The following is a 57,671-nucleotide window of genomic DNA, read 5'->3' on the forward strand; positions in this document are numbered from 1 at the left end:
GCCATCTCAACCAGATTGCGGTCAACCGGCGGCCAGTGGCGCACCTCGGCGACGCAGGCCGCAAGATCGGCGAGCAGTGCATCAACGTAGCCGGCTACCCCATACGAAACCGAGAAATGGATGTTACGTGGCGAGTGTGGAGCCGACAATTGCGGCTGAACATACCATCCACACCGACGCATCGCATCGGCCAGTTGAAAGACATTGATGGTTGGCGACGCCACCGCAACCATACTCATCACCGGTTGACCCAGCACCTGAAGATCGGGAATTGCCGCAATCCCGGCAATCAGGCGGTCGGTGGCGTCCTGGACAGCCGCCACGATCTGACGATAGCCGACGGCACCGAGGTAACGCAAAAGTGCCCAGGCCGCCGCCAGCGGCCCCGCCGAACGAGAACTGAGCACCGTTGGGTTGATGACCGTATAGGCTGTGGTATCGGTCGAAGCAAACAACTGATAGCGGCGCAACGCACGATGGCGGTAGAGAATGACCGATGCCCCTTTGGCGGCGTAGCCATACTTATGCAAATCAACCGAAAGCGATGTCACCCCCGGCACACTCAGATCGAAGGGCGGAATCTCACGCCCCAACTGACGTAGAAACGGCAGGTACATCCCACCAACACAGGCATCAACGTGGCAAAGCAGGCCGTATTCCTGGGCAAGTGCTGCGATGTCGGCCACCGGATCGAGCGCACCCTGGGCATACGAAGGCGCTGACGCCACCAGCATAATGGTACGCTCGTTAATCGCGGCCCGCATCGCCGCTACATCAGCCGCGAAGGTTAGCGGGTCAAAATCAACCACGACCGGCTTGACGCCCAGATAGTGCGCCGCTTTGTGAAAAGCAGCGTGGGCCGTACGCGAGAGCACCATTTCGGGTTGCTTAATCTCAGGCCGTTGGTGGCGCGCCCAGTCACGAGCCGTCTTGACTGCGAGCAGAATGCTCTCAGTCCCACCCGCTGTCACATTCCCGCACGTCTCTTCATCACCACCGAGTAGATCGGCAACCATCCGCACCACTTCCTGTTCGAGGTGAGCGGTGCTGGGAAAGGTGGTGGGATCAAGGCAATTCTCGGTCAGATAATGGAGATACGCCTGTTGCATGAGATCGGTTGCCGCTGTGTCTGGTTGATAGACATACGCCCACACCCGACCGTGTTGCCAATCGAGATCGGCCATTTTAAAGCGCTGTAGTGCGCTCAGAATTTCGGTTGGAGGCATTCCTGTAGCAGGAAAACTCACGACACAACCCTTTCCGGCGCCAATACAGCTTTCGGCGCTCGCTCCAACGGATACTTCCACATACAAAAGACGATGATCAAGGCGGCGATAATTGTCGTGCCACCGATCAGAAAACGAATGCCCCAAATGGCGCCAGGAGTTTGCAGATCACTCCCGGCGACATAGCCGGCTAGCGACAGCACACTCGCAAAGAGCACCCCTTGCGCTGAGAAGGCCAGTTTGGTAATCCCACCATTCATCCCGAAGAAGATACCTTCCCGGCGCACACCATGGCGAGCCGCGTCGTCATCGATTACCTCGGAGATCAGTGGAAACGGCATCAACATCGAACCGGCAAGCCCTGGCACCACCAGCAGTGTGCCTATCAGGCCGGAGACAAAATCGGTTGCCAGCATCATCATCACAAAACCGGGAATAAAGCAGAGACTGGTAATCATCCAGGTGCGCCGCGGCCCGATCCGGGTGACCAGTGGTCGCCAGGCCAGCAGCATCGGAATGGTGAGCAAAATCGGTAATCCCAGCAAGATCGCTTCTGCATCGCCACCGCTCAGCCGGATACCGGCCACTTCGATAGGCCCCTGAATGCCCAGCGCATATTTACGCCAGAATGGGAGCATAGCAGCCAGTGCCAGCCAGACATACTCTTTGGCGATGTTCGCGCCGATAAACCAGCGAAACGGTCGACTGGCGAGCGTAATCCGCAACGCAGTGAGCAGATGCACCTGCTGACCGTCATGCTGCACCGGAGCTTCACGCACCCCAATCATTGCGATCAGGTAGCCCACCCCTACCAGCGTTCCCATGATTGCTCCCATCCAGATGTAGCCCACCGTCTCGGCCAGAATCGGCGCCAGAATAAACGACAGCAGAAGGGCAATGGTCGCCAGCACCTCACGGGTTGCCGACAGATTGATCCGTTCACGTAGATTGGGGGCCACTTCAGGAAAGAGCGCGTTGTAGGCAATAATGGTCAGACTGTAGAGGGTATCGAAGATGAACAGAATGATGAGAAAGTAGGCGGCTAACAACCAGGGCGACTGTCCCGGCGGTGTCCAGAGAAAAAAGAACGAGAGGCCGAGCGGCACTGCGCCAAAGACCACATACGGTACACGCCGCCCCATTGGTGTGCGCGTGCGGTCGGATAACTGCCCCATCAAGGGGTCATTAATCGCATTCCACAAACCGTAGGTTGTCCAGATAATACCGGCAGTAGCGGCACTTAGCCCTAACACATCCACATAGTAGAACTGAATCCGATTACCGAAGACCTGGTAGGCGATCGTGTTGGCAAAATTGCCCATCGAATACGTGATGTAGCGCAGCAGCCGACTCATACCTCGCTCCTTCCTGGATCACCGCCTTTATATGCTATTGCCGGGTTCTGATGGATCGGGAAAGCCCAGCAACCTGGCCGTGTAAAGGTGCAAAAACTGTTTAAAGGCGGCCACCCGCTCCGGGTCGGCAGGATCAAGTCGCAGACCGGTCGGATCGAGTGGCCCACCGGCAAAGTAGCCGTAGAGTATCCAGGTAAAGCTATGGAGGATGAGGCGCAGATCAGGCGTTGGCGCAATAGAGCCGGCAGCCTGCGCACGCTGCAAGAGATCAAGCACCAGCGTATAAAGCGGCGCCGAGACTTCAGCTTCCAGCGCACCCGGCGAATCATCCTGTTCGAGCCAGCGCCGCAGCCAGAGGCGCGGCATTTCGGGATGGGTCAGCGTAAGATCAACCAGCGCGTCAATCAGATCATTGAGACGCTGTTGGAGTGCTACCGGATCAGAGATGAGCGCTGGTGGAATGTCACCAATATGGGCGGTTATCACTTCCTGTTCGCGTTCGGCCAACCGTCGAAAAACGATCCGGTAGAGATCAAGCTTGCTACCGACATGGTAGTGAATGGTTGCGATATTCAACCCTACGGCTGCGGCCAGCGCACGCATCGACATGCCGTAATAGCCATAACTGGCGAAGAGTGCCGCGGCGGCAGCGAGAATACGCTCAGCACTCCCACCGGCTTCAGTCTGACTTTCATGCATCATTGCATCGCTCCTATACTGCTGGGCCGCTGTGAACAGGCTGCAATCTGCGGTGATAACCTGAGCCAGGATGATGGTAATTGAGCGATTCACCGCCTCATTCGTGCGCTGTTGTGAGACGCTTCATTGCGTGAATGTATTTAATCAATCGCTTGATGGAACGAAGTATAGACATACGACGGGTGGTTGTCAAGAGGTGGGGTGATGATGGTAGAGTATCTTATCCGTTCAAGATCATCGCTCATCAACACACCGACGGTCTGGGTGTCCAGACCGTCGATGGCAAGCAAGGCCGCAATACGCGCGTCACAGACTATGTCTCGTCAATAAATGGATAGAGCATCCGACCGGTCAGATCGGTATGGCTCCCCAACGCATACGATGGTCGGTAATCTTCCAGCACCCGAATGTAGTTTGCCCGCTCAAACGCTGCCGGCTCAGCCACTGCCCGCTGGCTCATACTTCCACGGAGTTGCGAAATCGACTCATACTCGTGTTCGGTGAGCCATAATTCCATATCGTGCAGAACACTGCGCAAGACATCGGGCGCTCGCCCACGCAGCAGGGCTGAAGCCATCATGGCTACGCTGGCACCTGCCATCAAACCCTTCAGCGCATCAATGGCACTATGCACACCACTGCTAATCGCGAACTCCACTGGAATCCGCCCGTAGAGCAGGGCAATCCAGCGTAGTGGCAGACGTAATTCGGCTGACGTGCTCAGTTGCAGGTTCGGGCGCACTGTCAGTTGTTCGAGGTCGAAATCGGGCTGGTAAAAGCGGTTAAACAGCACCAGCGCATTCGCACCGGCTTCCACCAATCGCCAGGCGAAATTGGGCAAGGCAGTGAAATAGGGGCCAATCTTGACCGCCAGGGGAATGGTGATCTCGGCCCGCACGGCGCGCACCAGTTCCACATACGTATCTTCGAGTTCGCTGCTGGTGATGTTGGTATCCACCGGTATGAAATAGATATTTAATTCGAGCGCATCAGCTCCTGCTTCCTGGATCAGACGGGCATAACGCACCCAGCCACCTGCCGACACACCGTTGAGGCTACCAATCACCGGAATACTCAATGCGCGTTTCAACGCAGCCACCTGTTCGAGATAGCGTTCTGGGCCAACGCTGTACACACCGTGTTCGGGCAGATAGCTGAGCGCTTCGGCGAAACTCTCGGCGCCGTGGCTGAGCATCCGATCAAGTTCGAGGCTGTTTTGAATGATCTGTTCCTCGAAGAGCGAATACATCACGATTGCGCCCAGGCCGGCCTCTTCAAGCTGGCGGGCCAGCTCAACGTTCCGGCTAATCGGAGATGCCGCAGCGACCAGCGGTGTGCGCAGTGGCATCCCCAGATAGGTCGTACTCAGATCAATCATCGCAGCCCCTCCTTGGTTTCAGCCAGCAGCTCATTCGCCATCCACTGTAAATGGGCCCATTTCAGGGCTACCTGCCGCCGCAAACTGGCGAGTAACTGTTCGTAGCGTGCCGGATTGGCCTGTTGTAGCATCTGGAAGCGTCCTTCGCCACGCAGGTAGACTTCAGGATCGATAGTTGGTGCCTTCGAGTCAATCGTCAGCGGTGAGCCTTCGTGAATGGTTGGGTTGTAACGGTAGAGCGGCCAGATGCCCGACTCGACTGCCAGGCGCTGTTGTTCAAGCCCACGGCGTAGATCGTAGCCGTGCGCAATGCAGTGGCTGTAGGCAATAATGAGCGACACACCGGGATAGGCTTCAGCCTCCTGGAAGGCGCGCAGGGTCTGGACATCGTCGGCTCCAAACGCGACGCGGGCTACATAGACATCACCGTAAGTCATCGCAATCTGGGCTAGGTCTTTCTTCACGCCACCCTTACCACCGGCAGCGAACTTGGCAACCGCACCGGTTGGCGTTGACTTGCTGGCCTGTCCACCGGTGTTGGAATAGACTTCCGTATCCAACACCAGAATGTTCACATCGCGCCCCGAAGCGAAGACGTGGTCGAGACCACCAAAGCCAATATCGTAGGCCCAACCATCACCACCCACAATCCAGATACTGCGTCGGATCAGCACATCGGCCAGTGCCAGCAGATCACGTATCTGTGGTACTTCTGGCGGATTATCCTGCAACAGTTCGGTTAGGCGCTGCTTGAGGATGGCTACCCGTTCGCGCTGTTCACGAATACCGGTTTCTGTGCGCTGGTCAGCATTAAGCAAGTCTTCAATAAATTCGGCACCGAGCAATGGCCGCAACCGCTGAAGTAGCATCTGCGCGTGCGCAAGTTGCTGGTCGACACTCAACCGCATCCCAAGCCCAAACTCACCGTTATCCTCGAAGAGCGAGTTACACCAGGCCGGCCCCCGTCCCTCGGCGTTGGTTGTCCATGGGGTGGTTGGCAAGTTCCCGCCGTAGATCGACGAGCAGCCGGTCGCGTTTGCGATGATCGCCCGATCACCGAAGAGCTGGCTCAACAACTTGAGATAGGGTGTCTCGCCACAGCCGGCACATGCGCCGGAGAACTCCATCAGCGGCACCAACAACTGGGTGTGCTTCACGCTGCCCATCGAAATCTGAGTTCGGTCAACGTCAGGCAGCGAGAGGAAGAAGTCCCAATATGTTGTCTCGCGTGCGCGAATAGGGGCTTGTGGTTGGAGATTGATGGCCTTGCGACCGACAGCCCGCTTGTCTTTCACCGGGCAGGCTTCAACACAGAGGCCACAACCGGTACAATCTTCGGGTGCGACTTGCAGGGTATAACGCTGACCAGGAAACTCTTTGAAGCGGGCTGGTGCGCTCAGGAAGCCGTCAGGAGCACCGGCAAGTGCCTCTTCGGGGTACACCTTCGCCCGAATCGTCGCGTGCGGACAGACAAAGACGCATTTGTTGCATTGAATACAGATATTCGGATCCCAGACCGGTATTTCGAGGGCGATATTACGCTTCTCCCATTTAGTTGTCCCGGTGGGGAACGAACCATCAATTGGAATTGCACTGACCGGCAACTCATCACCGCGACCGGCAATCATCGCGCCCAGGACATCCCGTACAAATGCGGGGGCGTTGGCCGGTACCGGAGGCCGCATCGCCAGACCGTTATCTTCAGTCGGCGGTGGAATGGGCACTTCGTAGAGACGATCAAGGGTGCGATCCACGGCTGCCCAGTTCTGCCGTACCACTGTATCGCCGCGCCGACCGTATGTCTTCTTAATAGCCTGTTTGATCGCTGCAATTGCCTCATCGCGCGGTAGCACACCGCTAATGGCGAAGAAACAGGTCTGCATCACGGTATTGATGCGTCCGCGCATGCCGACTTCATTGGCGACAGCGGTTGCGTCAATCACATAGAAACGTAGCTTCAGATCACGAATCTTGCGCTGCACTACCGACGGTAACTGATGCCAGACCTGATCCGGGCCGTAGGGGCTATTCAGCAAGAACACTCCCTCGGGCGCTGCATACTGCAACACATCAAACCGTTCAAGAAAGCTAAACTGATGGCAGGCGACGAATTGCGCCTGACCCTTGCCGATCAGGTAGGGCGTTGCTAACGGTGATGGACCGAAGCGCAGGTGCGAAATGGTTACCGACCCCGATTTCTTCGAGTCATAAACGAAATAGCCCTGCGCGTAACGTTCGGTATCGCCTTCGCTACTGTCACCGATGATCTTGATACTATTCTTGTTTGCGCCGACGGTACCATCAGAACCCAGCCCCCAGAACACACAACGGACGGTGCCCGGCGGATCGATGCAGAGGTCTGGATCATATTCAAGGCTACTGTTGCTCACATCGTCGATGATACCGACGGTAAAGTGCTCCTTCGGTTGAGGCTTGCTCAGCTCGGCAAAGACTGCTGCCACCATCCCTGGCGTGAACTCCTTCGACGACAGACCATAGCGGCCACCGATGATCGTGATCGGCTGCCCACGCAGAGCGGCAACAACATCGAGGAAGAGCGGCTCACCGGCAGCTCCCGGTTCTTTGGTGCGGTCAAGCACGGCAATCGCTCTCACCGTTGGCGGCAGTACGGCACGGAATGCGGCCTCTGCAAACGGACGGAAGAGCCGAACCTGTACCACCCCAACCTTCTCCCCCTGTTGATTGAGATAAAAGGCAGTCTCACGAGCTGTCTCACCAGCCGAACCCATCACTACAATCACTCGCTCGGCATCAGGCGCACCGCAATAGTCGAAGAGGTGATACTGCCGACCGGTGATACTGGCGAAGCGATCCATCTGCGCTTGCACGACGGCAGGGAAGGCGTCAAGGATTGGCTGGATACGCTCGCGGGCTTGAAACGCCACATCGGGATTCTGCGCGGTACCGCGAATGACCGGATGTTCTGGCGACAGCGCATGCGCACGCTGATCATGTACCCACTCATCTTTAATCATTGCCCGGATTTCGTCATCCGCAAGCGCAATGATTGTATTCACCTCGTGCGAGGTCCGAAATCCGTCGAAGAAGTGGATCACCGGCAACTTCCCGGCCAGCGAACTGGCGTGGGCAATCAGGGCCAGATCGTGTGCCTCTTGCACCGAAGCCGAAGCCAGCATGCCTACCCCGGTCGCCCGCGCTGCCATTACATCGGAATGATCGCCAAAGATTGACAACCCCTGCGTCGCGATAGCCCGGGCAGCCACATGGAAGACACCGGGGGTCATCTCGGCCGCCATCTTGAACAGGTTCGGGATCATTAACAACAAGCCCTGCGATGCCGTAAATGTTGTCGTCAACGCACCGGTCTGCATCGCACCGTGCAATGCACCGGCAGCCCCACCCTCTGATTGCATCTCGTAGATGGTTGGCACTACACCCCATAGATTCGGTTTACCGGTGGCGGCAAAGGCATCGGCCTGTTCACCCATCGGGGTCGAAGGAGTTATCGGATAAATCGCTATAACTTCACTCAGTTGATAGGCAACGTTTGCAACTGCTTCATTGCCGTCGAGGGTAATCCGTCGCGATCCCATCATTGCCTCCTTGCCTGTATGCAGGAATCGTTTCGCCTGCCTGGTACCAGTATAGACATAGCAAAGGAAGACTACCGATAAAACTCAGGCAACCGGCAGTGATGATTACTTCATTCTGTAACCATTCGGCACAAAAATTTCATCTATTTTTTAACTTCAGCTCCACTTTTCTGTTCCACGAAATGCTACGACCGTTTATAATAGGCGTGATTTCGCATACAAACACTACCGGAGAAGCGCATGCAGCGCACAACCCTGATCCTCGACCGATCATCTGCTCTGCGGGAAACCTTTGGCATTGAAGCCAGTTGGTGGTCTAACGCCTTCGTTACCGATCTTCAGGCACTGGTTCTGCAGGTAACCGGCATTCCTGCCCATATCACCACGACCATTCAGATCGCTGCTGAAGCAATTGACGAACCGTTGTTGATACTGAGCGGCGACACTCCTCACCTTCCCGAAACCCGAATCCGCGATGCGTATACATTGCTGGATAACAGGGCAGACCTGGTGATCGGCCTGTGTGATCGTGGAGGCTGGTATGCGCTGGGAGTACGCCAATCAACGGCGATAGGCAGGATTCCCGTAACTTTAGAAGAGATTCGCCCTTGGTTGAACGGTCTGCAACGACGTGGCCTGTACATTGCGCGTCTCCCACTCTGGTTTCGGATTACCTATCCCTCCGATCTGGCAACCCTGGCTGTCGCACTTCGTACCATGCCGGGCAATTATGCCCCGGCGACCCGCCATCTTCTGGGTGACAATGAGAATGCCCTGGAACGAGAGTGGGGAGCGTAGTTGGTCTGGAATGGCAGTGCTCATTACCCTATCCTAGAATACGACTTCAAACCGTGCATCACCGACCTGTCATACGGTAACCACTACCATTCAGGATGCGTATGGCGGTAGCAGGCGTACCACCGCTTGCCGGTGATCCACAGGGATCACCTCCACGCAGACAGTCCACACCACGATGAGAGAATACTCCGTCTGCACTTAGATCGAGCATGTCGCCAATTTGGAGTACGGAAGCCTGGCTTCCGCACCGGCCATGCCGATCACCCCCAGCCGAAGGAATGCGCTAGCCCACCGAACACTGACGGTGCGAGAGGCCACAACGGTATTAAGCATCGTCATAACCATGTCCCTCTACCCCGTGACAAATAGCAAAACTTGTGATATACTCTCTAACGGCGTGCATCAGATGCACGCCAACCTTTTACGTTAAAAGACTTAGCACTCTAACCTCACGAGTGCTAATCAGCGACCAGCGAGGCAGGATACAGCGATGAGCGAACCTCTGACCGAACGCCGGCAGATAATACTCAAGCTGGTCATTCAAGAGTTTGTTGATACGGCAACGCCAGTTGCCTCCGAGACACTGGTGCGGAAGTATCACCTTCCCGTCTCTTCGGCGACTGTGCGTAATGATATGGCTGCGCTCGAAGAATTGGGGTTTCTCACCCATCCGCATACGTCGGGCGGACGGATTCCGACCGATGCCGGCTATCGCTTTTTTGTCGAGAATTTAATGGAGCGCACCACTCTGTCTCCCGCCGAACAACGCATGATCCGCCACCAGTTCTATCAAGTGCGAGGGGAACTCGATCAGTGGGTACAACTGGCCTGTGCTGTGCTGGCCCGCACGGCGCACAATGCCTCGGTAGCCACTGCGCCCCGTGCCGAGCAGCTCCGCTTTAAGAGCCTGGAGCTAATCGCAATCCACGAGACAATGGCGCTGGTGGTGATTGTCTTTCACGGGGGATTTGTGAAACAACAGACGCTGCCTATCGAGCCAGGGCGGACTCCCGAAGACCTGCGTCGCGCTGCCGGGCTGGTGAGCGATTTATTGGCCGACGCTACGCTCAGCCAGGCCGAGGAGCTGGCCGTCATCGCAACCTTTAATGGGGTGCCACTGAGCGAGTTTGAACGCTCACTCGTTGACCTGGTGGTACGGGCAATGAGTGTGTTTGAAGAGCAGGCGCAGGAACAGATTTATTCCGATGGCATCCTGGAAATGCTGGGTCAACCGGAATTTTTGCCTGCCAGTGGCCGTGACGATGCCGAGCGAGCCATTGAACGACTGCGCCGCACGCTGGAGATTTTGAAGAGTGGTCGTGGCCTGAGTTCACTGATCCCCCAAGCGCTCGCCTCTGGTGGCGTTCAGGTGATCATCGGTGGTGAACATAGCGAAGATACAATGCGTGATTATAGTGTAATCCTGGCCCGCTATGGCGTTGAAGGCGCATTGGTAGGTGTGCTTGGTGTGATTGGGCCAACCCGTATGGCTTACCCACGCTCAATCTCAACCGTGCGTTATATCGCGTCGCTAATGACTAATTTGCTGGCCGATCTGTACCATGTTAGTACCCGTCCCTCTGATATAGAACCTGCCGCTGAACCGTAGGCGGTGTATAGTAGATAATGAGAGGAACCTATGCCAGACACTGAGGAAGTGAAACCTGAAACAACAACCGAAGCTGCTGCACCTCAGTCAGCAGACAAAGCTGTAGCTGAGACTCCTGATACGACGGTAGAGGCTACTACGCCTGAAGCCACCGATCCGGCAGCCGTCATTGCCGATCTGCAAAACCGTCTGGCGCAGGCCGAAGCCCAGGCCGCCGAGTACAAGGATCAGTGGATGCGTGCGGTCGCCGATTACCGCAATTTCAAGCGCCGCACCGAAACTGAACGTGCCGAGCTGGTGCGGAATGCTGGCGCAGCTCTGATCTTAAAGCTGCTGCCGGTGCTCGATGATTTCGAGCGCGCTATTGCCAATATTCCACCCGACATTGCTGAAACACCGTGGTGGCAGGGCACGCAACTCATTGCCCAGAAATTGCGTACTATCCTCGAAAGTGAGGGGGTTAAGCCGATTGAGGCATTGGGGCAAGAGTTTAATCCTAACCTCCACGAAGCGGTTATTTATGAAGATGCTGAGGGTCAGGAAGGTAAGGTCATCGCCGAATTGCAGCGTGGTTATCTGCTGCACGACCGCGTGATCCGTCCGAGTATGGTCAAGGTAGGTCGCGGATAAAGTCGCCAAAAGTCTGTTTAAGGTAAAGGGTAGTTTCCAATGCCAAAAGTGATTGGGATTGATCTGGGGACAACGAATTCGGTGGTTGCAGTTGTTGAAGGGGGTGATGTCGTTGTCATCCCCAACGCTGAAGGTTCGCGCCTGACCCCCTCCGTTGTTGCGATTACAAAATCTGGCGAGCGGGTTGTCGGTCAGGTTGCGCGTCGACAGGCCGTCACCAATCCTGAGAATACGATCTTTTCGGTGAAGCGGTTTATTGGCCGGAAATTTAACGAGCCTTCGGTGCAACGCGACCAAGAGCTGGTGCCGTATCAACTCACTGCGGCTCCCAATGGCGATGTCCGCGTTTTGATGGCCGGTCGTGAGTATGCCCCACCAGAGATTTCGGCAATGGTGTTGCAGAAGCTTAAAGCCGATGCTGAGGCATACCTCGGCGAGCCGGTAACCCAGGCGGTGATTACTGTCCCGGCTTACTTTAATGATAGTCAGCGCCAGGCTACGAAAGATGCCGGAAAGATTGCCGGTCTCGAGGTTCTGCGCATTGTGAACGAACCAACCGCCAGCGCACTTGCCTATGGCCTGGATAAGAAGGGCCAGGATGAGCTGGTAGTCGTCTACGATATGGGTGGTGGCACCTTCGACGTCAGCATTCTCGAACTGAGCGAAGGGGTGGTAGAGGTAAAGGCAACCAGCGGCGATACCCACCTCGGTGGCGACGATTTTGATCAGCGGATTATTGATTGGCTGGCCGATGAGTTTCAGAAAGAACACGGGATCGATTTGCGCAGCGACCGGTTAGCCCTTCAGCGCCTGAAAGAGGCGGCTGAAAAGGCCAAGATGGAGCTTAGCTCGCTGATGCAGACCGAGATCAGTCTGCCATTCATCACGGCAGATTCCAGTGGCCCGAAACATCTGAGCGCTACGCTGACCCGCTCGCGCCTCGAACAGCTCTGCGCCGATTTGATCGAACGCAGCATGGGACCGGTTCGCCAGGCGCTGCGTGACGCCGGTTTGCAACCCAGCCAGATCGACGAGATCATTCTGGTTGGTGGTCAGACCCGGATGCCAGCAATTCAGGCCGCTGTTCGCAATTTTTTTGGCAAGGAACCGAACCGTAGCGTGAACCCTGATGAGGTGGTGGCCATTGGTGCCGCTATCCAGGCCGGTGTCCTCGGCGGTGAAGTCAAAGATGTACTCCTGCTTGATGTGACGCCACTGACTCTCGGTATCGAAACACTTGGCGGTGTGATGACGCCACTCATCGAGCGGAACACGACCATCCCAACCCGTAAGAGCCAGGTCTTTTCAACCGCCAGCGATAACCAGACCAGTGTTGAGATTCACGTCTTACAGGGTGAACGGGCCGAAGCGCGCTATAACAAGAGCCTCGGTCGCTTTGAGTTGTCAGGTATCCCGCCGGCTCCTCGCGGTGTTCCTCAAATTGAAGTAACGTTCGATATTGACGCCAACGGGATTGTGAGCGTTAATGCGCGTGATAAGGCAACCGGTAAGGAACAGCGAATAACCATTACCGCCTCTTCCGGTCTCTCGAAAGAAGAGATCGAGCAGATGGTGCGCGATGCCGAACTGCACGCAGAAGAGGATCGCCGACGCCGTGAGCTGATTGCAGCACGAAACCAGGCCGATAGCATTCTGTACACTGCCGAAAAGTCGTTACGCGAAGCCGGTGATACCCTCGACCCGGCCTTGCGGAGCACTGTTGAAGAGAAGATGATGGCCCTGCGCAGTGTGGTCGCCGATGACGACGAACAGATGATCCGCAATCGGATCGCTGAACTGGCCGTCGCTTTGCAACAAATCACAACTACAGCAACGTCGAATAATGCTGCCGGCACCGTTGAAGGTGAATATCAGGTTGAAGAGTAGAGTCGTCGGCAAGGTGAGATACGCCGTACAGCCTGAAGGCAGCATACACAGCGAGGAATAGCTATGACAGCGGGTGCCAAACGCGATTACTATGAAGTACTCGGGGTGAGTCGCAGTGCGACGCCTGACGAAATCAAGAAGGCGTTTCGCCGTCTGGCCCGTCAGTATCACCCCGATGTCAATAAATCGCCCGACGCTGAGGCAAAATTCAAGGAGATCAACGAAGCCTACGAAGTGCTCTCCGACGAACAGAAGCGGGCGATGTATGATCGCTTCGGTCACAATCCACCCGGCTTTGGTGGTGTCGGCGCCGATCCGTTTGGCGGAGTTGATCCCTTTAGCTCGATCTTCGATGCCTTCTTCGGGGGTGCCGGTGTAGGGCGCAGCACGCGCGGGCCATTGCGCGGTGCCGATCTGCGCTACACGCTGCGGCTCACCTTTGAAGAGGCTGTATTCGGTACCGAAAAGGAGATCGAGTTTCGCCGGCTCGAAACCTGCCCGGCGTGTCAAGGCTCTGGTGCTGAACCGGGCACGGAACCAACCCGCTGTCCCCGCTGTGGCGGTACCGGTGAGATCCGCCAGCGTGCACCCATCTTCAACATGGTTACTGTTACAACCTGTGACACCTGTGGCGGTACCGGTTATGTCATTCCCATTCCATGCCGTGAGTGCCGCGGTGAAGGCCGGGTGCGCCAAACCCGCAAGATCACGGTGCGTGTGCCGGCCGGCGTTGATGGCTCACAACAAATTCGGATTAGCGGTGAGGGTGAGGCCGGTCCCCGCGGTGGGCCACCCGGCAACCTGTATGTCGCCCTCGATATTCAGCCTCACCCTATTTTCGAGCGTGACGGCAACGATATTATCCTCAATCTGACCGTGAATGTCGCTCAGGCAGCACTCGGTGGTGAGGTGAGCGTGCCAACGCTCGAGGGGAGCGAGCGCTTACGACTCCCACCCGGAACGCAACATGGGCAAACGTTTCGCCTACGCGGTAAAGGTGTACCGTACCTCCGCCAGCAAGGGCGCGGTGATCAGATTGTGGTGATCCGGGTAGACATCCCCACCAAATTGACCGAACAGCAGCGACGTCTGTTCCAAGAATTAGCCCAAACCTTTACCTCCCCCGGTGATGATCATCACGATGAAGGGTTTTTCGGGCGCATCAAAGATGCCTTTGGTCTGTAGACCCTTACCGGTGTGATAAATACCGGTACATAGCTTGAGAGAGTAGATTATGGCAACCGAGTTGCTATACGGGCGCAACGCGGTACGCGAGTCTCTTCGCGCCCGCCGTCGTATATTCCATCGTTTGTATGTCTCGCAAAGTGTGCAGGAAAGCGGTATTATCGCTGAAATCATCAATCTGGCCCAACAGGCTGGGGTGCCGGTTGAACGTATTGAACGCCAGACACTCGACCGCCGTCTGCGTGATGCCAATCATCAAGGAGTCATGCTAGAGGCTGGGCCGTACCCTTACGTTGAACTCGACACCTGTCTCAATGCCGCTGCCGAACGCCGAGCGGCAGCATTACTCTTGTTGCTCGACCATCTGCAAGATCCGCAGAATATCGGTACCCTGCTCCGTACTGCTGAAGCAGTAGGATGCCACGGCGTGGTCATTCCCGGTCGGCGTGCCGCCGAGATCACACCGGCAGTCGTTAACGCCAGCAGTGGCGCCGTAGAGCACCTGCGCGTCGCTATGGTGACAAACCTCAATCAGACCATCGAAGAGTTGCAACACGCCGGCATTTGGGTGGTCGGTCTCGAACAAGATGAACAGGCCCAGGATATTGATGCCGTTGACCTCGATCTCCCGCTGGCCCTGGTCATCGGCGCGGAAGGCACCGGTATCGCCCGCCTGGTACGGGAACGGTGCGACTTTTTAGTCCGCTTGCCGATTGTCGGTCAGGTTGGATCACTCAATGCGGCTATTGCCGGCAGCATCGCCATCTATCACGCCTGGCGACAACGCCATCGTCCGGTTACTGATTAGATTAGATGGTGATCACTACAGCGTAGTACCGACTTCAGCCTGTGCCACGTATGCGGCAAAACCAGCGCACGGATGGCAAGAGAGGAATCCACGCCGTCCATGCGTTAGCCGGTACAGAATAAGCCTCTTATGTCGAGCAACAATGGCGCCTAACCATCCGACGCACCAATAACCAATCACAACGAGATTTGCGGGTCAGTACAATACCATGTGTACCTGCAATGAAGCCTGACCGGTGGGGGAAGCTAGGCTTCTGGACTCAACACAACCCAACCCGTGCATCGCAACATCACTCCATTGGCGCTCTGCATTCTGGCTTGAAGCCCTGCCATGTCTGCGCTAGAATATATAAGGAAAAGTAAAGGAGGAGATATGCGTTGGCTCGTAATAGCTGCCCTCGGCGCAGCAGTGGGATATATCGTACTCTTGCAGCGTAAACTAGCAGCCGCTGAGCGACGGGGAGACATGTATCGCGATATTGCACAGCGGCTTGAACTTCAGCTTGCTGGCTTAAAAGCATCTTGATCTTGTGTGCGCATGTACGCCACGATCCTACCACAAGCCGGCACCTCGGCCAGTGATATTACGATTCGTCCGGCACGCCTGAGCGATATTGATGCAATTGTTGCCCTGCACCGAGAAGCATTTGCTGATACTTTTGGCGCAGCATTCGGTCCCCAAGGGAGCGAACGCGGTGCGCATGCTCTGGCTACCGGTTGGCGCCGGCAAGGGCCGGCTGCCTTGCGTGGGATGTTCGTGGCCGAGTATGCCGATCAAATTATCGGCACCATTAGCCTGCGCACCCGCGACATGGTAGCCGGTAGCGGAGGTTTCGCTGAGTCGGCATTCTTCGAGATATTGGGATGGTGGGGTGCACTCCGCTCACTCTTCGCACTTTCACTACTCGACCACCAGATCGGCTATGGCGAAGGGTTTATCGCCGATGTCGCCGTGACACCCGCCTGGCGACGACGCGGCGTGGCTCGCACATTGTTGCAATACGTCGAAGACGAGGCACGCGCACGCTCACTGACCTACCTCGGCCTTTACGTCCGCGAAACGAATCAAGCCGCTCGCACCTTGTACGAGCGGCTTGGATTTCAGGCAATGCATATTCGCCATTCACTCTTCGGACGACTATTCTTCGGGCAGAGTGGATGGCTGTATATGCGTAAAGAACTCTCGTAATACCGGTGCGTACAGGTAGCTACCGGGCGTCTAGCGACGAACTTAAAAGACACCCTGGATCAGACCGGCTTTCATTAGAAATATTATATCTGGTATAATCAGGAACGCTTGCCTATGGTGAGCGGTAAGTTTTCGCACGTCTTGAATAACAGACTCGCGAATGGCCGTGGCACGTGTGAGCCGGTAGTAACCCTTACCGTCGCCAGGACGATAGAGTCATAAACCATATGAAGCACAGGTCACAACGTATTGCATCAATGAAGAGGAAAAGACAATGACGTCTCACCAGATTAATCCGTTCCACGTTGCTCAACGACAGTTCGATCAGGCCGCCGAGATGCTGAATCTGCCCGCTGATATTCGCGCTATTCTGCGCGTGCCCCAGCGAGAGCTGACGGTCAACTTCCCGGTGCAGATGGACGATGGTACCACTCAAGTCTTCACCGGTTATCGGGTACAACATAACCTGAGCCGTGGCCCGGTAAAGGGCGGTATCCGCTACCATCCCAGTGTTGACATCGATGAAGTGCGGGCGCTGGCAATGTGGATGACCTGGAAATGTGCGCTGGTCAATATTCCTTACGGTGGCGCGAAGGGCGGAGTGATCGTCGATCCCAAACAATTGTCAATCGGCGAACTGGAACGGCTGACCCGACGCTTTGCCACTGAAATCAGCATCCTGCTCGGCCCAGAAAAAGATATTCCTGCACCCGATGTTGGCACCAATGCCCAGGTAATGGCATGGATTATGGACACGATTTCGATGCACCGCGGCTATACCGTACCTGCTGTTATCACTGGCAAGCCAGTCAATGTTGGCGGTTCGTTAGGCCGGGTAGAGGCAACCGGGCGTGGTGTGATGCTGATGGTACGCGAAATGGCGCGTAAGCTCGACTGGCCGCTCGAAGGATTGCGCATCGTTGTGCAAGGGTTTGGCAACGTCGGTAGTACAGCGGCGTATCTGCTGCATCAACTCGGTTGTAAGATTATCGGAGTTGCTGATGCCTCTGGCGGTTACTACTGTGCCCACGGGCTTGACATTCCGGCAATGCGGACATACACCGACCGCCAGTCGTTCCATTTGCTTGAGGGGTACCAGGCGCCAGGGGTAGAACGTATCAGAGGGAGCGAATTGCTCGAATTGGAGTGTGATGTTCTGATCCCGGCGGCACTCGAAAACCAGATTACCGGTAGTAATGCCGAACGCATCCGCACAAAACTCATTGTGGAAGGGGCAAATGGGCCGACAACCCCCGACGCTGATGCTATTCTCGGTGAACGGGGGATCATCGTCGTACCCGATATTCTGGCCAATGCCGGTGGAGTGATTGTCTCCTATTTCGAGTGGGTACAGGGACTGCAAGAGTTTTTCTGGGACGAACAAGACATCAACGAGAAACTGGAACGCATTATTGTCGGTGCATTTGATCAGGTGTACGCAATGGCTACCCAACGCCAGATTCCGCTCCGTCTCGCCGCGTATCTCCTGGCGGTACAGCGGGTTGCCGATGCTAACACGACGCGAGGAGTTTATCCATAAAGGAACGTAGGTGGTGCAATGAGGAATCGATAGTGCCGGCATCTCCTCGTTGTACCACCATCAGGAGAGGATCATGCAGATCGTGCTCGTCGAAGATAATCCGCTGATGCAGCAGTTATTCGCTATCTTTTTGCGTGGGCACGGCTTCGAGGTAACGGTTGCCGCTACCGGTGCTGCCGCACTGGCGGCTCCGGTCTCGCTGCCGGCCCTTTTTATGATAGACCTGCGTCTGCCGGATTGTGACGGGTTTGAACTGCTGAAACAGTTGCGTACGCATCCAACACTGAGGCAATGCCCGGCTATTGCCTTGAGCGGTCTCGGCGAGGGTGATCGGCGCGCGGCCATGGCGGCAGGTTTTGATCGCTTCCTAACCAAACCAACCGACTTAGATGAGTTATTGCAAACGATCACCGAATTAATCGGAGATAATCCACCCCGCTGAATCCACGATCACCGATGAGAATGACGATGAGACGGTTACTGCTGTGGGATATCGACGGAACCCTGCTTTCGACGGATGGTATTGCCGCGAATGCCATGCGTACCGCATTGCGGCAACTGGTTGGCCCACATGTGCAGATCGAACGCACCTCATACGCCGGTAAAACCGACTGGCAAATTGTCCGCGAGAGTCTCCCTTCGGTGGACGAGGCCACCATTCAATCACGTTTGCAAGAGTTTATTGCCCTGTACACCGCCGAACTCACCGCCCAACGCGAAGCCTTGATTGCTCGCTCAACCGTGTTTGCCGGTGTGGTTGAAGCGTTACATGCTCTTTCGCCCCAGGCTTATCAGGCGCCACTAACCGGCAACGTCGCTGCGGCGGCCCGGATCAAGCTAGAGTGTACTGGCCTTCTTCGCTGGCTTGATGTCGAAGCCGGTGCTTATGGCGACGATCACTCCGACCGTCTGGCTCTCCCGCCGATTGCCGCAGGGCGGGCACGTGAGCGGTATCGCTATGCATTCACGCCGACGGATGTGGTGATTATCGGCGATACGCCACGCGATGTTGCCTGTGGCCGGTCATTCGGTGCGCGGACAGTGGCTGTCGCCACCGGCCCGTTCAGCATGGCAGAACTGGCCGAATACAACCCGGATGTACTCCTACCCGATCTACGCGACACGGTTGCCGTTGTAGAGGCGGTATTGGGGAATTAAGGGCAACATAAAGACCAGGGGAAGGCTGCCAATAACCAAATCCGCCTTCCCCCCTGTGCGAGCCAGCGGTCAAATCTTATAATGCGCGTGGCCCGCCATGCAATTCTTCAACCAGATGCGCTCGCGCTTCAACTACACTCATCTGCGTTGAAGCATAGAGCGATGCCGCGCGCATAATCGCTTTGGCCTGATCGGCGGGCATCGCGCACACCTGATCGAGGGTCAACCCTTGACTGCGTAGATATTCCAGAATGTAGGCCTGCTCGAGGCGCTCGTAACCTTCCCGTGCGCCAGCATCAACCAGCTCATCGTTGTTGGGTGTCGCTGTCATAGGCACCTCCTTTGGTGTTGTTGTATCCTTAATTATAGCGACACCCTGCCCCCCCTGTGAAGAGATAAATTCACAACCAAATCAAGCAACCGATACTGTTGCCTTTGCACGTGCGTGCTCTTGCTCGGCCAGATACCAGGTCGCTTCCATAGCAGCCCGGCAGCCATCACCGGCAGCCGTAACGGCCTGTCGATAGATGTGATCGGCTACATCGCCCGCAGCAAAAATACCGGGAATGTTGGTACGGGTACGACCATCGGTCACGATATACCCACCCTCGTCTAGATCGAGGATGCCGCGGAACAAGTCAGTATTGGGCACATGTCCGATATACGGAAACACCCCATCAGTCGGTAATTCACTCACCTCACCTGTTTGCACATTACGCAAGGTAACAGACTCAACCTTATCTTTACCATTGATCGCAACCACAACTGAATTCCAGATAAAACGCACTTTTGGATTGCTAAATGCACGTTCCTGTAAAATTGGATCAGCGCGCAGGGTATCACGACGATGGACAATCACTAATTCATCCACATATCGGGTCAAGAATAGCCCTTCATCAAGCGCACTGTTTCCGCCACCCACAACGACGACCTTCTTGCCCCGGAAGAAAAAGCCATCGCAGGTGGCACAATAGCTGACACCGCGATTGGCCAGTTCTTCTTCACCCAGTACACCAAGTTTCCGCGGCGAGGCTCCCGTACTGACAATAATCGCATCGGCAGTAACCGTCTGCCCGCTATCGGTATGAATGGTAAAGGGGCGCTGAGCAACCTCTACCTTCGTCACCAACGTGTCGAGGAATTGGGTACCAAAGCGGGCCGCCTGTTTTTCCATCGCCTCGGCCAGCTCGAAACCACCAATCCCATCAACAAAACCGGGATAATTCTCAACTTCACTAGTCGTGGCAATTAAACCACCTGGTTGCAGGCCACGAATGACCAGCGGTTGAAGATTCGCCCGCGCAGCGTAGAGCGCCGCGGTAAGACCAGCCGGACCAGAACCAATAATAACGACTTTGTGATGCATATCAATCTCTCCTTACAACAGCATCATAGAAACAACACACTCAACGACGCTTTCGTCGTCGCCAGCAAGAAGGAGTATAGCACGGACGAATCGTACTTGTCTGTAATCTAGATTACCCCCCTGGGGTATATGACACAGAAATCGCTTCTGGTTCACCGATTCGCCGTGGTGTCCAATGGGTCTGAACACCGGGTATCGCTGATGGTGGCCGATCACCACAGAAGAGCCAAACTACCCGGAAACCGAGTTCTCGTAGACGCAACAATGCTGCACGTATCGGATCGGAGGCAACTGCACCGATTAACACGATGGTGGCCCCAGGGTGAAGTTCCGGTGTAATCAGGCGTAGCAGACGGGCACCGGGTAAGACTGAGTAAGCCGTCAAACGCGCCAGGGTCTCCATAATCTGGGCGAGCTGGTGAGGACTGCGACCCGGCGGCAACCGTACCAGATGCTCATCTTCCACCGGTGCGCCGTTTACGTACAGCCCAACCGCATGACCGGCATCGATACTGTGTTGAGTCAGTGTTGCCGTGACACTGATTAGATGCTCGACCAGATCGGGATCGATACCCTGAAAGTAGAACTCAAATGTATCGAGATCGAGCACCAGGGTCAAAACATGGGAAGTAGTCGGTTCGTACACACGAGTTTGTAACGTCCCGGTACGTGCAGTCGCCGCCCAATGCACATCTTTCAGCGGGTCTGAAGGCGTGTAATCACGCACGCCAACCACCCGTAGGGGATCGCGGAGCAGGACAGATGCCCGCATCAAACCCAGCGGATCGCGCGCAGGCAGGCCAAGCGCGGCCAGACTGAAAAGCCGGGGGTACACCAACAGAGAAGCATCGGCGGCAAACGTCGTATCAGTGCGAAAAAGGCCAAAAGGATCGCCACTTTGGGCCTGAGCCGGTCCAAACCGAAACGTCCCCCGTCGGTCACAGCGCAGCCGATAACGCCAGATCACCCGCTCATACCAGCGCAGGCCAGTGCTGCGTCGAATCAGACTACTCTGTCGACTCCCACTGAAGATCACCGGTGCATCAATGACCGTCACACCACTGGGGATAGCATCGAAGATGTGAAGCTGAGCCAGCGGTAAAAGTTTACGGTTGGTTACGGTAATCGTGAGTATCACCTCATCCCCAGGAAACGCCCGCAGATGGCTCAATGCGCGCCGATATTCCAGACGCTGCAAAGCCCACCGCTGCCAGAGACGAGCAACACCCATACTTACCAGCACCGTTGCCACTAGCAAGGCCAGCGCCGACTGACGAAAAATCAGAGCCAATACCAGCAGGATCAGGAGTGAGGGCATCATACACACATACACTCGATGCAACATGACGATCCAGGAACCATCGGCAGCCGATGACAACCAGTGTTATCGTCAGTTCAACATACATACATCAGTCTCAGCTTTACGTGATGAACCCAACGCACAATCGCAAACCGACACCCGAACAGATCTCTATTCGCCGGGTAATTGCCGTCGACTGAGGGGGATGGTAAAGAAAAATCGCGACCCACGACCAACCTGACTCTCCACCCAAATCCGACCGCCATGCGCCTCAACAATCGCACGGGTAATAAATAATCCCAGCCCACTACCGGGTTGATCGCGTCGTAGCCGCGTATCAACCCGATAAAAGCGCTCAAAGATCAGGTCTTGCTCTTCAGGGGGAATACCGATACCCTGATCAGAGACGTAGACCATGGCCATATCGCCCTCTGCACGGGCGCCGATGCGAATAACCCCCCCGTTCGGACTATACTTCACAGCATTCTCGATCAGATTGGTCAACACCTGCCGCATCCGTTCATAATCGGCGTAGACCGGGGGCAGATCATCAGGCACACGGATTTCAAATTCAATCTGTTCACCCACCTGTGCCGCAAAACGGCGCACAACATCTGACACCAGCAGATGGAGCGCCACATCACTCCGTTCGAGCCGCAGACCACCGGCAGCGATGCGTGACACATCGAGCAAATCTTGGATCTGACGGGCCAGACGGTCGGCCTCTTCACTGATTACCTGCAATGCTTCACGATACTGCTCAACGGTAAATTGCCCATCAGGGCGTAGCATCGTCTCGGCAAACCCCTTGATGATACTCACCGGTGTGCGTAACTCGTGGGAAATAACCGAAATAAAGGTATTCTGGCGCTCTTCTTCCACCTTTTGCACCGTAATATCGCGGACATTAGCAATCGCACTCAGAAGCTGACCATGACTACCGCGTTGAGGAGCATAACGGTTCTGAATAAACAGCTCGCGGCCATCGCGCGTGGTAATCCAGCCTTCAACCACCGGATTGGCGAGGTCGGGCTGGCGCTGCAACGGACACTCGTTCAGACAGATATTGACCCCGTGCGCATTACGAATACCCAGCACCTCAGCACAGGGCCGACCAATCGCCTCTTCGCGCGACCAGCCGGTCAGTTGTTCCATCGTATGGTTAAACGTCGTAATGCGCCAGCGCCCATCAATAATCATCACCCCATCAGCCGACTGCTCAATCAGAGCATTCAAATGTTGTTTCTCGCGCAACACACTCTGAAACAGACGGGCATTACCAACGGCAATTGCCGCCTGATCGGCAAAATCCTGCAAAATCTGACGGTCGTCGGCAGAAAAGGCCACATTGAGAGCGGCGCGAAAGACATAAATCACTCCGAGCGGCGTATCCCGCACCGTCAACGGCAACGCAATCATCTGGCGGAGAGGAATGCCGGCATCAAGCGAAACATCACGGAGCACCTGCGGGCCATAGCGACCGAGATCGGCAATCGGGATGCGGAGCAACGGAGCAAAGGCCGGCCAGAGTTCACGGGGCAACTGAGCCGAAGCGCGAATACGCAGAACACCATCCTCTTCGTCAAACAACGCAATAAAACCCAGCGTGCCGGCGAGTAGCTCAACCGCATAGGTAATCACCAGATTCAGCACACTACCCAAATCAAGTTGCGCAGTGAGCGCCCGACTGATCTGGAGCAAATATTCACGCTGGCGGAGGCGAAGATCGGTCATTTTGTTCATTGTACCACAGAACCGGCAGAAGAACGACAACGGTTATACTCACATGTGTAAACATTTACACCATATTAAACCGATCTACAAAACCATTGTTAAACATTCTACGCCAATAAAGACCCTACCAGAATCCATGGCTAACGATTGATCTTCATCTCATGCGACCGACCACCAGATACATCACAGAAACACCGCTAAAACAGGTAGTTACTATTTACACAACGACTCGACAATATTAATAATACGTGGTATGATAATAAAAGATTACACTGTGAACCAACACCATTACGACGAAATCCCTCACCAGACAGGTATCGGCAGCGCAGTGGATGGTAACAGGCGGCAAGAATACAGAAAAGCCTGTTTCTGGTAACGAGTACAGTGATCAGAAGCAGAAACAGACCGGTACCGGGCAGGCCAAAGTCCGCCAGTTTGTGGCGAGGAGATCGGCATGAAGGTAAATCTGAGCAGCAAACGTGCCCAGAAGCTGATTCGTGAACACAGACTGACTCCCGAAGAGATACAGCAGATCGTTGCGGCAGCCAGGATCAATCTCGCCACCTTTGATCCCGACTACCGGGCCAACGTCACCCAAATTGCCGATGAATTACAAAAGAGCCGGCCAACCATCTATGGTTGGGCCGATCGGGCGCTGGCGGCAACCATCCATTCATTGCGCAACATTCGTACCGGGCGACCGCCGAAAGATCGAGAGCGGAATAACCTGAGTGGTGATATTGGGTCCTAAATGGAAACGGATTGGTTCAACGACGGTGTATAATAGATACCAGTGCGCGGATGTGTTCCGGCGCAAGAGCGAGGCAGCATGAGCAGTGAGCTGAAAGAGCTTCTAACCAGGTTTCGCATGGTCGAGAGTGTCGAAGCCGCCGCAGTAGTGGCAACTGACGGCCTGCTGATCGAGAGCATTGCCCGACCCGGTGTCGATATCGACGCCATCGGTGCGGTTGCTTCAAACGGTCTGGCGATGGCTGATGCCCTGGGGCGTGAAGTCGCCAAAGGTAGCACAGTAGAGGCAGTCCTCGAATACGAAGACGGCCTGGTCATCATTGAACCGATCAGCAGCGATGCTATGCTCTTGCTGCTCACCAACTCCCGTGACGATCTCGGTTTGCTGCGGTTTCTCGCTGCCAAACATCGTGACGAGATGATCGATGCGCTCAGCGCAATTTAGCAGTGGTATGTTATAATTCTGGAAAGTAACGCATCGACACCCGCCACTCTCAGACGTGAAGGTAGGCTGCGATGGATCCTCAGTTGACAAGTATCATCGTGCCCTCGGAAGAGATCGCTCATATTGAAGAGTGTCTCTCCCGCCTGGTGGAAGACACCGGCAGCGACTATGCACTGCTCCTCGACAAAAGTGGTCAGGTCATCTCCTCGAAAGGTGATGGCGACCGGCAAGACATCACCGCCCTTGGCGCCCTAATTGCCGGCGTCTTTGCTTCCTCGCGGGAAGTGGCCAAACTTTTGCGCGAACGTGACTTTCGGGCATCCTTTCAGCAAGGTGTGCGCGAAAATATCTTTATCGCCTTGATCGAAGAGCAGTGGATTTTGTGTATCATCTTCAACAAGGGCACCCACATTGGACTGGTAAAGGTTCTTACCAAGAAGGCAACCGATGAACTGGCTGCCGTGCTCGAACGGGTACGCCAGCAGCACAAGGCCCGTGATGAAGTGCTCGGTTCGGCTTTCCGTACATCGATGGAAGATACCATTGATCTGCTGTTCCGCGATTAACCGCGCTTCTACCCTGCTGATTGGTCGCGTCGGTGCCTGGTGCCGACCGGCTTCGCGAGAGAATCTATGGCTCTGATCAATGTCGCTGCACGTGAAATACATTGTAAGATTGTTTATTACGGCCCTGGGATGTGCGGCAAAACGACTAATTTGCAGTACATCCACAGTCAAGTCCCCAAAGAGGTCAAGGGCGATCTGCTCTCGATTGCCACCGAAACCGAACGTACCCTCTTCTTTGACTTTTTGCCCCTTGATCTAGGTAAGGTGCGCGGTTTCCAGACCCGTTTTCATCTGTATACCGTGCCCGGCCAGGTACTGTACGAACGCACCCGAGTCGCCGTTCTTAACGGGGCTGATGGCGTGGTCTTCGTTGCCGACTCACATAAGAATAAGATGCAGGAAAACATCAATAGCCTGCGTGAGTTGGCCCAAAATATTACCCGTCAGAATAAACGCTTCGCCGATTTCCCGATTGTGTTGCAGTATAACAAGCGTGATCTACCGCCTGATGTCCTGGCTCCAGTGGCAATGATGGATCACTTCCTAGGTGTGACTAAGATGAATTGGCCGCGGATCGAGGCTATCGCAACCAAAGGCGTGGGGGTCTTCGAGACGTTGCGAGCGATTAGTCGGGTCGTGATTAGTAAGCTGTGATGTTGCCAAGGGCAATATGACAAACACGAGACAAGGTGAGGGACAGCTATGGCGCTGGCAGGCGATTTGAGCGAGTTTTCGCTCACTGACCTCATCCAGCTGTTGCAACTGAGTAAGAAGACCGGCGGTGTTGAGATTGATGGCCGGCGAGGAACCCAGAAGCTGACCGGCTGGATCTTCTTTCGCGATGGAAAAATTGTTGACGCGAAACTGTCCGGTCTGGAACCACTGGAAGCAGTGTACACATTTTTCACGGTCACAAGTGGGCCGTTTCGCTTTCACGAGGGTGTGACATCGCCCCAGACGACAATTACTGCCAGTAATGAGTCGATTATTATGGAGGGTGTCCATCGCCAGGAGACGTGGTCACAGCAGCAAACAACAACCCCTACGCTTGCGATGGTGCCGCGTCTGGTACCCAATCCGGCTTCGGGTAACGTTGAGATCAGCCTCAACGCTGAAGAGTGGCGTGTCCTGACGATGATCAACGGCAAACATACCGTTGGTCAGATTGCCCAACGCAGCGGTCTCGGTGAAGCCCGTACCTGTGAGATTATTGCTAAACTAATGCAGAGTGGTCTTATCGAGCGCCGCGAAGCTACTGCTGGCGAATCGCTCGCTCCAGAATTTGAGCAGATCGCTGCCGGGTATCTCGGTGCCGGCGCAAATGTGTTACTTCAGGAAGCCTATCGCATCGCCGGAGTCATTGATCCTGCACGCGCCTCCGCCGCCGAGATGCTGGCAGCCGCCGATGCCTTTGAAGCTGAAGCCCGTCGTCTGATCGGGGCCGACCGGGCCAGTCAGGCTGCTGCTCAGTTGCGCGAACGGGCCCGTGAGTTGCTCGTTTGATCTGTGGTACAATGGGGCTACGCGACCCTGCCCGTCGCTGCGGGCAGGGTTTCACTTTGGGTTGTCTCTGTGATTGGTGAGGAGCGTGTTGTGCGCGCATTGATGAGCGTCTACGATAAGACGGGGATTGTCGAGTTTGCTCAGACTCTCCACAATCTTGGGATTGAGATTATCTCAACCGGTCAAACCCAACGTGTATTACGTGAAGCAGGTGTCCCGGCTCTGCCTGTCAGTGAAGTCACCGGTTTTCCCGAAATTCTTGATGGCCGGGTGAAAACGCTCCATCCTGCAATTCACGCCGGCTTGCTGGCGCGCCGTGATGTGCCAGCTCATATGGCCGAACTGGCTGCCCATAATCTACAACCGATTGATCTAGTTGTAGTAAACCTCTACCCCTTTGCAGCAACTATTGCCCACCCCGATGTGACAATGGCTGAAGCGCAAGAGCAGATTGACATCGGCGGTGTTGCGTTACTGCGGGCGGCGGCCAAGAATTTCCCGGCAGTGCTGGTACTGATCGATCCGGCCGACTATGCCGGCGTGATCGATAGCTTACGCGCCGGCGATGTGCCATTGAGTGAACGACAGCGCCTGGCCGCGAAGGCGTTTGCCCACACCGCCGAGTACGATGCGACCATTGCCGCATATCTCCGCACCGAACCACTGCCCGATGTGCTGCCGCTGGCCTGGCGAAAATATCAGCCTCTGCGCTACGGCGAAAATCCTCACCAGGCGGCTGCACTGTATGGTAATTTTGGAGCGTTCTTCCATCAGTTGCACGGCAAAGAGCTAAGTTATAACAATATTCTTGATACCGCAGCCGCGCAGGAGTTGATTGAAGAGTTTCCGGCGCCTGACGCGGCTGCTGTTGCCATCATTAAACATACCAATCCGTGTGGTGTGGCGATTGCTGCCGATCTCCGTAGTGCCTGGGAAGCAGCATTTGCCACCGACCGCGAAGCTCCGTTCGGAGGCATTATTGCGGTCAACCGACCAGTCGATATCGCGTTTGCCGAAGCGGTAGATGAAATCTTCTCGGAAATCATTATCGCACCTGATTTTGCCCCCGATGCCCTGGCCTTGCTCCGGCGCAAGAAGAATCGGCGGCTGCTGCAAAGCGTGCGCCCGATCACCGGTGCTGATCGCTGGCAATTGCGGAGCGTTCCCGGCGGTGTGTTGGTGCAAGAACCTGATCATGCTCCTCTGATTGCTGAAGAGTGGCGTGTCGTTACCAAACGGGCCCCAACCGATGCTGAAGCTGCGGCGCTCCGCTTCGCCTGGCGCGTAGTAAAACACGTGAAGTCGAATGCTATCGTGTATGCAGCGCATGACCGTACTCTCGGCATCGGTGCCGGCCAGATGAGCCGGGTAGATAGCTCGCGCCTAGCCGTCTGGAAAGCCCAACAGGCCGGGATCGATCTGCGGGACAGTGTAGTGGCAAGCGATGCACTCTTTCCCTTTGCCGATGGTGTTGAAGCGGCCATTGCTGCCGGTGCTACAGCCATTATTCAGCCCGGTGGCTCGGTACGCGACGAAGAGGTGATCGCTGCGGCTGATGCCGCCGGTGCCGCGATGGTCTTTACCGGACGCCGCCATTTCCGCCATTAGATACACCGACAACCGTTACATAGCGGCCTTACAGAATATAGGGAGGTACACCGGACGCATGGTGTCCATAAGTGATACAGAACTACTACCAGCTATCGTACAACATGCCCGCAGCGGCGAAGTGTTGATGCTGGGCTATATGAATAAAGAGGCGCTAACGGCCACACTCACCAGCGGCTACGTCACATTTTATAGCCGCTCACGCCAGCGCCTGTGGCGTAAAGGTGAGACAAGTGGCAACACCTTACGACTCGTCGAGATTCGGCAGGATTGTGATGGCGATGCCTTGTTAGTCCTGGCAGAACCGGCCGGCCCAACTTGTCATACGGGCCGGCCTGGTTGTTTCTTCCGCGATCTCGATGAAACGGAAGTTTCCGGGCCGGTACCGCTAGTCGCCATTCTGGCACGTCTGGCGGATCGAATCCAGGCCCGCCGCGATTCTACACCAGGCGAGTCCTACACCGCTAAACTACTCCACGGCGGTGTTGATCGGATCGGCAAGAAGATCGGCGAGGAAGCAGCCGAAGTAATTATTGCCGCCAAAAATGGGGACCCGGCAGAGATCGCCTACGAATTGGCCGATCTCATTTACCATAGCCTGGTGTTACTTGAACAACAAGGAATGACAGCAGAAGCGGTGTGGGCTGAACTGGCCCGTCGCTATAGCTCCTCGTAATCACTGGAGATTGCGGGATAACCGTATGAGTAGTTGGGCTGGCCACGTATTGGTTGTCGATGACGATCCGCAGTTACGCGACCTGTGTCGGCAAACGCTGGCACGGGCCGGGTTTGTTGTAACAACGGCTGCTGATGTCACGACAGCGTTGGAGGCGATGGAACAAACGGCGTTTGATCTGGTTATGGTCGATCTGATCATGCCAGGGATGAATGGTCGCCAACTACTCGAATTGATCCGATCACGTGACATCAGTGTGCCCATTTTGATCGTCAGCGGCGCTGCTTCTATCGAGCAGATTTCCTATGCCATGCGCCTGGGTGCCCGTGGCCTGTTGATCAAACCATTCCGCGCCCAGGAATTGGCCGATATAGCCCGCGAGCTGGTTGCCAAACGGCAGGCCATCCGGGTCAGTGATCGCCTGGCTGCGTTGCGCCCACTGTTGCAGATCAGTCAGCATCTGTTGACCGAGCTTGATCAGTCACGCCTGTACGCCTTGATTATCGAAACGGTACGGGTTGAGGTGCATGCTGAACGCGCTTCACTCATGCTGTTGGAACCGGATGAACAGGCTCTCCGCATTGTGGCTTGTACCGGCTTGCCTGACACAGTCGGTATTGGTGCCCTGATACCGGTAGCCAGGAGTATCTCTGGATGGGTAGTTCGCCATCGCCAGCCCCTGCTGATCGATCAGCACCTTGTCTCATCACCCTGGTATAAAGAACTCAAGCCTCATCTCCTGGCCCCTGAACTGACTACCGCGTTGTCGGTACCAATTATGGCCGGTGAGCGTGTGCTTGGTGTGCTTAACGCAGCAAAAGCGACGCTCGATGCAGCCTTTACGGCTGCTGATCAAGAACTATTACAACTGCTCGCCGGACAGGCAGCCGTGGCGATTGAGAATGCCCGGTTGTACAGTGAGGTCTTGCGTTCCGAAGAGCGCTATCGCGCACTCCTCCGCCATGCCAACGATGCAGTCTTGCTGCTCGATGCAACCGGGATGAACGTTCTCGATGCCAATTTAGCGTTGACCCGCCTGTCGGGGTATCCTGGAGAGGAGATACTGCGGCTCAATCCTTGCCGCTTGTTGCCAACCTTGCCTGCTCTGTTGAGCACGGCGGTCAACGGTCGCAGTGAACACAGTGAAATCGAAACGACACTCTGTACCGCCGATGGTCATGAGACTGCGGTGGCCGTGAGTGTCAGTGTAGTGCCTGATGGCGATCAACGCCTCTTTCTGGTTCTTACCCGCGACATTAGCGAGCGACAGCGTCTGGCCCGTGAACTTGCTCAGGCCGAAAAACTTGCTGCGATTGGCCGTCTGGCTACTGCGATGGCTCATGAGATTAATAATCCACTGCAAGCGCTTTCAAGTACAATCCACCTCTTACAGCACTCCGATCTATCACCAGAACGACGCGATCTCTACCTGACCAAGGCTGCTGCTGAACTTGATGGGTTAATTCAGCGCGTGCAACGTATTCTCGACATCTCACGCCCGAACCTCGACGGCCGTCGCCCGGTTGATCTCAATCAAGTCGTGATCGATGTGATAGCAGCGTATCGCCAGACCCTGATCGCTCGCAACATTCGATATGTTGGTGAACTGACCTCGACGCTGCCGTGGGTCACAGCCGTCATCAGTCATCTGAAACAGGTGTGTCAGACATTAGTCCAAAATGCCATCGAGGCCATGCCAGAAGGTGGCACGCTCCGCATCCGCACCTATCTGCGTCCACCAGACGGTGAACCTGACCGGGCATCCTTCTGGCGTGCCGGCGGTGGTTCGCGCCAGTTTCCTTCTGAGCAGGCGGTTGTGTTGGAGATCAGTGATACCGGGGTGGGCATTGCCCAGGAAGAGGTACCCAAGATTTTTGAACCGTTTTACTCGACACGCTTTGACGGGCTAGGAATAGGTTTGTCGCTCTGCTACAGTATCGTGGATTTTCACGGTGGTGAATTATGGGTGCGTTCACAACCTGAGCAGGGGACAACCTTTAGAGTTATTCTACCGATTGCCCAGTAAGGTTCAATCGAGTAAACCGGCAATTGGGCGGATAACCAGGCGTCGTTCACCGCCATCAATTGCCACAATAAAATCACGAACCATCGGTACCAGCGCATCAGGGCGTCCGCGACGGGTAATCACCACGATCTCACCGGCACCGGTTTCGAGAATATCGCGTACCTCACCAATATCTTCGCCACTGTCAGTAACTGCCTGCATCCCGATCACATCGTGATAGAAGAACTCATCTGCGGCGAGGGGGGCGGCATCAGCCGCAGCAATGTAGACTTCTTCACCGCGCAAATCAGCCGCTGCATCCCGATCCGTGATCGTTTGTAATTGAATAATGAGCAGCCCCGGTTTATGCATGTAGAGGCGCGAAACCTGGTGCGGAATACGTTTCGACCCGATAAAGACGGTGCGCAGATGGCGAATCAGATGTTCAGGATGACTGGAGATAGCATGCAACCTAATCTGACCACGCACACCAAAGGGTGCACCCAAAGCACCAATATAGAGCAGATCGTCCATAACAACCCACAACAAAGCAACCGATCGGCGCAAACGGCCGACCGGTTGCCGATGTCTACCGGCTTATTCGATATCGACGTGTACGCGCTTCTTTTGGCGAGCTGCTGCGACACCCATCAGATCACGAATTGCCTTTGCCACCCGTCCATTGCGCCCAATGACTTTACCGGTCTCGGATGGTGCAACCGACAAATGATACGTAATCGTGAACCGCCCGCTGCGTTCCTTAATGCGAACCGCTTCAGGCGTATCAACCAGATTGCGAGCGATATATTCGAGGAGCGCCTTCATCGAAGCTCCCTCCACTGTAGAACTAGGCTTCGGCAATGACCTTGCCCTGCTCGTCGAGAACATTAACCCGCTTCAGCAACTTCACCACAACGTCGGTCGGTTGGGCACCAACACCAAGCCAGTACCGGGCACGGTCGGCCTTGATCTCCAAAACCTTCGGCTGACGGGTTGGCAGATAGTAGCCAATAGTCTCGATAAACTTACCATCGCGCGGCGAGCGCGAATCAGCAACTACAATGCGATAGCTCGGCTGTTTAGTCTTGCCGGTGCGGCGCAGACGAATTTTAACCATAGGTTGTATCATTCCTCACACTCAAACCAACAATAACGCACTAGCTCTATAGTATAGCACAAAATAAGCTTCGCGTTGCAAGTATCTCAGCAACATGGCCCATTAACTATAACCATCATGTACGGATCACCTGTCAACACCCTGTCTTAGCGCAAGCGACGCAGCAGTTCATTTGGATCGATATCACCGCGGCCTTTGCCACCCTTACCGGCCAGTTGTTTCATCATGCGCTGCATCTGTTGAAACTGCTTGACCAATTGACTGACCTCTTGCACCGAAGTGCCACTGCCACGAGCGATGCGCTCACGTCGACTCCCCTTGATGATCTCCGGTCGTCGTCGCTCTTCAGGGGTCATCGAGTAGATAATGGCTTCAACTCGCTTGACATGGCGCTCATCAAGCAGCTCTTCATTCCGGGCTAATTGATTGAGACCGGGAATCATCGCAATAATTTGCTGCAACGGTCCCAATTTGCGCATCTGGTGGAGTGAATTGAGAAAGTCCTCGAAGTCGAATTCACCCTTGCTGAGACGCTTCTGCATCTTCTTCGCCTGCTCGGCGTCGTAGAGCTGTTCGGCGCGTTCAATCAGTGATAACACATCACCCATGCCAAGAATGCGTGACGCCAGTCGATCAGGGTGGAAGACTTCGAGTGTATTACCATCAACCTTCTCGCCGGTCGAGAGAAATTTGATCGGCACACCGGTCACAGCACGAACCGACAGCGCTGCACCACCCCGCGCATCGCCGTCCATCTTGGTCATCACCACGCCGGTTAGCTTGACACGCTGATTGAACGTCTCAGCCACACGCACCGCTTCCTGACCGGTCATGGCATCAACGACCAGCAACCGCTCGATAGGATGCACCCGATTCTCAATCTGCTCCAGCTCTTGCATGAGCGGCTCGTCGATCTGAAGCCGACCGGCAGTGTCAATAATGACCACATTAAACAGTTCCTTACGGGCATGTTCAAGTGCGTGCTCGGCAATATCCGGCGGGCTGGCCTGTGTGCCTTCGCTGTACACCGGAATGTTGAGCTGCCGACCCAATGCCTGTAATTGCGTAATGGCCGCCGGACGATAGACATCAGCCGCGACCAGCAAGACCCGCTTACCCTTTTTGCGCAAATGGAGCGCTAGTTTGGCAGCTAATGTTGTTTTACCGGTACCCTGCAAACCCACCAGCATGATCACTGTCGGACCAGGGCGCACCTCTTGCAGAGGAACGTTTTCTGTACCCAACAGGTTAATCAATTCTTGATGAACGATCTTGATTACCTGTTGATGTGGAGTCAGGCTTTTGGTGACCTCTTCGCCAATAGCCTGCTCGGTCACTTTAGCCACAAACTCTTTGACGACCCGAAAGTTAACGTCGGCTTCAAGCAGGGCCAGGCGCACCTGCTTCATCGCCTCACGGACATCATCTTCGGTGAGACGACCCTTACTGCCTAGTTTTTGAAAAACGGCCTGTAAGCGATCAGAAAGACTTTCAAACATAGCCGGTACTCGTTTCGTTGTGACTTGCTACGATCAGTATTCTTGCTGTTAGCATTGTACGGGTGAGCAGCGCTGGCGTCAATGTTATCTGGAACCGAACCTTGCGTGCGTCGCTTGTGGTTCTTGTGAGGTCTGGTGCTGAGTCAGGTCCCAACCACTTCTGGTATAATCGCTATAGTATGCAATCACTTGAGATTCATGCAGCTCACCGTGTTGCGGTGGCCGGAACAATTATCACAAACAGTACACGAGCGCTCGTCGTAACACCTGCTCCTCACCAGCAAGTGGCGGTTACGTGCGGTCAGCTTTTTGTGTTATGTGAACCGATAGGCCCTGTTGAGCGTGCTGAACATGCCTGCCGAATTGTCACCCGAAGCATTCGCCACACCTTCTACGAGAGCGAAGCTACCAGCGCGGCATCGGCATTGCGCATAGCAATCGTCAATGCCAACAAAGCGTTGTATCAGGATAACATGCGACATTCGCCGGCCCGTCGTATGACCGTCGGCGTTACTGCAATTGCCCAGCTCGGCAACGATCTCTTTATCGCCCAGGTGCAACCGGCCCAGGTTTTCTTGCGTTGCAGCGGAAAACTGCGTGCTATTCCCACGCATCCGTCCTGGGATCCGGCTCAGGTGAATGCAGCACAGATTGCGCTCACTAACGCTCTGGGATCAAGTCTGTTTGTTGAACCAGAGTTCTTTCGCGCCGTCGTACAGCCAGGTGATGCTGTGTTGTTGAGTAGCAGCACCCTGATCGGTCGCTTCGATCCACCAACAATGGCAGCACTCCTGGCCCAGGCAGATGCTGCTGCAATCATCGATACGGCTCACGCTCGCATCGCCGACTTGCCATCAGCCGAACTGCTGGCTTTCACTGTTCACGAACCGGCCCCACGACCAACACCATTGCCAACACCTTCTGCATATCAGACGCAACCGGATAAGAGACAGATCGCAGTTGCAACCGAATCGAAAGCCGATCCACTCTTCACCCTACCACCACAACCAGCTTTTACGCCGAATCCACCGCCACGTCCCGCCCCTATCGATCTTGGCGAACCGCTGGCGGAACGGATTGTACGACAGACTGCACCGTTACCTCCGTCGAGTGTTTTAGGCGAGGACCTACCTCAACCACCCCCGATTGATCTGGGGGACACCTTCGCCAATGGTCAACCGTATGGCCTTCGGCATCCTATACGGCCACCAGACACTATGACGTGGAGTGAACGACTGGCATGGCCGTGGCTGGCTCTGAGTGACATGGTGCGCGAATGGCGACGTGAGCGACAATTACGACGCAAAGCATTGACAATCAGTAGTTATGTGCCGCGAGGGCGTGGTCTGACCTATCGCCGTACCGCGTTACCGATTCCCTGGCCGTTATTGCTGGTCACTGTGCTGATTGTCGGTGTTGCGATTGTATACGGCATTAACCTCTCGCAGCAGAATAACCTGCAACTGGCGACCGAATATCTGGTCGCGGCTGAAGAACGAGTCGCCGCAGTGCGCACGGCGCCTGATGAGACAACGGCTCGTGAGGCGTTACTCATTGCGCAACAGGCGATTGATGTGGCCCGTGCCAGCCCGGAAATTACGACCACCAATCCGGGGTTGTGGCTACGCTTCAGTGAACTCGAACGCGAGTACGAGCGATTACTGGCGGCGGTTGATCGGGTTTCTTTTCTTGAACCAACCTTGCTGGCAAGTCATCCGTTGCCGAATGGCATCTTTACTACGATTGTTGTACCGCCAGCAATGAGCAGTATCACCGATCCGGCAAACCTGACAGCACTGCGCTATCTATACGCACTGGATAGCGATCCCGATGCCGCCCGCCTCTACCGGATTCCCCGCGACGGCGGTACGCCAGAGCCATATCTCGAACCTGGTCAGACTGTCGGAGCGGCGATAGTCGGCTCTTTACGCGCAGCACTCTGGCGTATCGACCAGGTGGTAGCGATTGATCAGGCTCCAAACGGGTTCGGTTACTATTTTCGCCAGAATGACACCTGGAACTACTCGAAACTGGGAAGTTCCGAAATCTGGATCAATCCTGAACGGCTCGATGTCGAAGAGTATGCCGGTAATCTGTATATCTGGGGTGCCCAGCCCGGTGAAGTGTTAAAATTTTCGTCGGGCCGCTACGGCGATACACCTGAATTCTGGCTCAACCCCGGTGTGACCCGTGATGCTGCTGTCCTTTCGGCAATTGATATGGCGGTTGATGGCAGTATCTACCTGCTACAAAAGAATGGCACAGTGCTGATCTTTAGTTTCGGGCAACTGGTAGGCCAGCTTACCCCCAGCAATGTCTCGCCCTCTATCGCCGAGGTGTCACGGTTTGTGATCACCGGCCCACCTGATGCCGGTTATATCTTTCTGCTCGAACCGGCGCAGGAGCGCATCTTACAGCTTGATAAGCGCACCGGCGAGCTGATCCAGCAACTACGGGTACGCGCCGACAGTAACCTGCGCCTTAGTCAATTGACTGCCCTGAGTGTTGATACAAGCGGCGCTCGTCCGACACTCTACATCGCCAGCGCCGGTGAAATTGTGCGTGCTGAACTCCCTACACCGCCACGAAGCTTTCGCGAAGAAGCCCGCCCATGAAACACGTTATCGTCTGGTGTTGTTTGCTGCTCCTGCTTAGTGGCTGTGGCGCAGCCGATCTGGAAGGAGACATCGGTTTAGGGGGTGTTACTCCTGAAGCTGTGGTCGAGAGCTTTCTTGAGGATTTTAATACCGCTCTGGCCGATCCAATGCTTCGTGAGCCAACCGCCCGCCAGGTGTGGGCGAGCCGCCTGGCAAGTTATTTTGCACCCAGCGAACGCGCCGATCAACGCCTGCTGATGCAGGAGATGCTCAACGGGTTTGTCAATAGTAACGTGCAACCTGCCCGTGGCAGTCGTGCAGAGGTTGTGATTACTTACGACCGTACCCGTGTGCTTCAGGCCGATGATCTGACAGCCCTGGTTGAAGTAGTCAATGGAGTGATTACAGTGCGCTGGCGCGATGCGGAAGATAACGTCATTCTTGAACGCAACGGTGCCCTGCTGCGCTTGATCGGACGCGAAACAAACGGGTTGCCGGTAATTCGGGTTGATGGCCGCTGGTATTTGACCGAAGCCGGTTAGCGTAGCTTTGGAATGCAGCAGCCACGCCGCTGCATCCACCGACCTCCGTACCGGAAGCATGTAGTAACGCCACACCCACTCTACCAAATCTTGATTGATACTGTGTATCACTCCTGATGCCACTCATTGCGGTGCATCAGTCCGGTGATAGCGTTTGCCGCTCGCCGAGGGGTTGATCTGGCACGCACCCGTCCATCACCTGTACCACGGTCGATAAGCTGGAAGCCTGCGCCACGATCCGCACCTCCTCACACGCAGTCAGCCAGACCTGACAGACGTGCTCTGCACGCACATTGTCCCCGTGACCAGTGGGGAAACCGCTGCACCCCGCCCTTGATCGTGATCACGGCTGGCGCAGCAGCGTGGCTGCCACACTCCACACCACGCACCACGGGCAACGGTATCCTCGCCGAACCGTGATCCAACTCCATGGGAGCGGCAACGCCAGTTCGGCGGTTCCACGCTCAGGGACTGACATCACTTAATGCCACTCGCGCCTGCCAACTTTAAGTGCCCGTGATGAGGAGCAGACGTCGCAACCGGTACGACAGGCAGCAAGTTGTTGACCAAAATACGTGACCAGCATCTGGTGTCGGCAACGCTGACTGCGAGCGTAATCGACCATGGCCTCAATCCGCTGCTCATGATATTGCCGGAACCTTTCCAGCCAGCCCTCAACACGCTCGCCTGCGTCGGCTGGCGGTGGCAAGAGTTCAATGAGCGGCAGGCGTAGTCCCGGTCGGTAACGTAGCAGGCCAGAGGCTTGCGCTTCTAACAACACTGCTTCAATGTGAGCTACCGGAATGTTGTGCTGATGGGCAAGGAGCATTAGATCGATTTCAATCGCTTCCCGCGGAAGATGGTGTAACCAGTCTGTGGCAGCTACCGTCCCGGTTCGTTCGACCACTGCTGCCAGTGGCAGGTCGAAATGACGTTTGAGCAGACCTACCTGTTCCAAGACACTGATCCCGACGCGCGTCAGCACTTCACCATCGGTACCAAACTGGGACTGTAACGCATCAAGATCAATCACACCTGCGGGATAGGTGATTGTACGCCTGACTTGACGGTACAACTCACGCAGATTCTCGCGGGTAATTGTCGTTGATTGCAACCAGGTCCGCAATACACGAGCATCACTCTCGCTGAAAAAGAGAATACAGTGCGCCGGCAAGCCATCACGCCCGGCCCGGCCCGCCTCCTGGTAGTAGGCTTCGAGTGAGGCGGGAAGATTGTAGTGAATGACAGCACGAACATCGGCTTTATCAACCCCCATCCCAAACGCGACTGTTGCGACCAGAACCCGCGTCTTTCCGTTCATGAACCGCTCTTGCACACCTGCTCGATCAGGATGCAGAGCGTGATAGTGATCGGCAGCAACACCGGCAGAACGCAGCTCCAGCGCCAGGTCTTCACAAGTCTGGCGTGCACGGGCATACACGATGATTGAGCCATTGATCTTCCGGCAGAGTTCAATCAGACTACGTGCCTTCGACATCCCTGGTCGTACCCGTATCACCTGAAAAAACAGGTTAGGGCGAAAAACAGGAGCCTGAACGACCGCCAGCGGGCCGATCATCGTTTGCAGCGTATGGATCGTATCAGAGGCAGCCGTAGCTGTCACAGCCAGAACTGGCGGTTGACCGAGTTCGTTCATCGCCCGGTTGATGAACAAATAATCAGGGCGAAAATGCTGCCCCCACAAGCTGATACAGTGCGCCTCGTCGATCACAAGACGGGACACGCCACAGTGACGAAGCGCAAAAAGGAATGAGCGTTGTCGCAAGCGTTCGGGAGCGACATAAACCAGCTTGTACTTACCGGCAGCAATCGCCCGTAAGCGGTCGCGCACCTCACCTGTGGTGAGGGTGGAGTTGATGATGGTTGCCCGTTCTTGGACGGCAGGTGGTAACCGGTCTACCTGATCCTTCATTAACGCGATCAAAGGGCTGATCACCACTGTGGACTGTGGTAAAAGCTGGGCCGGTAACTGATAGGTCAACGACTTGCCGGCACCGGTCGGTAAGACGGCCAGTGTCGATTCGCCACGCAATACACAGCCGATAATCTGCTCTTGATGAGGGCGGAACGTACTGAAACCAAACACATCGCGCAAAATGACGGTGGCTTCAGATGGCAGGTTTGAGGTAGAGGGATGTTGCTGAGTGACCATACCAATACCACATGACATAACACTGCCGGCAGCATTTGAGCCGGTGTAGACCGTACATATATATAACCGTCTACACCGCGCAAAGGGTACGCCAGAATCGGGTTTTTCTTCCAACGTCAGAGGAAGGTATCTCGCCGGCGGGTCAAAGCGACAGACAGTGGCACCAGGATGTCACGCATCAGCGCCCATTCAGCGATGAGGGATTGGCTGCGCTAACCAGCGGGCAATCAGCCCGGCCACCTCTTCAGGGCGCTCCATAGGGAGCATATGACCGGCTTCGACTTCAGCAAAGGTAGCGTGCGGCAGCATTCGCTGCAACCGTTGCCAGACCGAATCGGTAATCAGGTCGGATCGTGTCCCCCGCATAATCATGAGTGGGATGCGCAAACGTCGTAAATCACGCCAGGCATCAAGTGGGGAAGACGCAAAAATATGAGCTTCCCAACGTTTTGGCCAGGCCAGTGTGTAGCCCCGGCCATGCGGACGTAACCCACCCTGCAGATATCCTTCGAGCGCGTCAGGGGTAAAATCGGCGAACACCCCACGACCCTGCCAGCGCTGTCGGGCCTCATCAACGCTGGCAAAGTGATCGCGCCGGCGTAAAGCACCCTGAGCCAGGGGAAAGCGGTATCCCTGACCACTCTGACGTAACAACCAGATCAGTATCTGCAAGCGTCGGCGAAAGAGCACTGGATCGATCAACACAATCCGCTGGAAGAGTTCAGGCCGTTCTACTGCGGCGTACAATGTCAGAATACCACCTAGTGAATGGCCAATACCGATCACCGGTTCGCCGGTCACCACCTGAAGATCGGTAATTAAATCAGCAGCCAAATCGCGCCATGTCCCTCCCGGCTGCGCATCCCCATCGACACGCAGCGGACGTGGCCGGTATCCCAAAATGCGCCCAAAGGACGCAAGCCCGGCGGCGAGAGGGACGTAGGCTTCTGGTGGAAAGCCATTGGCAGGCGCGATATGGATGAGACGAGGGCCAGAACCCCCGAGCTCACAATGGGAAAGAAGAGTAGTTTGAGTTGTCATTACAAATCAAAAGCAGAATTTGCAAGCTGCTCACAGACACTCTAACCGCAATGTGAGCCACAAAGCTATTACTGCAATTTCATGCAGAGCTTTGTGGCATCACACCCTCTCTCCATCTAATCATCCCGGCGGCGCGGGCGTGGCCGGTCACCTTCACGGCGCGGTCCACGCAGCTCGTCACGCAGGCTTCGCGGCTCATCGCGACCACCACGCTGTTCTTCGCGTGGACGCGGGCGTGGTGCGGCACCAGCAGCTTTGCGCTCTTCGGGCGTTTCGCCGGTCAGCACTGCCCGTCGACTGAGACTAATCTTCCCGGTGGTGCGATCAATATCGATCACCATCACATTGATTTCATCGCCGAGCGAGACCACATCCTCAACGTTCTCGACCCGCTTTTCATCAAGCTCTGAGACGTGAACCATGCCGTCTTTACCGGGCAAGATATTCACAAACGCCCCAAAAGGCTTAATGCTGACCACTTTACCGAGGAAAATGTCACCAACCTTGGCTTCGCGGGTCAACCCCTCGATCATGCTGATCGCCTGCCTGGCTGCGGCACCATCAGGGGTTGTGATAAAGACACGGCCATCGTCTTCAATATCAATCTGCGCACCGGTCGTCTCGCAGATATTGCGGATCGTCTTACCGCCGGGGCCAATCAGGGCGCCAATCTTATCAACCGGGATCTGGATCGTCATAATGCGCGGTGCATAGATTGACAGCTCTGGCCGTGGGACACTTATCGCCTCATTCATCTTATCAAGAATGAACAGGCGGCCGGCACGGGCCTGAGCAAACGCCTCGCGCATAATCTCATAGGTGATACCGGTTGTCTTGATATCCATCTGCAAACCGGTAACACCTTTTGCCGTACCGGCCACTTTGAAGTCCATATCGCCGAGGGCATCTTCCAGGCCCTGAATATCGGTCAACACGCGCCAGCGACCATCTTCGCCGGTAATCAGACCCATGGCCACACCGGCAACCGGCGCCTTGATCGGCACACCGGCATCCATCAGGCTCAGCGATGAACCACAGACCGACGCCATTGATGACGAGCCATTCGAGGAGAGCACCTCAGATACCAGCCGGATCGTGTAGGGAAAATCCTTCTCATCAGGCAACACGGCGTACAACGAGCGTTCGGCCAGTGCCCCGTGACCAATATCACGCCGTCGTGGTGTCCCAATCCGCCGCACTTCGCCCGTGCTGAATGGCGGGAAATTGTAGTGATGAATGTAGCGTTTGGAAGTCTCGATACCGAGATCGTCCACTTTCTGCTCGTCGCCGGGCGAACCGAGGGTGGTAATCGTCAACACCTGGGTCTGACCGCGGGTAAAGACTGCCGAGCCATGCACGCGCGGGATCACCCCGACTTCGATGCTGATCGGACGAATTTCATCGAGCGCACGGCCATCGACCCGGATACCTTCATCGAGAATAGCGTTACGCACCTCATTTTTCAGGAGCTTCTCAAACGCCTTTGTGACCTCTTTGGTGCGGTTCGCGATCTCTTCTTCCGGTTCATCAGTAGTAAAGTGGGCAATCACTTCAGCCTTCAGCGCTTCCGTTTGAGCTTCACGTTCTTGCTTGATTGGACTGCGTACCGCTTTGCGCAGCCGGTCACCCATCCACGCACTGATGGCCTCTTCGAGCGAGGTGTCAACCACCGGCGACGTGAAGGGACGCTTCGGCTTGCCACAAAGCTGAACCAGTTGCTCTTGCAGATCACAGATCTGCTTGCAGACCGCATGGCCATCAATCACGGCCTGGAGCATCTCGTCTTCGGTCAACTCGTAAGCGCCGGCTTCAACCATCAGCACTGCATCTTTGGTACCGGCCACCACCAGATCGAGCCGGCTATCGGCCATCTCATTCATCTTGGGATTGACCACCAACTGACCGTTCAGATGACCCATCTGCACCGCACCAACCGGGCCAGCGAAGGGAATATCGCTGATACACAGCGCTGCGGAAGCGGCAATAATTGCCAACGGCCCCGGATCGTTCTCCATATCAATCGAGAATGTCGTGATAATGACCTGAACCTCGTTGTAAAAACCTTTGGGGAAAAGCGGCCGCAGGGGGCGGTCGGTCAAACGGGAGATGAGAATAGCCGTTGTGGTAGGACGACCTTCACGCTTGAAGAAATTACCCGGAATTTTGCCGACCGCGTACATCTTCTCTTCGTAATCAACGGTCAGCGGAAAGAAATCGGTTCCTTCACGAGCTTCTTTGGCACAAACGACGGTAGCCAACAGCATCGTATCGCCATACCGTGCAACGACGGCACCATCAGCCTGTTCAGCAAAACGCCCGGCTTCCAGGGTGAGCGTTCGACCAGCAATCTCCGCACTTACCGAATAGATATTCCGTTCTGTCATAAACTCCTACTACTCCTTACCAGATCAGGGTGCCCTTGCACCCAATCAGCGGTATCCGGTCGCCGGTTGCGACCGGTGCGCGGAGTTCGGCACTGGTGTATACGCATGGAGTGTCACACGCGCACGCACCAATCCCGAACCACCGCGCCTGACAACCAACAAGCAAAGAGCGCCGGGCGGCGGATGCCGCTGGCGCTCTGCATACCCTTATCTTACACTGACGGTTGCCTCTATCATACTAGCGACGCAGACCGAGGCGATTAATGACGTTACGATAGCGTTCGCGATCTTTCGATTGCAGATAGTTGAGCAGCCGCCGCCGTCGCCCGACAAGCTTCAACAAACCACGACGCGAGTGGTGATCGTGAGTATGAACGCGAAGATGTTCAATCAACTGGTTGATGCGCTCGGTCAGGAGCGCTACCTGTACTTCGGGCGAACCGGTATCAGTTTCGTGAATCTGATAACCGTTGATGATCTGCGATTTTTCTTCTTTTTCAAGCGCCACGAGCGGTTCCTCCTCGTGTAATCGCGCACGGGCCGGCGCAGCCCGGCGTTCCTGATATAAGCGTCAGTATTATAGCACAGTTCGTTGAATTTTGCCAAATTTATGTCGTGCTGAGGGTGCGGGATGCCCTGGATTGATGTTCACCGACGCGAAGTGCCTGAGTATGCGGTGGTTCGCCTGATGTTTGATCTGTATCGAACGCGCATTATTGGAGGGGTGGGCGTCACTTCTCGCTGTGCCGGGTTCACCACAGAGACGCAGAGGACACAGAGGAAATCGGTCTATGATCGTGACGATCACACACAGCATCCCCGTGACCAGCAGGGTCAATGGCGTGACACACGCCTGATCGTGAGCACGGCTGCCGCACGCCAAACGTCGCGACATGCGCATGACGAGCGGGCAAGGCAATACATCCAGCACGTGATGGCAGCGGAGATGGTCGGCAACCCTCCTCACTTTCGTACCGGCAGGCTGAGAGCAGGATATGCCGGCGTTGGCGATTGGCAAGCGTTCACACGCCTAGTCGACAGGCTGGGGGCAGACAGCACAGCTTTGGATGAAATAAGTTCTTCTGTCAAGCCGGAACACAGTTCATTGTATAATCAAATATCTTTTCACAATCTGTCTGTCGAGTGCGAAGGAGCCTTGCCATGGATCTCAACCTGCACCATTTTCCTTATCCCGGACGGCGAGTACCGGTGATTGCCGAGCGCGGAGTGGTTGCCAGTAGTCACCCCCTGGCATCTCAGGCCGGTATGCACATATTGCAGGCTGGTGGGAATGCGGTTGATGCGGCTGTTGCCACTGCCGCGGCGCTAACCGTGCTGGAACCAACCTCAAATGGGCTTGGGGGTGATGGTTTCGCCCTGATTTGGGCTGGCGATCATCTGTACGGCATCAATGGTTCGGGAACAGCGCCGGCCAGGTTGAGTCTTGACGCACTGAGCGCTGCCGGGCATACCGATATGCCAGTTTATGGCTGGTTCCCGGTAACCGTGCCGGGCGTCGTGCGCATGTGGGGAGATATGCACGACCGGTTTGGGCGTTTGCCGCTCGCGCAGGTCCTGGCCCCAGCCATCAGTTATGCCGCTGAAGGTGCGCCAACACCACCGATGGTCGCTTACTTCTGGGCACGAGGGGTTGCAGCTGCTCACAACCGTCACGGGCCTGAGTTTGCCGGTTTCTTGCCCACGTTTAGTATTGATGGACGAGCACCGCGACCGGGTGAGCGTTTCGTCAGCCCTGGTCACGCCCGTACCCTACGCCTGATCGCCCGTCATGGCGCCGATGTCTTCTATCAGGGTGAAATTGCCGAAGCGATTGACCGCTTCGCACGCGCTACCGGTGGTCTGTTGCGGGCAGATGATCTGGCTCGCCACCGTTCGGAATGGGTAACACCAATCAGTATGCAGTACCGTGGCTATACCGTCCACGAGATTCCGCCGAACGGTCAAGGAATTGCGGCGCTGATGGCATTTGGGATTCTCGATCACATCAATCTTAACGGCTATGCCCGCGAGTCGGCAGCATCGTTCCACCGCCAAATCGAAGCGATGAAACTGGCCTTTGCCGATGCCTTCGCCTATGTCGCGGACTCGGCCAGTGTAGCTGTGCCCATCAACGACATGTTGAATCGGCAGCGGCTGGCTGAACGTGCGCGCCTGATCGATGAACAGGCCCAAACCTATGGCCCGTCCGCCCTGCCACGCGGTGGTACAGTCTACTTCGCTGTCGTTGACCGTGACGGGATGATGGTGAGTATGATCCAATCAACGTATATGGGATTTGGTTCAGGGGTGGTGATCCCTGATTACGGTATTGCCCTGCACAACCGTGGTTGTGGCTTCGTATTAACCCCCGGCCATCCGAATCAGGTCGCTCCCGGTAAACGACCATTTCACACCATTATTCCCGGTTTCCTGAGCAAAGATAGCGTTCCCATCGGCCCCTTCGGTGTAATGGGAGCACATATGCAACCACAAGGGCATGTACAGGTTATCGTTAACAGCCTTGATTACGGAATGCACCCCCAGGCAGCACTGGATGCACCGCGCTGGCGCTGGGAGCGCGATGGCACGCTGCGGCTTGAGCTGGAAACACCACGCCACGTCATTGAAGGGCTGGCCGCTCGCGGCCACCAGGTGGTGGTCGAAAGTGAATTGGGTGGTTTTGGCCGGGGACAGATTATCTGGCGTCTGGCCAGTGGCAGCTACGTAGCAGGTACTGAACCTCGTTGTGATGGGCTGGCAATTGGATGGTGATCATTACCGACGGCATACGAGACAATAAACGATGGGGGATGAAGACGATGTACCGTACCGTGTATGATCTCCTGACAACTGGAAGCGATACCGATCCTGCGCTGATTGCACCGGGTGGCCCGACCTGGAACTTTGCCGATCTGCGTGCCCAGGTGTACCGCCTGGCCGAGTGGCTCCAGAACCATGGACTGGGACGCGGCGACCGGATTGCGATTGCACTTGGCAACAGCCCGACGATGGCCATCACCTTTCTGGCTGCGGCTACTGCGGCGACGGCTGCACCACTTAATCCCAAATATCGGCGGGACGAATTTGCCTTCTACTATGAAGACACCCAGGCCCGCGCATTAATTGTTGCCCCTGGCGAGGGCGACGAAGCCCGGGCTGCATTGCGTCCAGACATGCTGCTGATCGAAGCTGCCTTCGACAGCAACCATCAGCTTACTTTCTCGACATCAGGTACCGCTGGATCACTACGTCGCGACAGTTTGGCTACACCCGACGACATTGCCATGATCTTGCACACCAGTGGCACCACCAGCCGGCCCAAACGGGTACCTATTCGCCATCGTAATCTGGCCGCCTCGACTAGCAACATCATCACTACCTATCAATTGAGCGCGGCGGATCGTTCGCTCTGCGTGATGCCGCTCTTCCACATTCACGGCATTGTTGCCTCGTTGCTGAGTCAGTTAGCCGCCGGTGGAGCCGTCATCTGTCCACCTGGCTTCGATGGCCTCAAATTCTGGAGCTGGGTTGAACAAGAGCGCCCAACCTGGTACTCGGCCGTCCCGACGATGCACCAGGTCCTCCTGGCCCGTGCCGGACGCAACACTGCTATAATCAAAGCCAATCCATTCCGCTTCATTCGCTCCTCAAGCGCTCCCTTACCACCGGTCGTGATGGAGCAAATGGAGGAGGTCTTCGCGGCGCCGGTTATCGAAAGCTACGGCATGACCGAAGCCTCACATCAAATGACCTCTAATCCGTTACCACCTGGTCGACGAAAATCCGGCTCGGTGGGAATTGGATTTGGAGTAGAAGTGGCTATCATGGATGAACACGGCCAGTTGTTGCCGGCGGGCACGAAGGGCGAGGTTGTGGTGCGGGGACCGAATGTCGTTGATGGGTACGAAAATAATCCTGAAGCCAATGCCACGGCATTTGTGAATGGATGGTTTCGGACCGGTGACCAGGGGTATCTCGACGAAGATGGCTATCTCTGTCTGACCGGTCGTATCAAAGAGTTAATCAACCGCGGTGGCGAAAAGATTTCGCCCCTGGAGATTGATGACGTACTGCTCCGTCATCCGGCAGTCGCCGAAGCCCTGGCCTTTGCCGTGCCACATCCAACGCTGGGTGAAGAGGTGCATGCCGCCGTTGTATTACGCGAAGGCATGAATGCCGACGAGCGTGAATTACGCGAGCACTGCGCCCGCCTGCTGGCCGATTTCAAAGTGCCTCGTGCAATCCATATTCTGAGTGCGCTACCACGCGGTGCTACCGGAAAACTACAACGGATCACGATGGCGAAGACACTGGGATTGTAAGTAATGGGAGAAAGACAGGAACCGGCATGATCCTGAAGTCAGAATTTGAACGCCGCCTTTCACCATACATGAGTTTTTCGCGCTCAGAATGGGCAGCACTACGTAACGGCACCCCATTACCACTCAGTGCAGACGAGTTAGACACGCTGGTCAGTCTGAATGACACTGTCTCGATGGAAGACGTTGCCGACATCTACCTGCCACTGGTGCGTCTGCTACAAATCTACTACGACAATGCCTGTCGATTATACCAGGCCACCAGTGCATTTCTCGGCTCAGGGACAGCACGGGTACCGTATGTGATCGGCATTGCCGGTAGTGTCGCGGTAGGGAAGAGCAGCACAGCGCGCATCCTGCAAGCGCTCCTGGCACGTGGGCCTGGACGCCTCAAAGTCGATCTGATTACAACCGACGGTTTTCTTTACCCAAACCGAATCCTCCAGGAACGGGGGATTATGCACCGTAAAGGGTTTCCTGAAAGCTATGATCGGCGACGCCTCTTGCAGTTTATGGCCGATATTAAATCGGGGTATGGCCCGGTGAGTGCACCCGTCTATTCACACCTTATCTACGATATCGTGACCGATCAAACGCAGGTCGTTGATCATCCAGATGTTCTGATTGTTGAAGGGTTGAACGTGTTACAGCGCAGTTCCAATACTCGACGCGAACCACAACTCTATGTATCAGACTTCTTTGACTTCGCGATTTATGTCGATGCCGATGAACGTGATCTTGAACAGTGGTACATTGAACGATTTTTACGGCTGCGTGAAACAGCATTTCGCGATCCGTCCTCATACTTCCGCCGCTACGCTGAGCTGAACGAAGAGGAAGCTATCGCTACCGCACGACGTATCTGGCGCGAAATTAATTATGTCAATTTAAAACAAAACATAGAACCGACGCGCTGGAGCGCCGATCTGATTCTGGTCAAAGGACCTCGCCACGAGCTAGAGCGAGTCTATCTGCGCAAACTGTAGGAACACGTACAAGGAGTAGCGGATCATATGCGCATCTGTATTGTTGGCGCCGGAGCGATTGGTGGCTGGTTGGGGGCAAAGCTGATCCAGGCTGGAGCCGAAGTAACAATGATCGCTCGCGGGAGCCATCTGGCAGCCATTATCGAACACGGGTTGACCGTTGAATACCGTGATGGTCGGCGCGAGGTGGTGCGACCGGCACTGGCGACCTCTGATATAACGGTTGCCGGGCCGCACGATGTTGTGATCGTAGCAGTTAAAGCACAGTCCTTGCCGACGCTGGCTGCACCCATGCGAGCGCTCTACGGCCCCGACACAGCCGTTGTCTACGCTCAAAACGGCATTCCCTGGTGGTATTTTTTCCGGCACGGTGGCCCATACGAAGGTCGGCGGATCGAGGCAGTTGATCCCGGTGGTGTTATTGCTGCACATACCGAGATTGAACGGGTTATCGGCTGCGTCGTCTATCCCGCCGCCGCCATCGAACGTCCTGGCGTCATTCGACATATTGAAGGAAACCGTTTTACACTCGGTGAACCCGATGGCAGCCGGAGCGAGCGTATGGTACGCCTGAGTAAATTGCTGGAGTCGGTCGGTTTACGAGCGCCGGTCAAGACCGATATTCGCAATGAAATCTGGCTAAAGTTGTGGGGAAATCTCTCGTTTAACCCGATCAGCGCATTGACCCGCGCTACCATTGACCGCATTATCGCTGATCAGGGCACGTACAACCTGGCGGCAACAATGATGGCTGAGGCGCAACAGGTCGCCGAGCAACTAGGTATTCGGTTTCCGGTCTCGATTGAACGCCGCATCCGCATGGCCGAGGAGATCGGCGCTCACAAGACCTCGATGCTACAAGATATTGAAGCGAAGCGACCAACCGAAATCGATGCCCTACTGGGGGCAGTGGTTGAGCTGGCCGAATTGACCGGTACGCCAACCCCGACGCTGCGGGCCATATATGCCGTGACGTCACTACTGGATCGAATCAACTGTGAGTTGTGATGGGCGCTGTTGGTTGTGAAAATCCGACGCACCAACGGCACATCTGCCTGCTTCAAGCCGAGAAGCTGTTGCGTACATCCACGGAGAAACCACGCTCTAGATTGAATGCCTTTTACGTGCAGTGATGTACGTGTTGCATGGGTCGGGTGCGGAAGGTATGCTTCCACACCATAACCATCTGACAGACGCCTCTACATCCAGGTCTCACAATAGGTCACATGCTCTATAATGGTGCCAGGTAACACGTCTCGCTTGAATCTCACCCTCTCAACAGCAGAGGCGCGATAACACGCATCCAGACTCGTCCAGCGGCAAAGGTATACGTATGCATAGCATCATTGTTAACCCGGTATTGACCCGTGAACTCTTCGGTCGGATTCGTGGACGCAATGCCTGGCTTATTCTGAGCGGCTACCTGACTATCATTGGCGCTATTACGCTGCTGATTTATGCGGTATTTATCAGCTCGGCCAGCCCAAATGACCCTAACACGGCCCGTACCATCGGTAAAAGCATCTTTTTCACCGTGATGACTGCGGCGCTGGTACAGGTTTGCTTTCTGTCGCCTTCACTAACAGCAGGGGCAATTGTCGGTGAAAAAGAACGCCAGACTTATGATTTACTGCTTGCCTCGTTGTTGTCACCACTTCAGATCATCACCGGTAAGCTCTTGTCAGCAATTGCGTTTGCATTGTTGCTCATCACGGCTTCTCTCCCAATTGCCGGTCTATCCCTTCTTTTTGGCGGCATTACTGCACAAGAAATCCTGATTGGGGTGATCAGTTTGTTGATCACGGCCATCTGCTATGCAGCAATTGGCCTTTTCTGGTCAACGGTGATGCGCTCGACGCTTGGTGCAACGGTAATGGCGCAGGGAACGGTGATCGCCATTCTGTTGCTGGTACCATTTCTCTTCTTTGTGATTTCATTGTTGATCGGCATATTCGATAGCAATCCTTCGCCGCTCTACATCTATACAATGGGAGCATTCATCTGCTTGCATCCGTTTATTGCCCTGGGGATAACGGCTGCCATCCTTGAGGAAGGCGGCAATCCATGGCTCTGGACAGTTCCTTCGTCTATCGGTGATCTCATAGTACCTTTACCCTGGGTGGTCTACATAGCGCTTATGATCATCGTTACGGTGATTTGTTTAAGTCTGGCCCTGCAGCGGATACGTCCGGCTGAAGAATAGGCGGAATACGAGTGACGGTGAAGTGGGATGAGTATCTAATATCAAATCCTGACTAATATGGTGCACATTGTCGAGACCATCAATCATCATTGCAAAGCCTCTTCATCAGAGTCACGTACCGGCAGAGGGACGCGCTGCGATCCGCCGACTCAAAATGTATCCTTCCACTACCCCTCGTTCACCGCATGCCTCGTATGGTAGTGAACAGGCACAGGCACCGTCCGTAGGGGCGGGTTTAGAACCCGCCCCTACGGAACCGTCCATCCGTATTATGTCAGGTAATTTCAAACCTCGACTGACAGTGCCTCATTCAGGTTGACAGGGCCGTGCTGGCGCACGGCCGGGCTGCTATCTGTGAGCCAATAGTGGTTCGTCGCAAGCAAACTAACCGGTTCACGTGTAGTTGTTCAGGTGCAGCGCTTGCGATTGGGTCAGGCGTGTTATACTTGCTTACAGCAGTACACCGCGACACGCCCCCACTCTAACCCGCCCCCAGCAGGCTATGCATTCCCCACATGTCACACAGAAGCCGGTATGACGCCTCATATCCCATCGTGATAGATACGGTGCCATGCGTCACTTACACCGTATGGTTAGGCGAGCCACGGCATTCTGCTGCGGTAGGCCGGACTGCAAGCGCTCCCCGTGACGCGGGCATCTCGTGGCGCAGGCTTCCAGCCCGCGTGCCGGCATCCCCGCCACCATCGTCAGATGCTGGTCGTGGCTGCTGGTGCGCAAGCGGGCACCTATTGCAACAAGACGTCTACGCTCAGGTAGCACATTCATGCCTGACCGACTCGATGATCGTCACGAATACATCCAGCATCCCCGTGACCAGGAGGGGGAACGGCGTACCACGCGCCGAATCGTGAGCACGGCTGGCGCGGCAGCATGGCTGCCGCACTCCAAACCCTGCGACACGCACGTGATGCGCACGTAAGGCAACCCATCCAGCACGTGATAGCACGGCTGGCGCTGTGCGCTGCCACCGGGCAGTCGCTCAAAACAGCACCCATGGCAATCATACCCGCTGATATACCCGTGGTTGACACCAGTTGTGGTTAATGCATAGCCCAGCGGGTGCGGGAACCACCGGTAAAGGATGGTGCTCTCTTTTGTGCGTCGGTTTGGGGGTGAGGTACTCTGCTGGAAGCGCAACATGGGCTGTGTCCGGTAGCGAGCGGGGCAGAAGCTCGCGCTCCACTAGACCAGATTTGATATCAGATGGCTGCCGATAATACAAAGCACCCCTACTGGCGAGATTACCAGTAGGGATGATCAATTACAACTAGGCGGCAGAATTACGCCGGAAGTGGATTGGTACCACCAAAGCCGTGCTGTGATGCATCGGGCTGAGTGGAGCGCTCTTCAGCTCGTCCATTAGGCGTGCTGCTACTCTTGCTCAGATCGAGCGCCAGCGGTTTTACCCGACGAATCATCTCCTCGAGCTGTTCGCCATCAAGCGTCTCGTATTCGAGTAACGCATTTGCCATATCGTCCAGCACAGCCCGATTCTGAAGCAGGATTTGCTGCGCCGTTTCGTAGGCTTCGGTGACAATCGCATGCACCTCTTCATCAATCTGGCGCGCCACCTCATCACCGTAGTTACGCTGCTCGCTGATTTCGCGGCCAAGGAAGATCAGCTCTTCCTTCTCACCAAAGACCATTGGGCCGAGGCGCTGGCTCATACCGTAGCGCGTGACCATTGCCCGTGCAATACGAGTGACCTGCATCAAATCACCAGAAGCACCGGTTGTCACCTCATCGTTACCGAAGACAATCTCTTCAGCTACCCGGCCGCCCAGCGAGACGGCCAGACGTGCTTTGAACTGCGAAACGGTTCGCAGGTTCAGACTATCCTCATCAGGCAGGAAGAGCGTGTACCCACCGGCCTGTCCACGTGGAATAATGGTCACCTTCTGCACTTTGTCGGCCTTCGGCAACGCAGCACCAACAATCGCGTGTCCGGCCTCGTGGTAGGCCACCACCAATTTCTGACGGTCGGTCATCACACGCGAACGCCGCTCAGGGCCACCGATGGCAACCCGCTCGACCGCATCCTGGAACTCTGCCATGCTGATCTTGCGCTTCGAGCGGCGAGCAGCCAAAATTGCTGCTTCGTTTACAACGTTCATCAGATCAGCACCCGAGAAACCAGGTGTCTGACGAGCGATAACTTCAAGATTGACGTCCTCGGCCAGAGGCTTACCCTTGACGTGAACCTTCAGAATCTCGATCCGACCCCGCACATCGGGCGCATCGAGCACCACCTGGCGGTCAAAGCGGCCTGGTCGCACGAGCGCCGGATCAAGCACATCGGGCCGGTTCGTCGCCGCGATCACGATCACGTTCGTGTTGGTATCGAAGCCATCCATCTCAACCAGAATCTGGTTGAGCGTTTGCTCACGCTCGTCGTGTGAGCCACCTAAACCAGCACCGCGCTGCCGACCGACGGCATCAATTTCATCAATGAAGACGATACAGGGTGCATTACGCTTTGCCTGATCGAACAGATCGCGCACACGTGAGGCACCTACGCCAACAAACATCTCAACAAACTCAGAACCAGAGATGCTGAAGAAGGGAACACCTGCCTCTCCAGCGACGGCCCGCGAGAGCAACGTCTTACCGGTACCGGGCGGGCCAACCATCAGCACACCACGCGGAATGCGTGCCCCGAGCGCGGCAAACTTGTCAGGAAACTTGAGGAACTCAACAATTTCGGCCAGGTCCTGCTTTGCCTCTTCCTGACCGGCCACATCGGCGAAGGTAATTGTGGGCTTATCGCCGGCAAACATCCGTGCCCGGCTCTTGCCAAACGACATCGCCTGATTGTTGCTCCCCTGCGCCTGACGCATGAAGAAGACGAAAAAGCCGATGAGGAGCAGGGTTGGCAGCAGAATGGTAAAGATACTAAGCAAACCACCCCAGGCTGGTGCCGGCTGCACGGTTACGTTGATCGTTCGCCGACCGTTCTCGTCGTACAGCGGTACGTTGTAGTCGGCCAGCAACTTCATCACGCTATCCGACGTTTCGACCCGTGAGCGGTATTTCTTACCATCCTTGTAGGTGACAATAATCTGTTCGTCGCCAGCCTGCGCCTGAATTTCACTTACCAGTCCAACCTGAGCATCGGCGATGACATCAGCAATGCCTTTCTCCTCAGTCTGGCTGGCACCCTGACCAAAATATTGGAAGAACAGCGCTAGCGCTGCAACCAGAATGATGAGATAGACAAAACTATTCTTCAACCAACGATTATCGCTCATACATCTTCTTTCTAGAGGGGTTGCCTCGCCATCTTCTGGTAGACCAGACAATACTGAGGAATGAACCCCACTTAATGAGTAATATGCGGCCACAACGGCAATGAGCCATTCTGTACGCCGCTTGTTAGAATTATAGCATCAGCCGATCATCAACGGCAAGGGAACAGATTACACTCAAAGTGTGATCTGGATCACAACTACACCGACTGGTAGACCTCGGAGCGCAACACGCCAATGAAGGGGAGATTGCGATAGCGCTCGGCATAATCCAGGCCGTACCCAACCACAAAGGCATTAGGGATATTAAAGCCAATGTAGTCCACCGGCACATCTGCTGTACGTCGTTCAGGTTTGTTAAGCAACGTGCAGATACGCAGACTGGCCGGATTACGCCGCAGCAATTGCGACCGCAGATACGCTAGAGTTAGGCCACTATCAATAATGTCTTCGACAATCAACACGTGGCGCTGCGAAATGTCAGTATCGAGGTCCTTGATCAGACGCACCACACCCAACGACTCGGTACTGGCGCCATAACTGGCAACCGCGATGAAATCAATCGCAAGCGGCAGATCAATTGCCCGCGCCAGATCAACCATAAACATGGCGCAGCCCTTCAGAACGCCGACCAGCAGCAGATCACCGAGGTCGCGATAATCGGCACTGATCTCAGCAGCTAGCTCAGCAACCCGTTGTCTGATCTGATCTTCCCCAATCAAGATATAATCAATGTCCTGACGCATGCTTACTCCTGTCTTGTTGTGGCAGTCTGAACAATCCCAATCCACATTGTAGCCTGATTTGGTTCAGATGCAGCGACGCCGGCAGCAACTCGCAATCCAACTACCCAGAGAATTTGATCATCGGCAGTGGTAAGAATCGGCCAGGCAGCCCGCAGCATACGTGGCACTCGCAAATCAACGAACACATCTTGTAAGCGTCGCCGCCCCGGTGCACCAACAGGCCGCATCCGATCACCGGGACGCCGTGGCCGTAACTGCAAAGGAGCAGACGGACGCTGAGCCAGTCCTAACCACCAGCGGTCAGGATGCACCGGGGGATGATCCTGCACGATACACTGCCAGTTATTCGCCAGTGGCACAATCCCCCGATCCGGTAATGTCACAGGTGTTGTCAACTGCGGGCCAGATGGCGGTAATGCCGATGGCAAGTGCAATGTGACTGTCTGCTGATCGCACACGAGTGTCACCTGGGGAGCAATCTGCGTTGAGCGGCCAGACTGCCCGCCGATGAGATGCAGTGCTGCATCGAGGTGGGCTAAACCCGGTTCCTCTGCACCAAGTTCAGCAATCGCACGCCGCAACGCATAACGGCGTAGTGCTGGATGGAGGCTCATCAGGGCAGCACGCTCAAATACCACTTTGTCAGACCGCTGCTCAACGATGAGGCTCGGCCACCGATCTGCCAGTATGGTTTGGATAAAATCGTAATCTTCCGCACAGATACGGGCTGTACGAGTAAGGGCAGCAGTAATCTGAGGATTCTCGCTTGCAAGCTGAGGCAAGAGCACATGCCTGATACGGGCCCGCACATAATGGAGATTACGGTTCGTTGGATCGTCGCGTGGGGTTAACTGATGATCAGCGCAGTACGACGCCAGTTCAGACCGACTGACCGTCAGCAGCGGGCGCAACAATGGTGGGCCGTGGGGCGGAGCCTGTCCGCTATCAATCAGGGCTGCCGCCCATTCCGACCACTCGACGCGGGGTTGCATGCCGCGCAAGCCTGCCGGCCCGGCGCCACGGAGTAAGTGCATTAAGACCGTTTCCGCCTGATCATCAGCCTGATGAGCGACGAGCACGGCATCAACTTGTTCGGCAAGGGCAGTTGTGGCAAGAAAGGTGTAGCGTGCAGTTCGCGCCTCGGCCGGTGTTGTTCCTGGTGGCAAGTGGGCACGTCCGACAATTGCCCGTACCCCCCAGGCTGTCGCAGTAGCAGCGACGAAGTCGGCGTCTGCCGCAGATTCAGCACCTCGCAGGCCGTGATCGAGATGCGCTACAACTGGGGTCGGGCCACCAGCACGGTGCAATGTGCAGAGCATGTGCAGCAGGGCAAGTGAGTCGCTGCCGCCAGAGACAGCAACCAGTAGGCGAGCAGAAGACTGCTCGACGCCCTCAGCACGTAAAAACTGGCGCAATAGATCAAGCATGGTGGTATTGCACGATGAACGGAAACGCCGGTGAGCGTTGCTCACCGGCGACTGGTGCCGGAGGCGGGATTCGAACCCGCGACCTAACGATTATGAGCCGTTTGCTCTACCGCTGAGCTACCCCGGCACAGCTCCCAAGTCTATCACTGAAGAGGAATTTCGTCAAGTTGTGAACACCAGAAATCATCACCACGATGAGGTAATACGACCAAGTTATATCAACGCTCGCGTAGGAGCGGGTTAAGAACCCGCCCCTACAGAACCCGCCCATCGATATCCTGATCCTGTAGATGACAACCACGGATCATAGTTCACCGCATATTCGGTGATAGGCAGTGACACTGTGCATCACGCCTGATAGCCTCATCGCTGTTCATCAGTCCAATGATCTGAACGCCTGCTCCACGATCTGCACCACCGCTCACATGCCGTCAGAACATCACGGATGGTCAAACCGGACAGACACGCTATAAACGCACGTTGTCCTCGTGACTTGTAGGAAAATCGCTGCGACCAACCCCTGATCGTGAACACGGCTACCGCACTCCACATCAGCCCCACGGACAACCCTATCTGGCAACAGTATCCTCTCTAAAACGTGATCCTACCGCGTGCGCTGCGGCAAGACCAGTTCTACACTGCCGTGATCAGGCTCAGTGGCAGGGTGATCCTCTCACCACGGTACGGGCCGTCTGACGGGCACGGACGGTGTCAGCGATAGTAAAATGTGCGTTTGGGCAATACCGGGGAAATCCCATCCCAAACGCACGTCAGGTATCGTTGTGTGGCTACGGCCAGGCAGGTTGGCAAGCAGAGTCTTGTGCAACTACTCCAGATAATCGCGGAGATGCTGCCCGACTTCAGGACTACGCAAGCGCCGCAGAGCCTCGGCTTCAATCTGCCGTGCCCGTTCGCGCGTCATACCGAGCACACGGCCTACCTCTTCGAGCGTCCGGCGTCGGCCATCAACCAGACCGTAGCGCAAATCGATAATCCGGCGTTCCCGATCATTGAGGCAGTCAAGGGCAGCACACAGATCGCGGCGCAGCAGCTTTTGAGCCGCCATTTCTCCCGGTGTCGGCAGTTCTTCATCAGTCAGAAAATCGCCAAGTGTGTGCTCACCTTCATCGCCGACCGGTGTTTCCAGCGAAACCGGACGACGCGCCGCTTCGAGAATGCGCTGAATACGCTCAACCGGCTGGCCAAGCGCCATTGCAATCTCTTCCGCCGTCGGCTGGCGTTCGAGCGATTGCGCCAGACGTTCGGCGATTCGCTTCACCTGTCCAACCGACTCGCTCATATGCACCGGCAACCGGATTGTCCGCCCCTGTTCGGCAATCGCCCGCGTCACCGCCTGGCGAATCCACCAGGTTGCGTATGTGCTGAAGCGATTACCTTTGTGGTAATCGAACTTCTCCACCGCACGCATCAGACCAATATTACCTTCCTGAATCAGGTCAAGCAGAGCCAGACCACGCCCGACATACTTCTTGGCAATACTCACGACCAGGCGTAAATTGGCCTGGATGAGATGGCGACGTGCCTCTTCACCCTGCTGAACTGCCTGAAGGAGTTCGTAGCGTTCGCACGGCGTCAGGTCGGTCGCTGTAGCAAGCCGGGCTTCAGCCTCATTACCACGTTCAATACGCTCGGCCAACTCGATCTCTTCAGCAGCGGTCAGAAGAGAGACGCGGCCAATCTCTTGCAGGTAATGCTGAACAGCGTCAAAGGTTGGCTCTACCTGCTCGATATCGCTCAGATCGGGAGAGAGAGTCTCCTCTTCGTGCCCGAAACGTTCATCACGCTCGTGCGTGTGCAGTGATACTTCTTCTTTTTCCCAGGTTGACAATCGACGCTTGAGCATTGGCGGGCACTCCTGCCTAACTATGCAGCTATGACAAGACACAACAAAAATCCCTCCGCTCACGCGGAGAATGCCTACAGAGGCGCCCAGCACGTAACGAAACGGGGTAACGTGTGAGGTTTCAACCGTCGAGGATGTGACGGTGCAAGCTGTTACATCTGATAACAGCGATAGTTAGTATAAAAGCAATAACGCAATTTGTCAAGTACTTTGCACACGGTTTGTTCACCCAGGTTTCAACCCAATTCACTGATCCGAACCGCGACTTCAGCGGCTACACGGGTATTGTTTCGCAGCAAAGCAATGTTAGTCTCGATACTCTCGCCGCTGGTCTCTTCGGCCATTGCTGCCAGGAGAAACGGCGTGACTGCCGGCCCGCGCACACCTTCTGCCTCAGCACGAGCCAATGCCCGACTGATAGCTGCTTCAACTGCATCTCGCTCCAGGGCATGGCGCTCTGGTGGTGGAACGCAGAGCAACATACCGCCAGGGGCAGCAAATGTATGGTAACGGCGCTG

General features: G+C 55.6%; 48 protein-coding genes and 1 tRNA gene (2 of these 49 cut by a window edge). 26 read left to right on the forward strand and 23 right to left on the reverse strand.

The window, feature by feature from the left end:
• The 5 genes from VAE55_RS00205 to nifJ form a co-directional block, all read right to left on the reverse strand.
• A protein-coding gene (locus VAE55_RS00205) for an aspartate aminotransferase family protein (RefSeq protein ID WP_322813818.1) crosses the window boundary here: on the reverse strand, positions 1-1,247 show its 5' portion. 178 nt of this gene lie to the left of the window's left edge; the window shows 1,247 of its 1,425 coding nt (coding positions 1-1,247); the start codon lies at positions 1,245-1,247; its stop codon lies off the left edge, out of view.
• On the reverse strand, positions 1,244-2,581 hold the full coding sequence (locus tag VAE55_RS00210; protein ID WP_322813819.1) for an MFS transporter: 1,338 nt from the start codon (positions 2,579-2,581) through the stop codon (positions 1,244-1,246). Before VAE55_RS00210 ends, VAE55_RS00205 begins: the two co-directional genes overlap by 4 nt.
• A 27-nt stretch (positions 2,582-2,608) precedes the next feature.
• Entirely contained in the window at positions 2,609-3,283 is a 675-nt protein-coding gene (locus VAE55_RS00215; protein ID WP_322813820.1) for a TetR/AcrR family transcriptional regulator, read from the reverse strand.
• Between the two features lie 310 nt (positions 3,284-3,593).
• Positions 3,594-4,658 (reverse strand): dihydroorotate dehydrogenase-like protein, encoded by a 1,065-nt coding sequence (locus VAE55_RS00220; RefSeq protein ID WP_322813821.1) that lies wholly within the window; start codon positions 4,656-4,658, stop codon positions 3,594-3,596.
• Positions 4,655-8,233: a pyruvate:ferredoxin (flavodoxin) oxidoreductase gene (gene nifJ, locus VAE55_RS00225; RefSeq protein WP_416181150.1), complete on the reverse strand. Its 3,579-nt coding sequence runs from the start codon at positions 8,231-8,233 to the stop codon at positions 4,655-4,657. The genes VAE55_RS00220 and nifJ overlap by 4 nt, the downstream gene beginning before the upstream one ends.
• Before the next feature lie 240 nt (positions 8,234-8,473).
• Between nifJ and VAE55_RS00230 the strand changes: the two genes are divergently transcribed.
• From VAE55_RS00230 to VAE55_RS00280, 11 genes are all read left to right on the forward strand, one after another.
• Positions 8,474-9,031, forward strand: a complete 558-nt coding sequence (locus VAE55_RS00230) for a DUF2064 domain-containing protein (protein WP_322813823.1) — start codon at positions 8,474-8,476, stop codon at positions 9,029-9,031.
• Positions 9,032-9,521: 490 nt separating this feature from the next.
• Complete coding sequence (gene hrcA / locus VAE55_RS00235; protein WP_322813824.1) at positions 9,522-10,640, forward strand: heat-inducible transcriptional repressor HrcA; 1,119 nt, start codon at positions 9,522-9,524, stop codon at positions 10,638-10,640.
• 30 nt (positions 10,641-10,670) lie between these two features.
• Positions 10,671-11,270 carry a nucleotide exchange factor GrpE gene (gene grpE, locus VAE55_RS00240; RefSeq protein ID WP_322813825.1) on the forward strand — a complete coding sequence of 200 codons (600 nt, stop codon included), beginning with the start codon at positions 10,671-10,673 and terminating at the stop codon, positions 11,268-11,270.
• Positions 11,271-11,309: 39 nt separating this feature from the next.
• A complete protein-coding gene (gene dnaK / locus VAE55_RS00245) occupies positions 11,310-13,157 on the forward strand; it encodes a molecular chaperone DnaK (protein WP_322813826.1) in 1,848 nt (615 codons plus the stop codon).
• Positions 13,158-13,220: 63 nt separating this feature from the next.
• Positions 13,221-14,342 (forward strand): molecular chaperone DnaJ, encoded by a 1,122-nt coding sequence (gene dnaJ / locus VAE55_RS00250; protein WP_012257939.1) that lies wholly within the window; start codon positions 13,221-13,223, stop codon positions 14,340-14,342.
• A 49-nt stretch (positions 14,343-14,391) separates the two neighbouring features.
• Complete coding sequence (gene rlmB / locus VAE55_RS00255) at positions 14,392-15,150, forward strand: 23S rRNA (guanosine(2251)-2'-O)-methyltransferase RlmB (RefSeq protein ID WP_322813827.1); 759 nt, start codon at positions 14,392-14,394, stop codon at positions 15,148-15,150.
• A gap of 372 nt (positions 15,151-15,522) precedes the next feature.
• Positions 15,523-15,675 carry a hypothetical protein gene (locus VAE55_RS00260; protein ID WP_322813828.1) on the forward strand — a complete coding sequence of 51 codons (153 nt, stop codon included), beginning with the start codon at positions 15,523-15,525 and terminating at the stop codon, positions 15,673-15,675.
• A 12-nt stretch (positions 15,676-15,687) separates the two neighbouring features.
• Positions 15,688-16,338, forward strand: coding sequence for an N-acetyltransferase (locus VAE55_RS00265; RefSeq protein WP_322813829.1), 651 nt, complete (start codon positions 15,688-15,690; stop codon positions 16,336-16,338).
• A gap of 274 nt (positions 16,339-16,612) precedes the next feature.
• Positions 16,613-17,878 carry a Glu/Leu/Phe/Val dehydrogenase gene (locus VAE55_RS00270; protein ID WP_322813830.1) on the forward strand — a complete coding sequence of 422 codons (1,266 nt, stop codon included), beginning with the start codon at positions 16,613-16,615 and terminating at the stop codon, positions 17,876-17,878.
• A 73-nt stretch (positions 17,879-17,951) separates the two neighbouring features.
• A complete protein-coding gene (locus VAE55_RS00275; RefSeq protein WP_322813831.1) occupies positions 17,952-18,320 on the forward strand; it encodes a response regulator in 369 nt (122 codons plus the stop codon).
• Between the two features lie 26 nt (positions 18,321-18,346).
• Positions 18,347-19,036, forward strand: coding sequence for an HAD family hydrolase (locus VAE55_RS00280; RefSeq protein WP_322813832.1), 690 nt, complete (start codon positions 18,347-18,349; stop codon positions 19,034-19,036).
• Between the two features lie 76 nt (positions 19,037-19,112).
• Here VAE55_RS00280 and VAE55_RS00285 read toward each other — a convergent pair whose 3' ends face one another.
• From VAE55_RS00285 to VAE55_RS00300, 4 genes are all read right to left on the reverse strand, one after another.
• On the reverse strand, positions 19,113-19,367 hold the full coding sequence (locus tag VAE55_RS00285; protein ID WP_322813833.1) for a hypothetical protein: 255 nt from the start codon (positions 19,365-19,367) through the stop codon (positions 19,113-19,115).
• Positions 19,368-19,448: 81 nt separating this feature from the next.
• Complete coding sequence (gene trxB, locus VAE55_RS00290; protein ID WP_322813834.1) at positions 19,449-20,402, reverse strand: thioredoxin-disulfide reductase; 954 nt, start codon at positions 20,400-20,402, stop codon at positions 19,449-19,451.
• A gap of 112 nt (positions 20,403-20,514) precedes the next feature.
• On the reverse strand, positions 20,515-21,723 hold the full coding sequence (locus VAE55_RS00295) for a DUF58 domain-containing protein (RefSeq protein ID WP_322813835.1): 1,209 nt from the start codon (positions 21,721-21,723) through the stop codon (positions 20,515-20,517).
• 150 nt (positions 21,724-21,873) lie between these two features.
• The gene (locus VAE55_RS00300; protein WP_416181148.1) at positions 21,874-23,445 is read right to left on the reverse strand and encodes an ATP-binding protein; all 1,572 of its coding nucleotides are present in this window, start codon (positions 23,443-23,445) and stop codon (positions 21,874-21,876) included.
• 445 nt (positions 23,446-23,890) lie between these two features.
• Here VAE55_RS00300 and VAE55_RS00305 point away from each other — a divergent pair, with 445 nt between their 5' ends.
• The 8 genes from VAE55_RS00305 to VAE55_RS00340 all read left to right on the forward strand — a co-directional run bounded on the left by VAE55_RS00305 (position 23,891) and on the right by VAE55_RS00340 (position 31,010).
• Positions 23,891-24,187, forward strand: coding sequence for a hypothetical protein (locus VAE55_RS00305; protein ID WP_287156445.1), 297 nt, complete (start codon positions 23,891-23,893; stop codon positions 24,185-24,187).
• 78 nt (positions 24,188-24,265) lie between these two features.
• Entirely contained in the window at positions 24,266-24,631 is a 366-nt protein-coding gene (locus VAE55_RS00310; RefSeq protein ID WP_322813837.1) for a roadblock/LC7 domain-containing protein, read from the forward strand.
• Between the two features lie 71 nt (positions 24,632-24,702).
• Positions 24,703-25,197 carry a roadblock/LC7 domain-containing protein gene (locus VAE55_RS00315; protein ID WP_012257927.1) on the forward strand — a complete coding sequence of 165 codons (495 nt, stop codon included), beginning with the start codon at positions 24,703-24,705 and terminating at the stop codon, positions 25,195-25,197.
• 66 nt (positions 25,198-25,263) lie between these two features.
• Complete coding sequence (locus VAE55_RS00320) at positions 25,264-25,851, forward strand: GTP-binding protein (protein ID WP_012257926.1); 588 nt, start codon at positions 25,264-25,266, stop codon at positions 25,849-25,851.
• 48 nt (positions 25,852-25,899) lie between these two features.
• Positions 25,900-26,700, forward strand: coding sequence for a DUF4388 domain-containing protein (locus VAE55_RS00325; RefSeq protein ID WP_322813838.1), 801 nt, complete (start codon positions 25,900-25,902; stop codon positions 26,698-26,700).
• A 90-nt stretch (positions 26,701-26,790) separates the two neighbouring features.
• Positions 26,791-28,308: a bifunctional phosphoribosylaminoimidazolecarboxamide formyltransferase/IMP cyclohydrolase gene (gene purH, locus VAE55_RS00330; RefSeq protein WP_322813839.1), complete on the forward strand. Its 1,518-nt coding sequence runs from the start codon at positions 26,791-26,793 to the stop codon at positions 28,306-28,308.
• A 58-nt stretch (positions 28,309-28,366) separates the two neighbouring features.
• Positions 28,367-28,984, forward strand: a complete 618-nt coding sequence (gene hisIE, locus VAE55_RS00335; protein WP_322813840.1) for a bifunctional phosphoribosyl-AMP cyclohydrolase/phosphoribosyl-ATP diphosphatase HisIE — start codon at positions 28,367-28,369, stop codon at positions 28,982-28,984.
• 25 nt (positions 28,985-29,009) lie between these two features.
• Positions 29,010-31,010: a response regulator gene (locus VAE55_RS00340; protein ID WP_322813841.1), complete on the forward strand. Its 2,001-nt coding sequence runs from the start codon at positions 29,010-29,012 to the stop codon at positions 31,008-31,010.
• Positions 31,011-31,013: 3 nt separating this feature from the next.
• Here VAE55_RS00340 and rimM read toward each other — a convergent pair whose 3' ends face one another.
• The 4 genes from rimM to ffh all read right to left on the reverse strand — a co-directional run bounded on the left by rimM (position 31,014) and on the right by ffh (position 33,605).
• Positions 31,014-31,523 (reverse strand): ribosome maturation factor RimM, encoded by a 510-nt coding sequence (gene rimM / locus VAE55_RS00345; protein WP_322813842.1) that lies wholly within the window; start codon positions 31,521-31,523, stop codon positions 31,014-31,016.
• 63 nt (positions 31,524-31,586) lie between these two features.
• Entirely contained in the window at positions 31,587-31,814 is a 228-nt protein-coding gene (locus VAE55_RS00350) for a KH domain-containing protein (RefSeq protein ID WP_012257920.1), read from the reverse strand.
• Between the two features lie 22 nt (positions 31,815-31,836).
• Positions 31,837-32,106 carry a 30S ribosomal protein S16 gene (gene rpsP / locus VAE55_RS00355; RefSeq protein WP_287156458.1) on the reverse strand — a complete coding sequence of 90 codons (270 nt, stop codon included), beginning with the start codon at positions 32,104-32,106 and terminating at the stop codon, positions 31,837-31,839.
• Between the two features lie 146 nt (positions 32,107-32,252).
• Entirely contained in the window at positions 32,253-33,605 is a 1,353-nt protein-coding gene (gene ffh, locus VAE55_RS00360) for a signal recognition particle protein (protein WP_322813843.1), read from the reverse strand.
• A 179-nt stretch (positions 33,606-33,784) separates the two neighbouring features.
• Here ffh and VAE55_RS00365 point away from each other — a divergent pair, with 179 nt between their 5' ends.
• Together VAE55_RS00365 and VAE55_RS00370 are read left to right on the forward strand one after the other, a co-directional pair.
• On the forward strand, positions 33,785-36,220 hold the full coding sequence (locus tag VAE55_RS00365) for a hypothetical protein (protein ID WP_322813844.1): 2,436 nt from the start codon (positions 33,785-33,787) through the stop codon (positions 36,218-36,220).
• Positions 36,217-36,744, forward strand: a complete 528-nt coding sequence (locus VAE55_RS00370; protein ID WP_322813845.1) for a hypothetical protein — start codon at positions 36,217-36,219, stop codon at positions 36,742-36,744. Before VAE55_RS00365 ends, VAE55_RS00370 begins: the two co-directional genes overlap by 4 nt.
• A 481-nt stretch (positions 36,745-37,225) precedes the next feature.
• On the opposite strand, the gene VAE55_RS00375 is transcribed toward VAE55_RS00370, so the two are convergent.
• From VAE55_RS00375 to rpsO, 4 genes are all read right to left on the reverse strand, one after another.
• Positions 37,226-38,917, reverse strand: coding sequence for a RecQ family ATP-dependent DNA helicase (locus tag VAE55_RS00375; protein ID WP_322813846.1), 1,692 nt, complete (start codon positions 38,915-38,917; stop codon positions 37,226-37,228).
• Between the two features lie 189 nt (positions 38,918-39,106).
• Positions 39,107-39,958, reverse strand: coding sequence for an alpha/beta hydrolase (locus tag VAE55_RS00380; RefSeq protein WP_322813847.1), 852 nt, complete (start codon positions 39,956-39,958; stop codon positions 39,107-39,109).
• A gap of 116 nt (positions 39,959-40,074) precedes the next feature.
• A complete protein-coding gene (gene pnp / locus VAE55_RS00385) occupies positions 40,075-42,342 on the reverse strand; it encodes a polyribonucleotide nucleotidyltransferase (protein WP_322813848.1) in 2,268 nt (755 codons plus the stop codon).
• A 238-nt stretch (positions 42,343-42,580) separates the two neighbouring features.
• The gene (rpsO, locus tag VAE55_RS00390; RefSeq protein ID WP_012257912.1) at positions 42,581-42,850 is read right to left on the reverse strand and encodes a 30S ribosomal protein S15; all 270 of its coding nucleotides are present in this window, start codon (positions 42,848-42,850) and stop codon (positions 42,581-42,583) included.
• A 653-nt stretch (positions 42,851-43,503) separates the two neighbouring features.
• Between rpsO and VAE55_RS00395 the strand changes: the two genes are divergently transcribed.
• From VAE55_RS00395 to VAE55_RS00415, 5 genes are all read left to right on the forward strand, one after another.
• Positions 43,504-45,114, forward strand: a complete 1,611-nt coding sequence (locus VAE55_RS00395; RefSeq protein ID WP_322813849.1) for a gamma-glutamyltransferase family protein — start codon at positions 43,504-43,506, stop codon at positions 45,112-45,114.
• A 47-nt stretch (positions 45,115-45,161) separates the two neighbouring features.
• On the forward strand, positions 45,162-46,664 hold the full coding sequence (locus VAE55_RS00400; protein ID WP_416181151.1) for an acyl--CoA ligase: 1,503 nt from the start codon (positions 45,162-45,164) through the stop codon (positions 46,662-46,664).
• Positions 46,665-46,690: 26 nt separating this feature from the next.
• Complete coding sequence (coaA, locus tag VAE55_RS00405) at positions 46,691-47,647, forward strand: type I pantothenate kinase (RefSeq protein ID WP_322813851.1); 957 nt, start codon at positions 46,691-46,693, stop codon at positions 47,645-47,647.
• Between the two features lie 27 nt (positions 47,648-47,674).
• A complete protein-coding gene (locus VAE55_RS00410; RefSeq protein ID WP_322813852.1) occupies positions 47,675-48,655 on the forward strand; it encodes a 2-dehydropantoate 2-reductase in 981 nt (326 codons plus the stop codon).
• Positions 48,656-48,980: 325 nt separating this feature from the next.
• On the forward strand, positions 48,981-49,850 hold the full coding sequence (locus VAE55_RS00415; RefSeq protein ID WP_322813853.1) for an ABC transporter permease: 870 nt from the start codon (positions 48,981-48,983) through the stop codon (positions 49,848-49,850).
• A 1,301-nt stretch (positions 49,851-51,151) separates the two neighbouring features.
• On the opposite strand, the gene ftsH is transcribed toward VAE55_RS00415, so the two are convergent.
• The 6 genes from ftsH to VAE55_RS00445 form a co-directional block, all read right to left on the reverse strand.
• Positions 51,152-53,119 carry an ATP-dependent zinc metalloprotease FtsH gene (gene ftsH / locus VAE55_RS00420; protein WP_322813854.1) on the reverse strand — a complete coding sequence of 656 codons (1,968 nt, stop codon included), beginning with the start codon at positions 53,117-53,119 and terminating at the stop codon, positions 51,152-51,154.
• 197 nt (positions 53,120-53,316) lie between these two features.
• Positions 53,317-53,862 carry a hypoxanthine phosphoribosyltransferase gene (gene hpt, locus VAE55_RS00425; protein ID WP_322813855.1) on the reverse strand — a complete coding sequence of 182 codons (546 nt, stop codon included), beginning with the start codon at positions 53,860-53,862 and terminating at the stop codon, positions 53,317-53,319.
• A gap of 2 nt (positions 53,863-53,864) precedes the next feature.
• Entirely contained in the window at positions 53,865-55,289 is a 1,425-nt protein-coding gene (tilS, locus tag VAE55_RS00430) for a tRNA lysidine(34) synthetase TilS (RefSeq protein WP_322813856.1), read from the reverse strand.
• A gap of 52 nt (positions 55,290-55,341) precedes the next feature.
• A tRNA-Met gene (locus VAE55_RS00435) sits at positions 55,342-55,416 on the reverse strand.
• 699 nt (positions 55,417-56,115) lie between these two features.
• Positions 56,116-57,153, reverse strand: coding sequence for a sigma-70 family RNA polymerase sigma factor (locus VAE55_RS00440; protein WP_322813857.1), 1,038 nt, complete (start codon positions 57,151-57,153; stop codon positions 56,116-56,118).
• Positions 57,154-57,389: 236 nt separating this feature from the next.
• A protein-coding gene (locus tag VAE55_RS00445) for a pseudouridine-5'-phosphate glycosidase (protein WP_322813858.1) crosses the window boundary here: on the reverse strand, positions 57,390-57,671 show its end. Its footprint extends 636 nt past the window's final position; 282 of the gene's 918 nt are visible here — the last part of the coding sequence; its start codon lies beyond the right edge, outside the window; the stop codon is at positions 57,390-57,392.

This window comes from Chloroflexus sp., from assembly GCF_034432675.1.
Lineage (GTDB): Bacteria > Chloroflexota > Chloroflexia > Chloroflexales > Chloroflexaceae > Chloroflexus.

Coding starts and splice junctions, on each gene's coding strand:
- VAE55_RS00215 (WP_322813820.1), bottom strand. CDS start 3,283: ATGATGCATGAAAGTCAGACTGAAGCCGGTGGGAGTGCTGAGCGTATT.
- VAE55_RS00230 (WP_322813823.1), top strand. CDS start 8,474: ATGCAGCGCACAACCCTGATCCTCGACCGATCATCTGCTCTGCGGGAA.
- trxB (WP_322813834.1), bottom strand. CDS start 20,402: ATGCATCACAAAGTCGTTATTATTGGTTCTGGTCCGGCTGGTCTTACC.
- hrcA (WP_322813824.1), top strand. CDS start 9,522: ATGAGCGAACCTCTGACCGAACGCCGGCAGATAATACTCAAGCTGGTC.
- pnp (WP_322813848.1), bottom strand. CDS start 42,342: ATGACAGAACGGAATATCTATTCGGTAAGTGCGGAGATTGCTGGTCGA.
- dnaK (WP_322813826.1), top strand. CDS start 11,310: ATGCCAAAAGTGATTGGGATTGATCTGGGGACAACGAATTCGGTGGTT.
- ftsH (WP_322813854.1), bottom strand. CDS start 53,119: ATGAGCGATAATCGTTGGTTGAAGAATAGTTTTGTCTATCTCATCATT.
- VAE55_RS00300 (WP_416181148.1), bottom strand. CDS start 23,445: ATGAACAAAATGACCGATCTTCGCCTCCGCCAGCGTGAATATTTGCTC.
- VAE55_RS00350 (WP_012257920.1), bottom strand. CDS start 31,814: ATGAAGGCGCTCCTCGAATATATCGCTCGCAATCTGGTTGATACGCCT.
- VAE55_RS00285 (WP_322813833.1), bottom strand. CDS start 19,367: ATGACAGCGACACCCAACAACGATGAGCTGGTTGATGCTGGCGCACGG.
- VAE55_RS00270 (WP_322813830.1), top strand. CDS start 16,613: ATGACGTCTCACCAGATTAATCCGTTCCACGTTGCTCAACGACAGTTC.
- VAE55_RS00375 (WP_322813846.1), bottom strand. CDS start 38,917: ATGGTCACTCAGCAACATCCCTCTACCTCAAACCTGCCATCTGAAGCC.
- VAE55_RS00395 (WP_322813849.1), top strand. CDS start 43,504: ATGGATCTCAACCTGCACCATTTTCCTTATCCCGGACGGCGAGTACCG.
- VAE55_RS00275 (WP_322813831.1), top strand. CDS start 17,952: ATGCAGATCGTGCTCGTCGAAGATAATCCGCTGATGCAGCAGTTATTC.
- VAE55_RS00315 (WP_012257927.1), top strand. CDS start 24,703: ATGGATCCTCAGTTGACAAGTATCATCGTGCCCTCGGAAGAGATCGCT.
- grpE (WP_322813825.1), top strand. CDS start 10,671: ATGCCAGACACTGAGGAAGTGAAACCTGAAACAACAACCGAAGCTGCT.
- VAE55_RS00365 (WP_322813844.1), top strand. CDS start 33,785: ATGCAATCACTTGAGATTCATGCAGCTCACCGTGTTGCGGTGGCCGGA.
- VAE55_RS00260 (WP_322813828.1), top strand. CDS start 15,523: ATGCGTTGGCTCGTAATAGCTGCCCTCGGCGCAGCAGTGGGATATATC.
- rpsP (WP_287156458.1), bottom strand. CDS start 32,106: ATGGTTAAAATTCGTCTGCGCCGCACCGGCAAGACTAAACAGCCGAGC.
- nifJ (WP_416181150.1), bottom strand. CDS start 8,233: ATGGGATCGCGACGGATTACCCTCGACGGCAATGAAGCAGTTGCAAAC.
- VAE55_RS00320 (WP_012257926.1), top strand. CDS start 25,264: ATGGCTCTGATCAATGTCGCTGCACGTGAAATACATTGTAAGATTGTT.
- ffh (WP_322813843.1), bottom strand. CDS start 33,605: ATGTTTGAAAGTCTTTCTGATCGCTTACAGGCCGTTTTTCAAAAACTA.
- dnaJ (WP_012257939.1), top strand. CDS start 13,221: ATGACAGCGGGTGCCAAACGCGATTACTATGAAGTACTCGGGGTGAGT.
- VAE55_RS00265 (WP_322813829.1), top strand. CDS start 15,688: ATGTACGCCACGATCCTACCACAAGCCGGCACCTCGGCCAGTGATATT.
- VAE55_RS00305 (WP_287156445.1), top strand. CDS start 23,891: ATGAAGGTAAATCTGAGCAGCAAACGTGCCCAGAAGCTGATTCGTGAA.
- VAE55_RS00310 (WP_322813837.1), top strand. CDS start 24,266: ATGAGCAGTGAGCTGAAAGAGCTTCTAACCAGGTTTCGCATGGTCGAG.
- hpt (WP_322813855.1), bottom strand. CDS start 53,862: ATGCGTCAGGACATTGATTATATCTTGATTGGGGAAGATCAGATCAGA.
- VAE55_RS00380 (WP_322813847.1), bottom strand. CDS start 39,958: ATGACAACTCAAACTACTCTTCTTTCCCATTGTGAGCTCGGGGGTTCT.
- VAE55_RS00440 (WP_322813857.1), bottom strand. CDS start 57,153: ATGCTCAAGCGTCGATTGTCAACCTGGGAAAAAGAAGAAGTATCACTG.
- VAE55_RS00415 (WP_322813853.1), top strand. CDS start 48,981: ATGCATAGCATCATTGTTAACCCGGTATTGACCCGTGAACTCTTCGGT.
- VAE55_RS00400 (WP_416181151.1), top strand. CDS start 45,162: ATGTACCGTACCGTGTATGATCTCCTGACAACTGGAAGCGATACCGAT.
- VAE55_RS00210 (WP_322813819.1), bottom strand. CDS start 2,581: ATGAGTCGGCTGCTGCGCTACATCACGTATTCGATGGGCAATTTTGCC.
- VAE55_RS00280 (WP_322813832.1), top strand. CDS start 18,347: ATGAGACGGTTACTGCTGTGGGATATCGACGGAACCCTGCTTTCGACG.
- rlmB (WP_322813827.1), top strand. CDS start 14,392: ATGGCAACCGAGTTGCTATACGGGCGCAACGCGGTACGCGAGTCTCTT.
- VAE55_RS00325 (WP_322813838.1), top strand. CDS start 25,900: ATGGCGCTGGCAGGCGATTTGAGCGAGTTTTCGCTCACTGACCTCATC.
- coaA (WP_322813851.1), top strand. CDS start 46,691: ATGATCCTGAAGTCAGAATTTGAACGCCGCCTTTCACCATACATGAGT.
- VAE55_RS00340 (WP_322813841.1), top strand. CDS start 29,010: ATGAGTAGTTGGGCTGGCCACGTATTGGTTGTCGATGACGATCCGCAG.
- VAE55_RS00370 (WP_322813845.1), top strand. CDS start 36,217: ATGAAACACGTTATCGTCTGGTGTTGTTTGCTGCTCCTGCTTAGTGGC.
- tilS (WP_322813856.1), bottom strand. CDS start 55,289: ATGCTTGATCTATTGCGCCAGTTTTTACGTGCTGAGGGCGTCGAGCAG.
- VAE55_RS00410 (WP_322813852.1), top strand. CDS start 47,675: ATGCGCATCTGTATTGTTGGCGCCGGAGCGATTGGTGGCTGGTTGGGG.
- VAE55_RS00220 (WP_322813821.1), bottom strand. CDS start 4,658: ATGATTGATCTGAGTACGACCTATCTGGGGATGCCACTGCGCACACCG.
- hisIE (WP_322813840.1), top strand. CDS start 28,367: ATGGTGTCCATAAGTGATACAGAACTACTACCAGCTATCGTACAACAT.
- VAE55_RS00295 (WP_322813835.1), bottom strand. CDS start 21,723: ATGATGCCCTCACTCCTGATCCTGCTGGTATTGGCTCTGATTTTTCGT.
- rimM (WP_322813842.1), bottom strand. CDS start 31,523: ATGGACGATCTGCTCTATATTGGTGCTTTGGGTGCACCCTTTGGTGTG.